This is a genomic window from Streptomyces sp. NPDC003035 (genome assembly GCF_042888285.1).
Taxonomy (GTDB): Bacteria; Actinomycetota; Actinomycetes; order Streptomycetales; family Streptomycetaceae; genus Streptomyces.
The window spans coordinates 1-55,924 of the sequence record NZ_JBIAPJ010000015.1; the positions used below are offsets into that span (position 1 = coordinate 1).

The 55,924-nt window shown below is 71.7% G+C and carries 51 protein-coding genes and 4 pseudogenes (1 of these 55 cut by a window edge); 25 read left to right on the top strand and 30 right to left on the bottom strand.

What is annotated here, in order from left to right; genetic code table 11:
• Positions 1-375: 375 nt before the first annotated feature.
• Positions 376-837 (bottom strand): hypothetical protein, encoded by a 462-nt coding sequence (locus tag ACFYV5_RS33990; protein ID WP_389175186.1) that lies wholly within the window; start codon positions 835-837, stop codon positions 376-378.
• A 938-nt stretch (positions 838-1,775) separates the two neighbouring features.
• Between ACFYV5_RS33990 and ACFYV5_RS33995 the strand changes: the two genes are divergently transcribed.
• Complete coding sequence (locus ACFYV5_RS33995; RefSeq protein ID WP_389175189.1) at positions 1,776-2,549, top strand: helix-turn-helix domain-containing protein; 774 nt, start codon at positions 1,776-1,778, stop codon at positions 2,547-2,549.
• 416 nt (positions 2,550-2,965) lie between these two features.
• Here ACFYV5_RS33995 and ACFYV5_RS34000 read toward each other — a convergent pair whose 3' ends face one another.
• A complete protein-coding gene (locus ACFYV5_RS34000) occupies positions 2,966-3,136 on the bottom strand; it encodes a hypothetical protein (protein ID WP_389175191.1) in 171 nt (56 codons plus the stop codon).
• A 258-nt stretch (positions 3,137-3,394) separates the two neighbouring features.
• Between ACFYV5_RS34000 and ACFYV5_RS34005 the strand changes: the two genes are divergently transcribed.
• From ACFYV5_RS34005 to ACFYV5_RS34020, 4 genes are all read left to right on the top strand, one after another.
• Positions 3,395-3,622 carry a hypothetical protein gene (locus ACFYV5_RS34005; protein ID WP_389175194.1) on the top strand — a complete coding sequence of 76 codons (228 nt, stop codon included), beginning with the start codon at positions 3,395-3,397 and terminating at the stop codon, positions 3,620-3,622.
• A gap of 413 nt (positions 3,623-4,035) precedes the next feature.
• Positions 4,036-5,307, top strand: a complete 1,272-nt coding sequence (locus tag ACFYV5_RS34010) for a hypothetical protein (protein WP_389175196.1) — start codon at positions 4,036-4,038, stop codon at positions 5,305-5,307.
• A gap of 357 nt (positions 5,308-5,664) precedes the next feature.
• Positions 5,665-6,021, top strand: a complete 357-nt coding sequence (locus tag ACFYV5_RS34015) for a phage holin family protein (RefSeq protein WP_189464334.1) — start codon at positions 5,665-5,667, stop codon at positions 6,019-6,021.
• A 382-nt stretch (positions 6,022-6,403) separates the two neighbouring features.
• Entirely contained in the window at positions 6,404-7,867 is a 1,464-nt protein-coding gene (locus tag ACFYV5_RS34020) for a protein kinase (RefSeq protein ID WP_389175200.1), read from the top strand.
• A gap of 317 nt (positions 7,868-8,184) precedes the next feature.
• Here the strand turns inward: ACFYV5_RS34020 and ACFYV5_RS34025 are convergent, their stop codons facing one another.
• The 9 genes and pseudogenes from ACFYV5_RS34025 to ACFYV5_RS34065 all read right to left on the bottom strand — a co-directional run bounded on the left by ACFYV5_RS34025 (position 8,185) and on the right by ACFYV5_RS34065 (position 18,245).
• The gene (locus ACFYV5_RS34025) at positions 8,185-9,012 is read right to left on the bottom strand and encodes a PaaX family transcriptional regulator C-terminal domain-containing protein (RefSeq protein WP_389175203.1); all 828 of its coding nucleotides are present in this window, start codon (positions 9,010-9,012) and stop codon (positions 8,185-8,187) included.
• A gap of 60 nt (positions 9,013-9,072) precedes the next feature.
• A complete protein-coding gene (locus tag ACFYV5_RS34030; protein ID WP_389175444.1) occupies positions 9,073-9,780 on the bottom strand; it encodes an Asp/Glu racemase in 708 nt (235 codons plus the stop codon).
• Between the two features lie 168 nt (positions 9,781-9,948).
• Positions 9,949-10,848, bottom strand: a complete 900-nt coding sequence (locus ACFYV5_RS34035; RefSeq protein WP_389175206.1) for a fumarylacetoacetate hydrolase family protein — start codon at positions 10,846-10,848, stop codon at positions 9,949-9,951.
• Between the two features lie 17 nt (positions 10,849-10,865).
• On the bottom strand, positions 10,866-11,984 hold the full coding sequence (locus ACFYV5_RS34040) for a cupin domain-containing protein (RefSeq protein ID WP_389175209.1): 1,119 nt from the start codon (positions 11,982-11,984) through the stop codon (positions 10,866-10,868).
• Positions 11,981-13,009: a carbon-nitrogen hydrolase family protein gene (locus tag ACFYV5_RS34045; RefSeq protein WP_355114162.1), complete on the bottom strand. Its 1,029-nt coding sequence runs from the start codon at positions 13,007-13,009 to the stop codon at positions 11,981-11,983. The genes ACFYV5_RS34040 and ACFYV5_RS34045 overlap by 4 nt, the downstream gene beginning before the upstream one ends.
• Before the next feature lie 28 nt (positions 13,010-13,037).
• Positions 13,038-15,392, bottom strand: a complete 2,355-nt coding sequence (locus tag ACFYV5_RS34050) for an FAD-dependent monooxygenase (RefSeq protein ID WP_389175213.1) — start codon at positions 15,390-15,392, stop codon at positions 13,038-13,040.
• Complete coding sequence (locus ACFYV5_RS34055) at positions 15,383-15,835, bottom strand: acyl-CoA thioesterase (RefSeq protein ID WP_389175447.1); 453 nt, start codon at positions 15,833-15,835, stop codon at positions 15,383-15,385. Before ACFYV5_RS34055 ends, ACFYV5_RS34050 begins: the two co-directional genes overlap by 10 nt.
• Positions 15,836-16,036: 201 nt before the next feature.
• Positions 16,037-17,701 (bottom strand): annotated as a pseudogene (locus ACFYV5_RS34060) (AMP-binding protein); the annotation flags it as partial.
• Positions 17,702-17,813: 112 nt separating this feature from the next.
• The gene (locus tag ACFYV5_RS34065; RefSeq protein WP_389175216.1) at positions 17,814-18,245 is read right to left on the bottom strand and encodes an ATP-binding protein; all 432 of its coding nucleotides are present in this window, start codon (positions 18,243-18,245) and stop codon (positions 17,814-17,816) included.
• Between the two features lie 326 nt (positions 18,246-18,571).
• Here ACFYV5_RS34065 and ACFYV5_RS34070 point away from each other — a divergent pair, with 326 nt between their 5' ends.
• Both ACFYV5_RS34070 and ACFYV5_RS34075 read left to right on the top strand, forming a co-directional pair.
• Entirely contained in the window at positions 18,572-19,525 is a 954-nt protein-coding gene (locus tag ACFYV5_RS34070) for an alpha/beta hydrolase fold domain-containing protein (protein ID WP_389175218.1), read from the top strand.
• 269 nt (positions 19,526-19,794) lie between these two features.
• The gene (locus ACFYV5_RS34075) at positions 19,795-20,451 is read left to right on the top strand and encodes a phosphatase PAP2 family protein (protein WP_389175221.1); all 657 of its coding nucleotides are present in this window, start codon (positions 19,795-19,797) and stop codon (positions 20,449-20,451) included.
• Positions 20,452-20,685: 234 nt separating this feature from the next.
• On the opposite strand, the gene ACFYV5_RS34080 is transcribed toward ACFYV5_RS34075, so the two are convergent.
• The 3 genes from ACFYV5_RS34080 to ACFYV5_RS34090 form a co-directional block, all read right to left on the bottom strand.
• The gene (locus ACFYV5_RS34080) at positions 20,686-21,693 is read right to left on the bottom strand and encodes a LacI family DNA-binding transcriptional regulator (RefSeq protein WP_389175224.1); all 1,008 of its coding nucleotides are present in this window, start codon (positions 21,691-21,693) and stop codon (positions 20,686-20,688) included.
• Between the two features lie 187 nt (positions 21,694-21,880).
• A complete protein-coding gene (locus tag ACFYV5_RS34085) occupies positions 21,881-23,464 on the bottom strand; it encodes a carboxylesterase/lipase family protein (protein ID WP_389175227.1) in 1,584 nt (527 codons plus the stop codon).
• 98 nt (positions 23,465-23,562) lie between these two features.
• Complete coding sequence (locus ACFYV5_RS34090; RefSeq protein ID WP_389175230.1) at positions 23,563-24,288, bottom strand: phosphatase PAP2 family protein; 726 nt, start codon at positions 24,286-24,288, stop codon at positions 23,563-23,565.
• A 601-nt stretch (positions 24,289-24,889) separates the two neighbouring features.
• On the opposite strand from ACFYV5_RS34090, the gene ACFYV5_RS34095 reads away from it, so the two are divergent.
• From ACFYV5_RS34095 to ACFYV5_RS34120, 6 genes and pseudogenes are all read left to right on the top strand, one after another.
• Positions 24,890-26,167, top strand: coding sequence for an MFS transporter (locus ACFYV5_RS34095; protein WP_389175234.1), 1,278 nt, complete (start codon positions 24,890-24,892; stop codon positions 26,165-26,167).
• Positions 26,168-26,431: 264 nt separating this feature from the next.
• Positions 26,432-27,361 carry a 5'/3'-nucleotidase SurE gene (gene surE, locus ACFYV5_RS34100; RefSeq protein WP_389175237.1) on the top strand — a complete coding sequence of 310 codons (930 nt, stop codon included), beginning with the start codon at positions 26,432-26,434 and terminating at the stop codon, positions 27,359-27,361.
• 39 nt (positions 27,362-27,400) lie between these two features.
• Positions 27,401-29,059: a carboxylesterase/lipase family protein gene (locus ACFYV5_RS34105; RefSeq protein WP_389175240.1), complete on the top strand. Its 1,659-nt coding sequence runs from the start codon at positions 27,401-27,403 to the stop codon at positions 29,057-29,059.
• A 293-nt stretch (positions 29,060-29,352) separates the two neighbouring features.
• Positions 29,353-29,979, top strand: a pseudogene (locus ACFYV5_RS34110) (IS21 family transposase); the annotation flags it as partial.
• Positions 29,956-30,444 (top strand): annotated as a pseudogene (locus tag ACFYV5_RS34115) (ATP-binding protein); the annotation flags it as partial. The pseudogenes ACFYV5_RS34110 and ACFYV5_RS34115, both read left to right, overlap by 24 nt.
• Before the next feature lie 134 nt (positions 30,445-30,578).
• On the top strand, positions 30,579-30,890 hold the full coding sequence (locus ACFYV5_RS34120; RefSeq protein WP_389175243.1) for a hypothetical protein: 312 nt from the start codon (positions 30,579-30,581) through the stop codon (positions 30,888-30,890).
• 720 nt (positions 30,891-31,610) lie between these two features.
• Here ACFYV5_RS34120 and ACFYV5_RS34125 read toward each other — a convergent pair.
• Both ACFYV5_RS34125 and ACFYV5_RS34130 read right to left on the bottom strand, forming a co-directional pair.
• Complete coding sequence (locus ACFYV5_RS34125; RefSeq protein ID WP_389175246.1) at positions 31,611-32,837, bottom strand: MFS transporter; 1,227 nt, start codon at positions 32,835-32,837, stop codon at positions 31,611-31,613.
• Positions 32,838-32,919: 82 nt separating this feature from the next.
• Positions 32,920-33,513, bottom strand: coding sequence for a malonic semialdehyde reductase (locus ACFYV5_RS34130; protein ID WP_389175249.1), 594 nt, complete (start codon positions 33,511-33,513; stop codon positions 32,920-32,922).
• 115 nt (positions 33,514-33,628) lie between these two features.
• Here ACFYV5_RS34130 and ACFYV5_RS34135 point away from each other — a divergent pair, with 115 nt between their 5' ends.
• The 4 genes from ACFYV5_RS34135 to ACFYV5_RS34150 all read left to right on the top strand — a co-directional run bounded on the left by ACFYV5_RS34135 (position 33,629) and on the right by ACFYV5_RS34150 (position 38,368).
• On the top strand, positions 33,629-34,135 hold the full coding sequence (locus ACFYV5_RS34135; RefSeq protein WP_389175252.1) for a MarR family winged helix-turn-helix transcriptional regulator: 507 nt from the start codon (positions 33,629-33,631) through the stop codon (positions 34,133-34,135).
• Between the two features lie 375 nt (positions 34,136-34,510).
• The gene (locus ACFYV5_RS34140) at positions 34,511-35,185 is read left to right on the top strand and encodes an esterase/lipase family protein (protein WP_389175255.1); all 675 of its coding nucleotides are present in this window, start codon (positions 34,511-34,513) and stop codon (positions 35,183-35,185) included.
• 930 nt (positions 35,186-36,115) lie between these two features.
• Positions 36,116-37,228, top strand: coding sequence for an ABC transporter substrate-binding protein (locus ACFYV5_RS34145; protein ID WP_389175258.1), 1,113 nt, complete (start codon positions 36,116-36,118; stop codon positions 37,226-37,228).
• A 246-nt stretch (positions 37,229-37,474) separates the two neighbouring features.
• Positions 37,475-38,368, top strand: a complete 894-nt coding sequence (locus ACFYV5_RS34150) for an SDR family NAD(P)-dependent oxidoreductase (protein WP_389175261.1) — start codon at positions 37,475-37,477, stop codon at positions 38,366-38,368.
• On the opposite strand, the gene ACFYV5_RS34155 is transcribed toward ACFYV5_RS34150, so the two are convergent.
• The 3 genes from ACFYV5_RS34155 to ACFYV5_RS34165 all read right to left on the bottom strand — a co-directional run bounded on the left by ACFYV5_RS34155 (position 38,329) and on the right by ACFYV5_RS34165 (position 40,085).
• Positions 38,329-38,850 (bottom strand): HAD domain-containing protein, encoded by a 522-nt coding sequence (locus ACFYV5_RS34155; RefSeq protein WP_389175264.1) that lies wholly within the window; start codon positions 38,848-38,850, stop codon positions 38,329-38,331. The genes ACFYV5_RS34150 and ACFYV5_RS34155 overlap by 40 nt on opposite strands.
• Positions 38,851-38,870: 20 nt before the next feature.
• Positions 38,871-39,317 (bottom strand): DUF5990 family protein, encoded by a 447-nt coding sequence (locus ACFYV5_RS34160; protein WP_389175266.1) that lies wholly within the window; start codon positions 39,315-39,317, stop codon positions 38,871-38,873.
• A 147-nt stretch (positions 39,318-39,464) separates the two neighbouring features.
• Complete coding sequence (locus ACFYV5_RS34165) at positions 39,465-40,085, bottom strand: cysteine hydrolase family protein (RefSeq protein ID WP_355114127.1); 621 nt, start codon at positions 40,083-40,085, stop codon at positions 39,465-39,467.
• Between the two features lie 370 nt (positions 40,086-40,455).
• Between ACFYV5_RS34165 and ACFYV5_RS34170 the strand changes: the two genes are divergently transcribed.
• Positions 40,456-42,378 (top strand): ATP-binding cassette domain-containing protein, encoded by a 1,923-nt coding sequence (locus tag ACFYV5_RS34170; protein ID WP_389175268.1) that lies wholly within the window; start codon positions 40,456-40,458, stop codon positions 42,376-42,378.
• 286 nt (positions 42,379-42,664) lie between these two features.
• Positions 42,665-43,915, top strand: a complete 1,251-nt coding sequence (locus tag ACFYV5_RS34175; RefSeq protein ID WP_389175270.1) for a cytochrome P450 — start codon at positions 42,665-42,667, stop codon at positions 43,913-43,915.
• Positions 43,916-43,939: 24 nt separating this feature from the next.
• Here the strand turns inward: ACFYV5_RS34175 and ACFYV5_RS34180 are convergent, their stop codons facing one another.
• Entirely contained in the window at positions 43,940-44,602 is a 663-nt protein-coding gene (locus ACFYV5_RS34180) for a permease prefix domain 1-containing protein (protein WP_389175272.1), read from the bottom strand.
• Positions 44,599-44,940, bottom strand: coding sequence for a helix-turn-helix transcriptional regulator (locus tag ACFYV5_RS34185; protein WP_355114120.1), 342 nt, complete (start codon positions 44,938-44,940; stop codon positions 44,599-44,601). Before ACFYV5_RS34185 ends, ACFYV5_RS34180 begins: the two co-directional genes overlap by 4 nt.
• A gap of 82 nt (positions 44,941-45,022) precedes the next feature.
• On the opposite strand from ACFYV5_RS34185, the gene ACFYV5_RS34190 reads away from it, so the two are divergent.
• Positions 45,023-45,535, top strand: a complete 513-nt coding sequence (locus ACFYV5_RS34190) for a hypothetical protein (protein ID WP_389175275.1) — start codon at positions 45,023-45,025, stop codon at positions 45,533-45,535.
• 4 nt (positions 45,536-45,539) lie between these two features.
• Positions 45,540-45,791, top strand: a complete 252-nt coding sequence (locus ACFYV5_RS34195; protein WP_389175278.1) for a hypothetical protein — start codon at positions 45,540-45,542, stop codon at positions 45,789-45,791.
• Positions 45,792-45,853: 62 nt separating this feature from the next.
• Here ACFYV5_RS34195 and ACFYV5_RS34200 read toward each other — a convergent pair.
• A pseudogene (locus tag ACFYV5_RS34200) lies at positions 45,854-46,066 on the bottom strand (LysR substrate-binding domain-containing protein); the annotation flags it as partial.
• 128 nt (positions 46,067-46,194) lie between these two features.
• Between ACFYV5_RS34200 and ACFYV5_RS34205 the strand changes: the two are divergent.
• Positions 46,195-46,710 carry an NUDIX hydrolase gene (locus ACFYV5_RS34205; protein ID WP_389175281.1) on the top strand — a complete coding sequence of 172 codons (516 nt, stop codon included), beginning with the start codon at positions 46,195-46,197 and terminating at the stop codon, positions 46,708-46,710.
• A gap of 26 nt (positions 46,711-46,736) precedes the next feature.
• Here the strand turns inward: ACFYV5_RS34205 and ACFYV5_RS34210 are convergent, their stop codons facing one another.
• Complete coding sequence (locus ACFYV5_RS34210) at positions 46,737-47,399, bottom strand: class I SAM-dependent methyltransferase (protein ID WP_389175284.1); 663 nt, start codon at positions 47,397-47,399, stop codon at positions 46,737-46,739.
• A gap of 145 nt (positions 47,400-47,544) precedes the next feature.
• Between ACFYV5_RS34210 and ACFYV5_RS34215 the strand changes: the two genes are divergently transcribed.
• A complete protein-coding gene (locus ACFYV5_RS34215) occupies positions 47,545-48,336 on the top strand; it encodes an SGNH/GDSL hydrolase family protein (RefSeq protein ID WP_389175287.1) in 792 nt (263 codons plus the stop codon).
• An 82-nt stretch (positions 48,337-48,418) separates the two neighbouring features.
• Here ACFYV5_RS34215 and ACFYV5_RS34220 read toward each other — a convergent pair whose 3' ends face one another.
• Positions 48,419-48,823 (bottom strand): DUF5997 family protein, encoded by a 405-nt coding sequence (locus tag ACFYV5_RS34220; RefSeq protein WP_389175289.1) that lies wholly within the window; start codon positions 48,821-48,823, stop codon positions 48,419-48,421.
• 58 nt (positions 48,824-48,881) lie between these two features.
• Here ACFYV5_RS34220 and ACFYV5_RS34225 point away from each other — a divergent pair, with 58 nt between their 5' ends.
• Positions 48,882-49,682 carry a LysR family substrate-binding domain-containing protein gene (locus ACFYV5_RS34225; protein ID WP_389175292.1) on the top strand — a complete coding sequence of 267 codons (801 nt, stop codon included), beginning with the start codon at positions 48,882-48,884 and terminating at the stop codon, positions 49,680-49,682.
• A 103-nt stretch (positions 49,683-49,785) separates the two neighbouring features.
• Positions 49,786-50,814, top strand: a complete 1,029-nt coding sequence (locus ACFYV5_RS34230) for an MBL fold metallo-hydrolase (RefSeq protein ID WP_389175295.1) — start codon at positions 49,786-49,788, stop codon at positions 50,812-50,814.
• A gap of 133 nt (positions 50,815-50,947) precedes the next feature.
• On the opposite strand, the gene ACFYV5_RS34235 is transcribed toward ACFYV5_RS34230, so the two are convergent.
• From ACFYV5_RS34235 to ACFYV5_RS34260, 6 genes are all read right to left on the bottom strand, one after another.
• On the bottom strand, positions 50,948-51,589 hold the full coding sequence (locus tag ACFYV5_RS34235) for a class I SAM-dependent DNA methyltransferase (RefSeq protein ID WP_389175298.1): 642 nt from the start codon (positions 51,587-51,589) through the stop codon (positions 50,948-50,950).
• A gap of 110 nt (positions 51,590-51,699) precedes the next feature.
• Positions 51,700-52,884 carry a cytochrome P450 gene (locus ACFYV5_RS34240; RefSeq protein WP_389175300.1) on the bottom strand — a complete coding sequence of 395 codons (1,185 nt, stop codon included), beginning with the start codon at positions 52,882-52,884 and terminating at the stop codon, positions 51,700-51,702.
• Positions 52,874-53,581, bottom strand: a complete 708-nt coding sequence (locus tag ACFYV5_RS34245; protein WP_355114101.1) for a tRNA-dependent cyclodipeptide synthase — start codon at positions 53,579-53,581, stop codon at positions 52,874-52,876. Before ACFYV5_RS34245 ends, ACFYV5_RS34240 begins: the two co-directional genes overlap by 11 nt.
• A gap of 222 nt (positions 53,582-53,803) precedes the next feature.
• Positions 53,804-54,829, bottom strand: coding sequence for a LacI family DNA-binding transcriptional regulator (locus ACFYV5_RS34250; RefSeq protein ID WP_389175303.1), 1,026 nt, complete (start codon positions 54,827-54,829; stop codon positions 53,804-53,806).
• Positions 54,830-54,855: 26 nt separating this feature from the next.
• Entirely contained in the window at positions 54,856-55,773 is a 918-nt protein-coding gene (locus tag ACFYV5_RS34255) for a carbohydrate ABC transporter permease (RefSeq protein WP_389175306.1), read from the bottom strand.
• Positions 55,770-55,924, bottom strand: the end of a protein-coding gene (locus tag ACFYV5_RS34260) for a carbohydrate ABC transporter permease (RefSeq protein ID WP_389175309.1). The gene runs 778 nt beyond the window's last position; 155 of the gene's 933 nt are visible here — the last part of the coding sequence; the start codon falls outside the window, past its right edge — the gene reads right to left on this strand; the stop codon is at positions 55,770-55,772. The genes ACFYV5_RS34255 and ACFYV5_RS34260 overlap by 4 nt, the downstream gene beginning before the upstream one ends.

Consider the following 55,924-nt stretch of genomic DNA (forward strand, 5'->3'; position numbering starts at 1 on the left):
CCGGGGAACGACCACACGCCCAGGGAACGACCGCATCCCGGAACCACACAGCCCGGCACAGACACCCGCCCCGCGCCCCCCCCGGCCGGGCCGCGGCACCACGCCTGCCCCGGAGCCCGGCCGCGGAACGTCCACCCGGCCCCTCCCCCCACCGCCCGAAAAGCGGCCACAGGGACGACGGCCGGCCGCCACGAACCACTGGACACCGCCCGCCGCACGCCCCCCCAACACCCCCCGCCACCAGGCCGGTTCGACAGCCGACGTGCCGTACACCATGCCGTACACCAGTGTCGCGAGGCGACCAGGAGACAGCCGGCCCTCACCAGGACCGGGGGCCAGGGCGGGTGTGGGGGCCGCTTCGGCCGGCCGGACCGCTCACCGACAGTCGAGGGCGGACCGCGCGCGGACACCGAGACCCCTACGCGAGCATGGCCAGGCCCCCCGCCCGGCCCGGCACTGTGTGCGGTGCAAAGGAGACAAGCAGCGCTGCGGGCCGCGTCGGGACAGTCCCGATCCGCGCCAAAAAAGCGCTTCGGCGATCAGGCAGGAGGCGAAGTCCCAGTCGCCGGCGAGCCGGTCGATGAGCACCACCAGCAGGAAAGCGGTGACTTCCAGGAAGTTCATCTCCTTGCCGGTCCACACGCCGCACCGCCCGCGCCACAGACCCGGACCCAGGCCGCAGCCGACCGCGACGAACAGGCCGGCCATCGCGGGAACCGCCTCAGGACGGACACAACTGGGCATCGCCCACATCACGGCCACAACGCTGAACACCACGCAGGCGACGACATCCTCGTCATGGTCCTCATACGCCAACCGCAGCCACTTCACGAACACGAAAATGAGCGCGCACGCGCCGCCCAACAGGTCGCCGGCCCCCCGGGAACCCAGACAGGCGGTGAACCGGCCGACGAACAGCCGCTGCCCGGCATGGCATCCCGCCCACAGCCGTCGTAGACGGCCCCGAGCCGGGAGCCGATCACCATGAGCGCCGCGCCCACATCCCCGGCAGGACGTACACCGGGTCACAGAACGATGACACACCATCCTCCCCGCGTGACCGCGGCGGACGATACGACACGCCCGCACGCCAGAACGCCCCCAACAGAAAAGCCCGGCAAACGGCACCGGAAACCCCCCGACAGACGGCAAGCCCACCCCAGGCCCACAGAGGCACCTCTGGGTTCTCACCAGTGCAACAGACCGCACGCACCAGGGGAAGCATGCCATGACTGTGCGCGGACGCCGCGGCAGACCGCACGCGCCAGGGGGACGTGCCAAGACTGCCGCGGACGATGCGGCGTACACCGACACACGGAACGCACAAACGGGGCGAGCAACCCGACACGCCGAACGCACGGACGGGGCGGCGTACACCGACGCCCGGGCCGCCGGGACGCCCACCCCGGGGGGCGGGAGGGTAGTCGCGGGAGATGACCCACTGTCATGGGGGTCACTTCGCCTCCCCGATCGGCGGCGATGAACCGGATGCGTCCGGCGGGGATGTCCAGGACGGCAAAGATCGGGGCCGGGGGTGGCGAACTACTGCATCATGCACTCCTTGACAAGTTGTTTCTGGCACCACAAACGCTACGTTGCGTTCATTAACGTTACGACAAGCTCGTTGCACAGAAATCGCATCAGCCCAGGCAAAAGCCCGGGAAGCGTTGCAACGGTTTCAGAGATAACGCAACAGCTCTTCTGCGGTTTGTTGCAATGAATTGGGAGTGAAGGCTATGCTGGGGGCCGCGGCGCACAGCACGAAGGAGAACTCGATGCCTGGAGGCAGGCTCACCCAGCAAGAACGCCAGCAGATCGCGCTGGGAGTGGCCGACGGTCTCGCCTACGCGGAGATCGCCAGGCGTCTTCACCGTCCGACCTCGACGGTCACGCGGGAGGTGATGCGCAACGGAGGCCCCACCGCCTACCGCGCCGACCTGGCCCACCGCGCCACCGAACGCCGCGCCCACCGGCGCAGGCAGGCCGCACCCCGCGGGACGCAGGCCTCCCCCCAGCCGCACGGACGCGACCCCGAGGCCGTACGCGCGTACGAGGAACTGTTCACCGCCGTGATGACGGCCTCCGGCATGCCCCGGATGATGGCCCGGGTCCTGTCCTGCATCACCCTCACCGACACCGGCAGCATGACCGCCGCCGAACTCGCCCGGCACCTCCAGGTCAGCCCCGCATCCGTGTCCAAGGCGATCGCCTACCTCGACAGCCAGGGCATGATCCGCCGCGAACGCGACGAACGCCGCCGCGAGCGTTACACCGTCGACGACGACATCTGGTACCGCTCAATGATCGCCAGCGCCCGCTCCACCGCACAACTCGTCGAAACCGCCCGCGAAGGCATCAGCATCCTCGGCCCCGACACCCCCGCCGCCATCCGCCTGGAAAACATCGCCCGCTTCCTCGACTTCGTCTCCGAAAGCATCTCCCGCGCCGCCGAACAAGCCCGCGAAATCCTCCACACCAAACCCCAACCCACCCCCAACACCGGCACCGGCACCGGCACCGGCACCGGCGGCGATGCCGAGAACCCGTAACCGGCTCCGGCCCCCTGGACACGACGCTGCGGGATCCACCACCACCCGTCCGTCCGGCCTGCGGTGGCCACTCACCGTGGACGGCTCGCCGGTGTCACCCGGCTCTCCCCCCGACATGCCCGGCCGCTCAAGCACCATGCCGCTGACCGGACCGGAGACCCTCGGCCGGCGCCAGAGAGCCAGCCCACCGCGCCGAAACCCTCCCCCCGAGCCGCATCCGTCCAACTGCACGCCCCCCGCGGGACTTCCGGAGCCGACCACCCAGGGACCCACCCCCCGTTCAGAAGAAGACAGCCTTGGCCGAGGTAACCGTTGTGGGACCCCACGTTCGCCGCACAGTCTCACCGCCCGCGTGACGCGGGACCTGAGACACCGCCATGCAGCGGCCTGCCCGTTCGGAGCGGGTCCGTTCGGGTTCAGCGGTCCACCGCGGTCTCCCGGTGGATGCGTGACAGCTTCTCGGGGTTGCGGACGGCGTAGAGAACGGTGATGAGACCCCCCTCGAGGCGCACCGCCAGAACGGTGACGATCTCCCCGCCCGTGCGCAGGACCAGTGCCGGGCGGCCGTTGACCTGCGTCGGCCGCAAGACCGCGGACGTAAGCCTGTTCAACACGCCGGCCACTGCTGCGGCGCCCCCGACCAGCTCCAGCGCAGCCCGTACCACTCCGCGGCCCACCGAGCGGCAGCTACAACTCCGACAAGCCAGGAGATGCGGGGTCGGTTGCCGGTCGGTGAAAGCGGCTCCGGTGGGGGCACGTATCGAGTTGAACCGCGGGTCGGAAGGTCTCCCACCCGTGGCAGCGACCTGTTCGGCGCGTTCACGCACACCCTGCCCTGCCGGGTCATGATGGAGCTGCTCGGCGTCGGCGCCCGCGGAGCCGAGTGGTACACCGCCCACAGCCCCGACCTGGCAGGCACCGCCCGCCAGCTCTTGGCCGATCCTGGTCTCCAGCGCGCCCACGTCCGCGGGATCGACCCGCGAGCCGAACGACTACGCCCCGCCGAACACGCCACCCACCAGCGCACCTTCGACGACCGCGATGGCATGACGCGACTGAGGTCGCCCGGCTGAGTCGGCGAAACAGCCGGCCCGTCGAACGTGGCGAGCGAGCGGCGTCCCGGCAGGAGGTCCTCGCCCCGGTCGGGGCCGGGCGCGGGGTGCATCCGGCCGCCGCGCACGGGGAAACCCCCGACGTCCACAGCCGATATGGGGACTGGTCGAAGCGGGCGTGGACGCCGCCCGCATACAGGTCGCCGGCGTCTTCCGGGTCGTCACCCCGAACGGCGGGCGTATGGCCGTCGTGATCGACGACACGGAGGAGTATGTGGTCCGTACGGAGGGGCCATGGCCGTTCAAGGCCGCCCTCCTCACCCGGACGGCGCCCGGACGAAGACCGATCACTCGAGTCCGCGGACGATCACCGCGCAGCGCCGGATCCAGCCGGGTTCATGGCGCGAGCGGCCCCGTGACTACTGTGCTGCCGTATGAAGATCGAATCCCTTCTCGAGGACCTGGACAGCGACGACGCCGCGCGCGTGGAGGCCGCAGCCGCACGGCTGGCCGAGCAGGCCGACACGGTGGTGCCGATGCTGCTCCAGCGTCTGGGCGATGTGCAGCGGGCCGCTGATCTGCAGCCCACCACGCGGGCGTTGAGGCATATCGGTCCGCCGGCCTTCGACGCCCTCCTGGCGGCCTGGCGCCGAAAGGAGGTGCGGGACTGGGAGGCGTCCCGGCTCATCAAGGCGTTCGACGAGCGCTGCGCCGACCAGTACGCGGCCCTGGCGGCCGATCCGAACCACGGGATGTCCGACGACGGCTTCCAGGGGCTCCTCAGGCTGAGGGTGGAGTCCGAGGCCGGACTGCGGGCCCTGGTGGACAAGGTCGCCGGCGGCCACTTCGTCCCCTACAAGGCTCGCGACTACGCCCGCCTGCTGCACGACTCCTTCCGGCCGCGGCTGCGCTCCCTGCGCCGCGACCCGGCCGTGTCCCCGAGGGTCCGGCGGGGCGCGATGGCCGCGCTGGTGGAGGGCGGCGGCATCGACGCGCTCGACGACCGCGACCAGGCGGCCGTCGAGCGGCTGATACGGGTGAAGATCCCGGACGAGATCCCGAGCCTCCCGTCGTCGGCCCTCAGCGGCTGGTGGATGGCCGTGCCCGGCGCGTCGTACGAGGGGGTCTTCGAGGCTCTCGGCCTGCATGACCGGCGGCCCGTCACGGTCGCCGCCGGCGTCCAGGCGTCCGAAAGCCGGGAGATCGACGTACCGGGACCGGACGGCGCCGACCTCACCGTGGGGCGGGCCTTCGTCACCCCCGAACTGAACGGCTGGCGACTGATCTTCGGTCCCTTCGACCTCCTCGTCGTCGGCGACCCCTGGGAGGGCATGATCGAGACGGTCGAACGCCTCAGCGTCCACTGCGGCCACGCCCAGTTCTTCTTCCTGGACGACGCCGGCGGCTCCGACGTGTGGATCGTCGCCGAGAACGGCCGGGTGATCCGCCAGTACGCAGCCGAAGGCGAGCCTGAATGGGAGGGCGACCCGCTGCCTTGGGAGACCCTCGAGGCGGACGGCTCGTACTCCGACCCCGACGACAGCCCGTCCAACGCGGGCACCATGGGAGCCCGGTCGGCCTGCGCGTACCTCTCCGTCGACCCTGACGCGGTCGGACCGGACACCGAGGTCCGCGGCCACGGCTGGCTGGCCGTCACGGCACCTGGAGTCGGCCACGGAGCGTTCCCCGGCAGGCTCTCCATCTGAGGCCCGCCTCGGCGCCCTGCGGGATGCCCAGGGCGCAACACGCGATCTCAGTGCCGTGCCAGATCGCCCTCGTCCGCCAGGGCTGGAGAGGACCGATGACGTTCTCGCCCCGTGGCGTCAGCCGGACAGGCATGGGCGGCCGGCCGCTGTCCAGCTCTGGCCCTCGGTCAAAGCCGTGTCCACATGAGAATCGCCACGTACGCCTCCATGGTGGACCGCGAGGACCCCGACGACCCGACGGGCCAGGGAGGCCGGCAGGCGTATCCCCCGAAGCCGCACTGAGGCTGTCGTCTCTCGGTGGTGCGCGTGGCGGTCTGACGCGTGTCTGCCCGGCCGCGTCAGGGGTACCGGGAAAGCATGCAAGCACTGTCACAGGATGTGATCGAGTTGGTCCGTGAGGATATTGACCAGGTGAAGGCGGAGTTGGTGGCTGCCGTGTCCGAGGGGCGCCGGGGATCGGCGGCTCTGGGGGCGGGCGGGGTGCTCGGTGTGCTGGCTCTGCTGGCGGCTCAGGAGTCGGCGGTGCGGGCGCTGGAGCGGGTGTGGCCGGCGCCGCGGGTGACGGGGGCGTTGGCGGCTGCGTACGGCATCGGGGCTGTGGCGTTCGCCGGGTATGGGTACGAGAGATTGCGCCGGGCCCGAGCCGCGTCACGGGAGGCGCTGGCAGGTTCGCTGGACGCGGTGAAGGAGGTGGCCGACGAGTTGGCGCACTGACTGATGGGACGGGGCGGGCCCGTATCCGCTCACGGGCTCCCTTCCGCTCGGCCGGAGGAGGGCTCCGCAATCGTGGCTCATCCAGCGGAGTTGACGCGCGAAGGGAGCGTGCCCTGCCAGGCGCAGGTGATGCCGGTGCGTGCGTGCCGCAGTGTCGGGGAGTTCCCCACGGATTTTCCGGCTTTCACACGGATGTCCCGGGGCCCAGGGGGCACGCGTAGTTCCGAGCTCGCACACGGGCAGGCCCGCCGGGGGCGGTACGGTACGAACGCCGTTCAGCGGTCATACGGTCAGGCATCGGAGGCCGGCGCTCCCTGCCCGGCCCGGACGTACGTGGGCGGGCGGACAGCGGAAGGCGACAACGGAACCCCAGGGAGCGCAGATGAAGGTCCGCCCGTGGCCGGCCCCACCGGATCTCCGGCTCACGGCCCACGTGGTCGCCGGCCGCTATCGGCTCGACGACCTGTTGGGGCGCGGTGGTGCGGCTGATGTGTACGAGGGGTGGGACCTGCGGCTGCACCGGCCGGTGGCGGTGAAGGTCTTCCGGCCGGGCGGCGAGTCCCAGACGGAGGAGCGCTTCGACGGCGAGGGCCGCTTGCTGGCCCACATGCAACACCCGGGCCTGGTGACCGTGTACGACTCCGGTCACGAGGACGGACGGCCTTACCTGGTGATGCAGCTCATCAAGGGGACGACGCTGCGCAGGCGCATCGCCGCGGGGCCCCTGCCTCCCGCCGAGGTCTCCCGTATCGGGGCCGCGCTGGCCTCGGCGCTGGCTCATGTGCACGCGGCCGGTGTCGTCCACCGTGACGTCAAGCCGTCGAACATCCTTCTCGACGGCACGGGCACCCCGTACCTGACCGACTTCGGCATTTCCCGGCTGCTCGACGCCACCGCCCATACCGCCACCGGAACTCTCGTGGGAACCGCGGCGTACATGGCGCCGGAGCAGGTGCTGGGCAAAGGAGCGGCGCCGGCCGCGGACGTCTACAGCCTCGGACTCGTGCTCCTCGAGGCCCTGAAGGGTGAGCTGGAGTACGCGGGTGCCCCGTTGGAGGCAGCGATCGCGCGGCTGCACCGGCCCCCGGCCATTCCCCCGGACCTGTCGGCGGATCTCGTCGAGCTGTTGGAGGCCATGACGGATCCGGAGGAGACCGGTAGGCCCGACGCACACGCCTGCCATCGGGCACTGGCCGCCATGCAGGGCGGGGACTCGGCGTCGTCCTGCCGCGGGGTCGGCCCATCGGTGGACGTCCGGAACGCGGGTGAGGACCGGAACGCGGCAGGCGACACACTGCGGTCGGAGTTCGCGGGTGCGCGAACAGGGGGCGCGGGGCCGGTGCTCGCGGCGACACCGAGCGAGGGGTCCCCGCCCCCGGACCCCCTTTCCACGGTCCCCGCTTCCCGCCGCTCCGGCCGTGCCCTCCTTGCTGCGGGGGCGGCACTGGCCGTGCTCGGAGTCACGCTGACCGGCTCGATCGGTGGTCTGCCCTCCGAGGATGAGGATGCGACCTCCCGGCCACCGCGCCAGGCCACGACGGAATCCACGTCGGGCCGGGCGGATGGGGCGACCGAACCCTCGTCGGACCGGGCAGGACATCCGGGCCCGTCCTCCTCACCGGCGGCAATGCCCGCCGTCCCCCGTTCGCGGACGATGCCTTCCCTCACGCCCAAGGAGTCCGGCACGCATCCGAGTTCGGCGGCCGACGAGCGTGAGGATCCCACTGCCGCCGGCCTGCGGGAGCCCGACAGCCCGCGGGGCGAGGCCGTCCGGGGTCCCGTCCGCGTCGATCCCGAGCCGCGACCGGGGAAGGCCAAGCCGCCGAGGAAGAACCACAGCGACTGACGACGGACCGGCCGACAGGGCGGGGCAGGCCGACCGGCCCGGAACGAGTACGGCAGGTCGGCGGTATGTTCCCACGGTCTTCGGGCGAACAGCAGGCGCCCGTCGACGAGGTCGGCGAACCACTTCTCGTCGCCCTGGCCCCCTCGTCCTCGTGGGATTTCAGATTCTCGCCCGGAGCGGTCACCGGCAAGACCCGCTCCGGCACGTCGTCAGGCCCGCCCACACGTGCCGCCATGATCGTCATGGGTCCGGTCTCATCAACCGCCGAACCCGGCGCACCCCGCCGCCCCGGCCGCGCACGCGTGGTCCAGGGGCGCTCAGGCTCGCCGTCCCGTGACCTCGTCCACGTGGCGCAGGCTCGGGTCGAGCAGGATTCCGTGCAGTTGCTGGAAGACCTGGCGGGCCGCTACCGCGTTCCAGTCCGTCGGGAGCAGTTCGGTGGGCAGGCCCGGGTCCAGGTAAGGGAGGCGGCGCCATTGGGTGAGCAGCGGGACGTAGTGGCGGAAGGCCTCGGCCGGTTCGGGTTCCGATTCGGTCGTGGTCAGGCGCGCGGCCACTGGTGCGTAGGTGTCGGTGAACTCCGCGTACTGCTTCTGGATCGCCGGGAAGTCCCACCACGAGCTCACCGTGTCCGGAAGGTCGCTGAAGGCCGCGTACTCGGCGGCGAACAGGTGGACGTACTCGCTGAGGCCGAGCCGTACCAGCATGCTCCGGGCGTCCTCCAGCAGCCGGCCCGGTGCCAGCCACACGCCCGGGGCGATGTTGCCGAAGCCGAGCCACGTCAGGCGGGTGCGCAGCTGGTAGCGGTGGGAGCGTTCCGACTCCGGTACGGAGAACACGGCCATGGCCCAGCCGTCCGCCAGGTCGGCGGGTTCGAGGCTGCCGAAGATCCGGCGGTCGCCCTCGTCGAAGACGGGCAGGACGGTCGGGCTGAGCCGGTAGCCGGTGGCATCTCGCCGTTCCGGTTCGAGGACTCCGCGCTTCTTCAGCCGGGAGATCGCCGAGCGCACCGCGGGGCCGTCGACGTCCAGCTCCCCCATCAGCGTGATCAGGTCCGCGATGGAGATCCAGCCGTCGAGGCGGCGCAGGAACGCCCCGTAGACCGTGTTGATCAACGAGCTGGGCCTGAGGGGGCTGTCCGACATGATCGCCTTCCGTTGTACGCGGTCGCGATCATATCGGGGCCCCCTTCAGGCCCTGTCCGGTCAGGCATACGCCCCCGACAGCAGGTGTCCGGCCCCGGGGGCCACGGCCGGAAGGTCCAGGGCGCGCAGCATCTGGTGGGCGGTGCACACGGCCGCCGACACGACCGGCTTGCCCAGGAGCTGTTCGGCCTCCTCGATGACGCCGAGCGAGGGCATCTGCACGCAGGCGGAGAGGACGACCGCGTCCGCCTCCGAGTGGTCCAGCGCGCGGGCGAGGCCCGGCAGCCTGGCCGGATCGTGGGCAGCCACGTCGAGGTTGTCCGGGATCTCCAGGGCTCGGTGGTCGAGGACTTCGATGTCCTCCCGGGTGAGGTAGTCCACGACCGTCTGTGTGAGGGGGCGCATGTAGGGGGCGAGCAGCGCGATCTTCTTGGCACCGATGGTGTTCAGTCCGTGGACGAGCGCGCCCGCGCTGGTGACGACCGGCGCGGGGGCGCCGTTCTCGGCCGTGCGCAGGTGCAGCCGCTCCTCGGAGACCCGGTGGTAGCCCGGTCCCATGCTCATGATGGCGACGAGGCAGGCGTAACCGAGTACGTCGACGCGCGCGTCGGAGAGCTCCACGGCGCAGCGGTCCGAGTCGGCGTCCATGGCCTTGAGCTGCTCGGGAGTCACGTGGGTCATGCGCATCCGGCTGGAGTGGAAGGTGAAGTGCTCGTCGGGTGCGACGGCCGCGCGGGCGCGCAGGATCGCGGGGATCTCGGTCTCCATGGTGACGTTGGAGCTCGGCACGATCTGGCCGATGCGGTAGGTGCGGTGGTCGCGGGGTGGTGACACGGGTGCTCCTCGGTTCTCGTACGGGGTCGGGTGCGGGGTGGTCGTGCGGGGCCGGTGCCGCTCGGTGCGAGGTAGGGCGCTTATGGGGGCTCCGCACAGGGCTCAGCGGGCGTCGACCACCGGGTTGGTCAAGGTGCCGATCAGCTCGACCGTCGCCTCCACCGTGTCACCGGGCGCGAGGAACTCGGGCGGGACCATGCCGGCCCCTACCCCGGACGGCGAGCCCGTCGCGATGACGTCGCCGGCCTCCAGGGTGACTCCGGAGCTGATGTCGGCGATCAGGCGGGCGATGGGGAAGAGCATGTGCCGGGTGTTCGACTTCTGCTTCGTGACGCCGTTGACGCGCAGCGAGAGGTCCAGGGCCATGGGATCCGGGATCGCGTCGGCGGTGACGACCACCGGGCCGAAAGGCGCGTACGAGTCCTGCCCCTTGGAGAAGAACCACTGGCCGGAGCGGCGCTGGTCGCGGGCGCTGATGTCGTTGACGATGCTGAAGCCGAAGATGTGGTCGTACGCGTCCTCCTCGCTCACCCGGGAGGCGGTGCGGCCGATGACGACGGCGAGTTCGCACTCCCAGTCCAGTTGGGTGGTGAGGTCGGCGTTGTGCAGGATGGGCGCGCCGGGGCCGGTGACGGCGGTGGCGGGCTTGCTGAACAGCACGGGGCGGGGCGGGAGTTCCTTGTCGGTGTCGAGGCTGCGGCTGGACTCCTCGACGTGTTCCACGTAGTTGAGTCCGACCCCGATGATCTTGCCGGGGCGGAAGGGGGCGCCGAGGCGGACGTCGTCGGGCCGGTGGACGGCGTGGGCGGGGCGGGTTCCTTCGAGCAGCAGGCGCACGGCGTCCAGGGTGGCCGGCCCGGCCTGGACCAGTCCGAGCAGGTCGCGCGGGAGGGGGACGCCCGCGTGGTCGGCGAGGGCGGTGAGGTCGAGGACGTGGTCGTCGGTCTCGACACCCAGCCGCGGTGCGGCATCGGCTGCGGTCGTGAAGGTCAGCAAGCGCATGAGGGGCTCCTCGTGGGTCAGGCGGCGGTGACGGGCTGGTGGCCGCCGTTGTCGGGGTACGCCTCTTCGCGGTGGAAGCCGAGCGAGCGCATGACGGGGAAGTCGTCGAAGGAGAAGAGGCAGGCGTCCTCGGACGGGTCGAGGTTGTGGTGCTCGTGCCAGGCCCAGGACGGGACGCAGAAGATGTCCCCCTCGGTCCACTCGAAGCGCCGTCCGGCGATCACCGACGCACCCCTGCCCTTGGCGACGGTGTAGATCACGGAGCCGGTGTGCCGGTGGGCCGCGGTGGCCTGCCCGGGGCGCAGGAGCTGCATGTGGGCGCCCATGGTCGGCATCACCGAGCCGCCGGTCACCGGGTTGGTGTACTCGGCGATGACCCCGTCGTACGGGGAGCCCTCGGTGGCCCTGGCGAGGCCGCGCAGGGCCTCGTACGTCGGCTCCCACGGGTAGGCGAGCAGCGGCGAGTAGGGTCGGGTCCACTTCTCCGCCCCGTACGGGAGCAGGGTGCCGGAGTAGGTGAGGAGGGAGGAGTTCACCACCTTTCCGGGGGTCTGGTAGAGCTCGGGATGTACCTCGTAGAACCCGGCGTCCAGGGCGTTGACCAGGGGGATGTCCAGGCCGTCCTGCCAGATCACCGGGGCGTCGGTCCCGTCGTTGCCGTGCTCGTGCCAGGTGCCGTTCGGGGTGATGGCGAAGTCGCGGGGGCCGACCGTGAGCTTCTGGCCGTCGACGATCGTCCAGGCGCCGTTGCCCTCGTGGACGAAGCGCAGGGCGGCGGCCTGGTGGCGGTGGGCGGTCATGGCCTCCCCCGGGCCCATGATCTGGAGGCCGGTGTAGAGGAGTCCGGCGGCGGCGCTGACGTCCTTGCGGCCGGGGTTGACGAGCATGACGACGCGACGGCCCGCGTCGTCGGCCTCGACCAGGCCGAGGGCCTTGTGGACGAGCGGCCGCAGTTCCGCGTAACGCCACAGCACGGGCACGGACCTGGGCTGCGGATACCACGGCTCGATGTCGTTGGCGACGGTCCACAGGGCGCCGGCGTCCAGCGCTTCGAGTTCGCCGTAGTACGCGGTGAGTTCGGGGGTGTCGGAGACCCGGGCACGGCCGAGCATGCTGTCGTCCTGCTCCATGGTCATACGTCCTCCTCAGGGGCGGTGGCGGTCAGGGGACCCGCCGGCGGCGCGGTGAAGGTCACCGGCGGGCGTGGGGTGTTGTCGACTTCGAGGCGGAAGATGTCGAAGCGGTTGTAGTGGCCGGTGATGTCGTGCATCTGCTTGGGCTGGATACAGCGGCCGAGGTCGATCTCGCCGTAGACGATGCCTTCGTCGTCGACGAGCGGTTCGGTGACGGGGCGGCCGTCGGGGCCGAAGATGCCGGACAGCGCGCTGCGCGGTCGCTGGAACTGGGCGCGGAGGTCCTCGTCGTCGCCGGCGAGGGTGTCGACGATCTCCGGTGAGACGGTGGAGCAGGCGACGACGGAGAAGACCTTGCCCTCGAAGCTGTGGGCGGCGGTCCGTACGGCGATGGCGTCGGCCATGTCGTAGTCGGCCGGGGCGACGGGCAGGGCGATGTAGCAGGCGGCGTGGACGAGTTCGCCCTGCGCGAGGAGGGTGAAGCGGGCCAGAGTGTTGGTGTTCTCACCACAGGCGAGGGCGCCGAGTGGGCCGACCGGGGTCCGGTGGACGCGCAGCGAGCTGCCGTCGCCACCGGTCCAGGTGAGCTTCTCGGCCCAGGTGGGCACCAGCTTGCGGTGCACTCCGAGGAGTTCGCCGTCCGGTCCGATGGTGAGCAGGGTGTTGTAGAGGACACCGAGGCTGTGGGCCGCCCGCTCGTTGACTCCGATGACGAGGACGACGCCGTACTGGCGGGCCGCGGCGCACAGGGCGTCGACGTACGGTCCGGGGATGTCGACCGAGGCTCGCTGGAGTCGCTCGAACCAGGGCGATCCCTGGACCGGGTTCATCGTCCAGTTCCAGTACGGGTATCCGGGGACGAACACCTCGGGGAAGACGACCAGTTCGGCCCCGTTCCCGGCCGCCTCGGCGATCAGGGCGACGGCCTTGTCGACGGTGGCGGCGGGGTCGAGGTAGACGGGTGCGGCCTGGACGGCGGCGGCCGTGAAACGGGGCAGCGTGTGGAGGGCGGGCGGCGGTTGTGGCACGGGGTTGTCCCCTTTCATCACGCGCGTTTCATCGCGCGCGGGCGGCGGTGGCGGCTTCAGCGGACGCCGAAGCGACGGTGGCTTCGGCGGGCACGGCGACCGTGGTCCCGCGCGGTAGCCAGCGCTGGTGCACGGGGGTGGGGGGCTGCCGCAGGAGTTCGAGTCGCGGAGGTACGCGGTCCGTGCGCGCCCCGGGTGGGCGGCCGCTGCCGGCCTTCCAGCACGGTGCCCAGGGAGCGGCCGGGCCGCGATAGCCCTGGGCGGTGGCGGCGTGCAGGGTCCACAGCGGGTCGTGGAGCTGGGCACGGCCGACGCCGCACAGGTCGGCACGGCCCGCCAGGATGATGGAGTTCACGTCGTCGTACGTGGAGATGGCGCCGACGGCGATGGTCGGGACCCCGGTGGCGTTGCGGATCAGATCGGCGTACGGGGTCTGGTAACTGCGGCCGAAGCGGGGCCGCTCGTGCGCGACGACCTCGCCGGTGGAGACATCGATGGCGTCGGCGCCCGCCTCGGCGAGGGCTCGGGCGATACCCACGGCGTCGGCCTCGCTCAGGCCGCCCTCCGCCCAGTCGGCGGCGGAGATCCGGACCAGCAGCGCCTTGCCCACGGGCCATGACTCCCTTACGGCGCGCAGCACTTCCAGGGGGAAGCGAAGCCGCCCGGCCAGGCTGCCGCCGTACTCGTCGGTGCGCCGGTTGGTCAGCGGCGAGAGGAACCCGGAGAGCAGGTGCCCGTGCCCGTACTGGAGTTCCAGCGCGTCGAATCCGGCTCGGTCGGCGCGCTGGGCGGCGCGTACGAAGTCCCGTACGACCAGGTCCATGTCGGCACGGGTGGCCTCGCGCGGCGTCGTGCTGTTCTCGTCCCAGGGCAGTGGGGAGGCGGCGATCAGGGGTCCGGCGGCCGCGCGGCGGCCCGCGTGGGTGAGCTGGATGCCGAGGCAGGTGTCGCTCTGGCCGTGGACGAAGGTGGTGATGCGTCGCCAGGCGGCCTCGTGATCGTCGTTCCACAGGCCCGGGCAGCCGGGGTCGGGGCGGGCGTCGGCTCCGACCGCGGTCATGCCGGCGATGACCAGGCCGGCCCCGCCGAGGGCCTGGGTGCTCAGGTGGACGAGGTCGAAGTCGCCCGGGACTCCGTCACGGGCGGTGGCGAGGGCGGTGGGCGGGACGACGACCCGGTTGCGCAGGTACAGGCCGCCGATCCGGAAGGGCCGGAACATCGGCGGGACGGGGTCGGTGGTGTTGACGGCGGTGGTGAAGGCCTCGTCGCGGACGCGCAGGTTGTCGTAGGTGACGCGGCGACTGCGGGTCAGCAGGTTGAAGGCGAACTGATGCGGGTTCTGGCCGGTGTAGCGGTCGATGTTCTCGAACCATTCGAGGCTGGCCTGGGCGGCCCGCTGGGTGGACTCCACGACCGGTCGGCGCTCGTCCTCGTACGCGGCGAGCGCGCCGGGGACGTCGTCCGGATGCTCGTGCAGGCAGGCCGCGAGGGCGAGTGCGTCCTCCATGGCGAGCTTGGTGCCGGAGCCGATGGAGAAGTGGGCGGTGTGGGCCGCGTCCCCGAGGAGCACCACGTTCTCGTGCCGCCAGGTGCGGTTGCGCACCGTCGTGAAGCGGAGCCACTTGGAGTTGTTGGGCAGGAGCCGGTGGCCGTCCAGGTGCCCGGCGAGGATCTCCTCGCAGCGCCGGATGCTCTCCTCGTCGCTGGCGCCGGGCGGGTACTCCCGGTCGGCACAGTCCGCGAAACCGGCGCGACGCCAGGTGTCCTCGTCGAGCTCCACGATGAAGGTCGAGCGGGTGTCGTCGTACGGGTACGCGTGCACCTGGAGGGTGCCGAAGTCCCGCTCCTCGACGATGAAGGTGAAGGCCTCGAAGACCTTGTCGGTGCCGAGCCACATGTAGCGGCCGGCACGTTCGTCGAGGTGGGGGCCGAAGGTGTCGGCGTAGGCGGCGCGGGTGGCCGACCGGACGCCGTCGCATGCCACGACCAGGTCGTGATCGGCGGCGAGTCGGTCCGCGGGAGGGGCCTGGGTGCGGTAGCGGACGTCCACGGTGAGGGCCGCGCAGCGGTCCTGGAGGATCCGCAGCAGGCTCCGGCGGCCGAGGGCCGCGAAGCCGTGTCCGCCGGAGGTGAGGGTCTGCCCCCGGTAGCGGACGTCGATGTCGCTCCAGCGGGCGAACTCCGCCGACATCGACGCGTGGATGACCGGGTCGGCGGTCGCGATGCCGTCGAGGGTCTCGTCGGAGAAGACGACCCCGAAGCCGAACGTGTCGTCGGGGGCGTTGCGCTCCCACACGGTGACCTCCCAGTCCGGGGAGAGCTGTTTGGCCAGGGCCGCGAAGTACAGGCCGCCGGGCCCTCCTCCGATGACTGCTATGCGCACGGGGTGCCTCCTGTGGTTCTGTGGATCAGCTCGGGGGCCTGCGGGCCCGCCTTGGTGAGGACCTCGCGGACATCGGCGGGCCAGGGGATGGTCCCGGTGGCGCGAGCCGCCGAGTGGGCGATGACCATGCGTCCGGTGACGGCCTTCGTGCCCTCCTCGCCGAGGACGGTGAAGGCGTAGTGAAGGGAGCTCGCGCCGACCTTGGTGACGCGCAGCTCGGTACGGACGGCCTCGCCGAACCAGAGCCGGGCGCGGTAGTCGGCCTCGAAGTGGACGCGGGGCGTGCTGCCGAAGAGGTGGGAGAGTCCCAGGCGGCGCAGCAGGACGGCCTCGGCAGCCTCGACCCAGCGGACGACGGTCGAGTGGTGGTAGTGGCCGGCGGCGTCCGTGTCCGGCCACTCGACGCGGCGCTCGACGGTGACGCTGGGCAGGCACGGCACCACGGCCTCGGAGGCGCCGTCGGCGCAGCTTCCTTCGGCTTCGCCGGCGGGGGGGCCGTCGATCCCGTCGGCCTCGGAGGTGTTCTCGGGTCCGGCATCGGCGCGGGTGCCGTCGATCCCGCCGGCCTCGGAGGTGTTCTCGGGTCCGGCGGCCGCTGTACGGGGGTCGCCGGGGCCGGCGGTCTCCGTGGGGGCGCCGTCTGTTCGGGTGTCCTCGGCGCGGGCCGCGGCCCGGGCGAGTCGGCGCAGTTCGCCGCGCTGGAGCTTGCCGTTGGCGGTCTTCGGGAGCTCCGCGACGAATTCCACGGCCCTCGGATACTTGTACGGTGCGATGGCCTGTTTGACGTGGGACTGAAGCTCGCGGACGGTGACGTCGGTCGTCGGCGTACCGTCGCGCAGGACGACGTACGCCTTGACGACCATGCCGCGCCGCTCGTCGGGGGCGCCGACGACGCCGCAGTCCTCGACGTACGGGTGGGCGGCGAGGGCCTTCTCGACCTCCGGGCCGGCGATGTTGTAGCCGGAGGAGACGATCATGTCGTCGCTGCGGGCCACGTACCAGAAGTAGCCGTCGGCGTCCCGGATGTAGGTGTCACCGGTGATGTTCCAGCCGTTCCTGACGTACGTGGTCTGGCGCCGGTCGGAGAGGTAGCGGCAGCCGGTGGGACCGGTGACGGCCAGCAGGCCGGGCTGTCCGTCGGGTACCGGATCGCCCTGGTCGTCGACCACCGCTGCGCGGTATCCCGGGACGGGCCGGCCCGTGGACCCGGGGCGGATGTCCTCGTCGGCGGCGGAGATGAAGACGTGCAGCATCTCGGTGGCGCCGATGCCGTCGATGATGCGCAGGCCTGTGGCCGTGTGGAACTCCTCCCAGACGGAGGCCGGCAGAGGTTCTCCCGCGGACACGCAGCGTCGGAGGCCGGACAACTGCCCGGTCGCCCCGGCGGCCATGATCGCCCGGTAGGCGGTCGGCGCGGTGAACAGGACGGTCACGTCGTGCGCCGCGACGAGATCCGCCAGCTGCTGGGGGGTGGCCTGCTCGATCAGCAGGGTCGCGGCACCGGTGTGGAGAGGGAAGACCACGAGCCCGCCGAGGCCGAAGGTGAAGGCGAGCGGCGGTGTGCCGGTGAAGACGTCGTCGGGGCGGGGTTTGAGGATGTGCCGCGAGAACGTGTCGGCGTTGGCGAGGACGTCCCGGTGGAAGTGCAGCGTCGCCTTGGGGCGCCCTGTCGTCCCCGAGGTGAAGGCGATCAGCGCCACGTCGTCGGCCGCGGTCTCGACGGCGGTGAACCGGCCCTCCTTCGTGGCGCAGCGGGCGGTCAGATCGGCGTCGCCGGGGCCCCCGTACGGGATGACCGGCAGGCCGGGCGGGCGGGGGCTTCCTGGCGGGCCCGGAGGGACCGCCGCGTCGAGTTCCGCGAGGTGTCTGTGGTCGCATACGGCGACCGTAGGGCGGCTGATCTCGCACAGTTCGGCGAGTTCGGCGGAACGCAGCAGCGGCATCGTGGTGACGGCCACACCGCCGGCCTTGAGGACGCCGAACCACGCGGCGACGAGCCAGGGGTTGTTGGGGCCGCGCAGCAGGACGCGGTTTCCGGGCCGTATCCCGTGGTCCTCGGTGAGGACCTGGGCGACCTGGTCGGCGCGCTGCTGGAGCTCGCCGTAGGTCCAGCGTTCGGTCGGGGTCAGCAGACAGGGACGGTCCGGGCCCCAGCGCTCGACGGCGTCGTCGAGCAGGCGGCGGGCGCAGTTGAGCCGGTCGGGATAGTCCAATTCCGCGAGGTCGAAGTGGAGTTGGGGCCAGAGGGAGAAGTCGGGCAGCCGGTCGCGGCAGAAGGGATCGGCATGCGCCGAAGGGGAGAGCTCCATGGGGCGGCACCTCAATCAGGGAGCAGCGGGGAGATGGGGCAAGTATCTCGATAATTTGGCGGCCGTCAACTTTCCGCGATATCCCGAAGCCCCGCCGCACCGCCCGAGCGACTCAGGCGAGAGGAACGCGCACCCGCACACACTTGCCCAACTCATGCACCAGAACGGCGAGTTCGCCTCCCACCTCGGCGGTCAGCAGCTCGATCAGAAGCAGACCCCGCCCGCCCTCGGCATCCGGATCGACCTCGGCGGCGGGATCGGGAAGCTGAGGCAGGACAGCCGCCCCGTCGGCGACCTGCAGGCACAGCCAGCCCCCGCCATAGGAGACGCCGACGCGCATCCGGCCGGTCGCGGCATGCTGGACGACATTGCCGACGAGCTCGCTGACAGCCAGGAGGAGGGTGTCCGCGATGCCGGCGGCGATCCGCCAGCCCTCGAGCAGGGCGCGGACGCGAGTACGGACCAGCGGAACGGTCGCCGGGGTGGGCTCGGGCACCCAGCGAACGAAGGCCCGCGTGAGGGCGGGGCCCGGAGCGTGGTCCACGGCGCACTCCAGGGCGTGATCCGGGGCCGGGCCATGCCCTGAAGCCGGGCCATGGCCGGAAGCCGGGGCATGCGCCGAGGCCGGAACGTGAGAGGCGGAACGAGCGGCGGCGCTGAGCATGACGTGCTCCCAGAGGGGACATGCGACGCAACCGCCGAGTCACTCGTGTAACCGATCCGAGAACCAGACAGCTGTGGGCTTGTCGGCAGCGGAAATGCGTCGCTAGAGTTTTGATAACACGTGTAACACGCTACGTCTCCCTGGGCGCCGCGCGCAAGCATTTCGGACAAAGCGTTACGAACCCCGGGGCCGGCAGAAGGGCCGCAATGACGCAATCCCACCCGGCCGAGCTCGACCTGGCCGACATGACCTGGCCACCCCCGCCCTACCACCCCCCGGTACCGCCTGTGACGGACGAGCACGGGGTGCGCCGCTTCGACGGGGTCACCTACGCCACCACACCCGGCTACCGCCCCCGGCTTCTCGACGTCCAAGTCCCGGCCGGAGAGGGGCCGTTCGCTGCGGTCGTGTGGATACACGGCGGCGGCTGGCTGGACGGCGACCGTCGCTACCCGCCGCCGACCGTCCCGGCCGCGCTGCTGCACGGAGCGGTCCTGGCCGCCGGACTCGCGCTCGTCTCCATCGACTACCGGCACAGCCTCGAAGCCCCCTTCCCGGCCCAGCTGCACGACGTGAAGGCCGCGATCCGGTACATCCGCCGGTTCGCCGGCGAGCTCGGCATCGCCCCGGACCGGATCGCCGTCTGGGGCGAGTCGGCGGGCGGTCACCTGGCGGCACTGGCCGGCCTCGTCGGCCCGGGCAGCGCGAACGCCGAAGCGCTGGAGGGCGCCCACGGGGTGGCCACCGGAGACACCGGCGTCCGGGCCGTCGTCGACTGGTACGGGGTCTCCGACCTCCCCGCCCTGGCCGGTCACCCCCTGCCGGGGATGCCCCCGGGCGGCGAGTTCCCCGACCCGTACGAGGCTCTGCTCGGAGGCACCGAGGCGGAGCGCCCGGCGCTCGCCCTGGCCGCGAGCCCGGTGACGTACGCGCGGGACTCGACCCCGCCGCCGTTCCTGCTGATCCACGGCACGCGGGACGGCCTGGTCCCGTTCAGCCAGAGCGAGGCGCTCGCCGAAGCCCTGGTGGGCGTGGGTGGAGACGTGACCCTGCGGCCCGTCGAGGGCGCCGACCACATCTTCCTGGGCTCCGCCGACATCCCTGAGATCGTCGCGGAGAGCGTCGCGTTCCTGGCCCGGCACCTGACCCCAGGGGCCTGAGGGTCCCACCCGGCCCTGTCCCCGCTCCCCCACCCATCCGCGCCTCCGCTCCCTTCCGACGCGCTCCCGTTCCGTCGCAGTCCTGTTCTGTCGCAGTCCTGTTCCGCCGAGGGGCCCGGTCCGTCCGGGCCCTCGGCCACCCAAGGGCCGCGGGCCCACCCCCGCGGTCACGAGAGGCACCCATGTCGACGAATTCGACCGCCCCCTCCCCCCTCATCGAAAGACCGCCCGCCGATGCGGCGGCCCCTCGCCGCCGCGTCGGTGTCCTTATGGCGGGGCTCCTGCTGCTCGGCGCCGCCGCGCTGCCGGCTTTCGTCGTCCGGCCGGACCCGACAAACCCGCCGTTCCAGGGCCTGGACGACCAGTGGCTGGCCTGGATGGGCGGCCCGCACGACGGGCCGTACGCCGTACTGGCCACGGCCCTGGACTGGTTCGGTGGCCCGCTGGGCGTCGTCGTACCGCTCGCCCTGCTGTTCTTTCTGCTCCTGCGCAGGCGCTGGGCCTCGGTCGGCTTCCTGCTCGGCGTCTACTTCGCCGGCAATCTGCTCGTCGTCCAGGGGCTCAAGCACCTGGTGGACCGGCCGCGTCCGGCGAACCCGCTGGTCCGGGTCGACCACGGCTCATTCCCGTCCGGCCATGCGGCCGGGGCGGCACTGCTCGTCGTCCTCATCGGGGTACTGCTGGTCCCGGCCGCGCGGCGACGAGCCTGGTGGCTCGGGGGCACCCTCTTGACGCTGGCCATGATGTGGAGCCGTACCTGGCTGCACGCGCACTGGCTCACCGACACGGCGGCCGGAGCGGCCGCCGGTGCGGGCGCGGGTCTCCTGGCGTGGTGGCTCTGCGCCCCCGCGCTCGCCCGGGAATCACTCCGCGAGCGCCGGGGGGCGGGCGCGACCACCCCGGTCGCAGCACCTGCGGTGCCGTAGCCGAAGGCGGCGGCTCCCGGCCCGTGAACCGTACGGGCCGGGAGCCGCCGCCGACCCACGTGGCCCTCGACCAGGCGTGGTTCGACGGGGCCCGGGCCCCCGCGAAGCGTTCGACGACGCGGCTCACGTACTCCTGCTCGGCGACCGCGGCTCGCCTTCGGGGCCGCCCCGCGGGCCGGGCGCGCGTGGGTCGGCTGACGCGTGGCGCAAGCCTTTGGGCGGGCGGGGAGGAGCTCAGGAGGTCTGGCGGTGGACGAGTACGGCCTCTACGGCGGGGAGCGGCGCGGTCGAGCCGGTCTCGATCAGCTCGTGCAGGGCATCCGCGATCCGAGCCGGTGAGGCCAGGTCCAGGCGGATCGTGCTGAGCGCCGGCTGCTGGAACGCCGAGAGGACGAGGTCGTCCGCGCCGACGATCGCCACCTCGTCCGGCACGGCGATGCCCTCGGCCTTGAGCGCGTGCAGGAGCAGTGCGGCGTACTCGTCGTTGTAGGCGAAGACGGAATCGAGGTCCAGGCTCGCCCAGCGGCCGGCGAGCGCGGCCGCGGAGTCCCTGGTGTAGGCGAGTTCCACCGGAGTGACGGTGGCCATGTGCCGGGCAGCGACCGATTCTGCTCCCCTGAGGCGCGGTCGGGCGAAGGCGTCGAGGCCGCGCTCCTGGGGCATGACGACGCCGATACGGCTCCTGCCGCGGGCGATCAGGTGCTCGGCGGCCGTGGCGCCGATACGGGCGTGATCGAAGCCGATGGTATGGACTCCGGGCACGGGGCGGGACGCGAAGGCCAGCAACCCGCGCACTCCGGCGCGGCGCAGCAACTCGGCGGCCTGCGTGGTGAGGCTGTCACCGTCGAGCGCGACGACCGCCGCCGGGCGCAGTTCCGCCCAGGCGCGGGCGGCGTCGACGGGGTCGCTGAAGCGGCCCGCGTGGAGGACGGCGGTGTAGCCGTGGCGGTCGAGTTCGCTGTGCAGGTCGTCGACCCAGTCGCTGACGAGCCGGCCGATCGCGGAGATGGAGGCGGGCATCAGGACGAGATCGCTCCGACCGGCACGCAGGGACCGGGCGGCGGCGTGCGGGACGTATCCGAGCCGGTCGGCCGCGTCGAGGACGCGGACACGGGTGGTTTCGCTGACCCGATGGCCCGGGGTGTTGTTGAGTACGAAGGAGACGGTGGCGCGGGACACCCCGGCGAGGCGTGCCACATCGGCGCTCGTGATCGAGGCGGGGACGGGGGTTTCTTCTGCCATGACGTCCCTTGACACTCCTCGCGGCGGGTTCGGCCTGCGTCGTACCTTCTTCCACCGAGGTTACACGAGTTAGGACACGACCGGGGCGGGCCGTGCGCGACTGCGCCCGGCCCACCGCGGGTCCGCCGCTCCCGCTGACACGAAAGGGGCGTTCGCGCTACGCCGTGAGGGGTTACGCCATGAGGGGTTACGCCATGAGGGATTGCGCCGTGAGGGGTTGCGCCGCGAGGGGTTGCGCCACCGTGGCGTGCAGCCGACGCGAGTCACCGGCGAGGTCTCCGAGAGCGGTCACCACCGAGTCGAAGCGCATCGTGGTGCGTGTGTCCGCGCCGTACGGGTCCCACGTCGGCATCGCAGCGTGGTTCGGGTCGCCGGTGCGGACGAACGCGATCCAGGCCTGATGCATGGTGTGCGCCAGCCCGTCGCGGACCGCGGGGTCGAGCCCGGCCAGGAAGGGCGCGTGCGCCCACCGGTCGAAGTTGGCGAAGACGAAGGGGAGTTCGAGGCAGTGGGCGGCGCCGAGGCGGCCGTCGTGCGCGGGCGTGGGGAGGTCGAACTGGTAGGCCCGGACAGCGCGCCCCACTTCCGCCCTGGCCTCGGCAAGTCGTACGGCAGGGACGCGGAAGAGCTCGTCCGTGATCAGGTCCATCAGCACATCGGCGGGGCGCGCGCCGGGCCGGGTCCGCTCGTACTCCGCGTACACCCCGGGCGCCGCTTCAGACCCGAAGGTCTCGGCGATGCGGGCGATCACCCGGCCCCGGTCGGCGGCGGCGTACGCCGGGTCGAGGGCGAAGCCGAAGTTGGCCTCCTCGCGGGTCCAGCCGATCATCACGTCGATGCCGGTCGCGGCTCCGTGCAGCAGGGCCTCCACCGGGTGGCGCGTCAGGGTGACCCCGTCGATGACGGGCAGGAACGGGGTCGGCCAGTAGCCCCAGCTCGATGTACGGGCGAACAGCCCGCCGGCCGCACCGATCAGCGCGGGCCAGGGCAGCGCGCGCAGTTCCGCGACGGTCTTGGCACCGGTCAGCTCCCTGTAGGCGGCGGTCCGTTCCAGGGCCGCGTCCGGGTCGGGGAGGTCGAGACCGAAGGGCGGGCTCTGCAGGATCACGCGCCTGATCAGCCCTTGGGTCTCGGGGAGTCCGGCCAGGGCGGCCGTGGACAGGGCACCGCCCGACTGCCCGGCGACGGTGATGTTCTCCGGGTCGCCACCGAACGAGGTGATGTGCGCGACGGTCCAGCGGAGGGCGGCAAGTTGGTCGCTGAGCCACGGGTTGCCGGCGCCTTCGGGGTTGCCCTCCTCAGGGCCGATGTAGAGGTAACCCAACGGTCCGATGCGGTAGTTGATGCTCACCACCACGAGGTCGCCGTCGCGGGCGAAGGTCTCGCCCGCGTAGGTGGGCATCGATCCGGAACCCGAGACGAAGCCGCCGCCGTGGATCCAGACGAGCACGGGGCGACGGGCCTCGTCGGCCGCCGGAGTCCAGACGTTGAGCGTCAGGCTGTCCTCGTCGAAGGGTGGCGACCCATGACCGCCGAGGACCGGGTCCCCGCCCTCCATGTACAGCTGCGGCACGCTGGGACCGTCGACGGTCGCGTCCCGGGTTCCGCTCCAGCCCGGGTGCGGCTGGGCGGGACGCCAGCGCAGGTCGCCGACCGGGGGTGCGGCGTAGGGCACGGCACGGAACACGGTGACCCCGCCTTCGGTCGCGCCGCGCAGGCGTCCTGCGGGGAGGTCGACCAGCGTGCGATCCGGACCTGGGGTGAGAGCCATGAGCCGATCCTTCCTGGGTCGGGCGCCGAACACGCACCGACCCGGCGAGAGTATGGCGAAAATTCTTCGACCGTCAATGATTCGCGATACGGTCGCCTTTACAGCCATAGACTGTTGGCCGCCGTGCGTTCCGCCTCGGTTTTCAGCAGGGGCTCGAACGCCCGCCACAGCAGCAGGCAGGCTCCGACTCCGGCCAGCGCGCCGGCCAACGTGTCGCTGAGCCACTGGGCGTGCAGCCAAGTGCGGCTCCACATCATCGCGACGACGTACAGGGCACCGAACAGCCACCACCAGCGTCGCGCACGCGGCGGGAACACCACCACCGCGGCCACGACCACCAAGGTCACGGCAGTGAAGACCTGGCCGGAGGGGTACGAACCGTCGTTGACGAGGACCCAGGGAAACGGCGGGCGCGGACGGTCGACGAACTGCTTGAGGGGCAGTACCACGACCATGTTGGCGAGAACGTCGGCCACGAACACGTACAGCCCTGAGCGCCAGCGGCCGTAGACGCACAGGCAGCCGCACAGCATCAGCGGCAGGATCATGCCGAGCGGACCACCGAGCCGGTCCAGGACGGTGGCGAAACCGGTGGCCGCGTCGGCGGGCGAGCCGTCCATCGAGGCCGCCCAACGATCGTCGAGCCCCTGGAAGAACGGGCGGTCGACCACGCGGAGCAACAGCCCGACCACGAGCGGCGCGAGAAGGAGCGCGATGCCGACGGCGAGCGCGTGGCGCGGCGGAGCGGCCGGGAGATGGTGGCGGGGAGGGTGTGCGGGGCGCGGGGGCGGGGGCGGCACGGTGTCGGGTGGGCACGGCATCATGGCGGGCCTTTCACGTGTTTCACCCGGAGCGGTGGGGCGCACGGGAGGACGGGCGCGGGATGCGGAAGGGAGGGGTGCGAAAGCGGGAGACGCGGAGGCCGCGGAAGGGGAGGTCGCGAAAGGGGAGGCCGCGGCGTAGGTCGTACGACTGCATGGCCGACTGGAGCACCGGAGTCGTAGGGCGGTCGTCGCGGTGCGGCACGGAGTATTGCGGATGCGTGACCGCCGCCACAAGAGCAAGAGGGTTTCGAGACACGATCACCCAGGTCAGCACCGGCGCCCGACTGGTTACACGTGCCCAACACGCGATTCTCGCCTCGATCACGATCTGCGCAACGACTGGTCCCAGGCTCTAGCGAGACCCGGAAATGGGTGCTACACAGTCTCCAAGCCCTGCGGGTGACACGTGTAACAGCACCTTGTCGGCCACGGCAGTCCGCAACGGCTTCCGGTAACACCGCCGTCCCCGCGGCCGCTCACGCGGCGTCTCCCTCACCCGTGTACCGCCCCCCGCGTGCACCGGAAGCGATGTCCCACGGCCCGCACCCCGGCCGGCACCCGGTCCCCGCCACCTCCCCACTCCGTCCTCCCAGGAGTCGTCATGGCCACGAACGAACTCACCGATCCGATCGACCCGCCCGCCGCAGGCACCGACAGCACCGTCACCACCGCGGAACCGGAAGCTCCACGCCAGCGCGGGCTCATGCTCCTGCTGCTGGTCGCCAACTCCGCCATGATGGCGGTCTACCTGGGCGTCGGCTCCGTCCTCCTGCCGACCCAGGTCGCCGCGATCGCCCCCGACGACAAGGTCGCCGTCCTGGGCCTGATCGGCGGCATCAGCGCCATCTTCGCGACCGCCTTCAATCCGATCGCCGGCGCCCTCTCCGACCGCAGCGGCCGCCGCAACCCCTGGATCCTCGGTGGTGCACTCGGCGCCCTGCTCGCCCTGGCCCTTCTCGGCAGCGTCACCACCGCGCTGCTCGTCGGCATCGGCTGGTGCCTGGTCCAGGCGACGATGAACACCTACCAGGCGGCGGTCACCGCGATCGTCCCCGACCGCGTCCCCGCAGCCCGCCGCGGCACGGCGTCCGCGCTGGTGGGATTGGGAATGCCGATCGGCGGTACCGTCGGCGTCCTCATCGCCTCGCAGGCGGTGACGCATCTGCGCACCGGGTACCTGGTCTTCGGCGCGATCGTCGCCGTGGCCGCCCTGCTCCTCTCCGTCTTCTGCCGTGACACCCCCCGCACCGCGCCCGCGCCGAAGGCGGCCAAGGGATCCCAACTCGCCGCCCTCCTCTCCGCGTTGGCCAACCACGACTTTCGCTGGGCCTTCATCGGCCGCGCCCTGATGGTGCTGGGCTACTTCTCCGTCGTCGGCTACCAGCTGTACATCCTGGGCGACCACATCTCCCTGCCCGCCGGAATGACCCCGCCCGCGGCGATCGCCATCCTCACCCCGGTGTCGATGGTCGCGGTGGCGCTGTCCACCGTCGTCGGCGGCCTGCTGTCCGATCGCTGGAACCGTCGCAAGGTGTTCGTCGGCGTCTCAGCGGCGCTGGCCGGGCTGGTCATGGTGGTACCCGTCATCAGCCCGACCTGGACCGGAATGCTCGTGTTCAGTGCGCTCAACGGGCTCGCCTTCGGTTGCTTCATGGCCGTCGACACCGCGCTCGTCACCCTGGTTCTCCCCCGCGCGGAGGACGCGGCCCGCGACATGGGCGTCCTGAACATCGCGAACGCCGGGCCGCAGATCGTCGCTCCCTTCGTCGCCTCCGCCATCGTCACCTCGTTGGACGGGTACACCCCGCTGTTCCTGGCCGGCGGCGCGCTGTCGCTGATCGGCGCGCTCGCCATCCTCCCGATCCGCAGCGTGCGCTGATCCACGCTGGGCCCTCCCCGTCGGATCGGGCGCCGGTGCCGAGCCCTCCGGTGACATGCCGGCAGGCCGTGCTCCGGGTGATCCGGCAGCGAGGTGCGGGGCCCGTCGGCCGCCTCGCGCACCGACGCCGCCCGACCCGTACTCCGGCGGGCACAGGCCGAGGGTCACGTGCCCGTCGGCCACGCACCACCACACCCTCACGGCACACCACCCTCGCGCCACCACATCCTCACCCCCCTGCCCCCCTCTTCCTAGGAGCCTCCTGTGAGACGCAAGCGAGTTCTGCCGCAGGCCACTCTGATCCTGTGCACCGCGGCCCTCGTGGGTACCGCGCCCGCGGTCGCCTCGTCCCCGACCGCCCCGACCGCCCCAGCACCCGCGGCACCCGCCGCTCCGCTGAGGATCCTGCTCACCAACGACGACGGTTACAACGCGCCGGGCATCCGCAAGGCGTTCGAGCGGCTGACCGCCGCCGGGCACGACGTCACGATCGTCGCCCCGCTCACCAACCAGAGCGGCACCGGCACGAAGATGTCGAACGCCCCTACGATCACGGTGAAGCACCCCGAACCGAAGGTGTGGGCCGTCGACGGCAGCCCCGGCGACTCGGTGGCCTTCGGCCTCTCCGAGGTGTTCGAGGGCCGCGCCCCCGACCTGGTGGTGTCCGGCACCAACTTCGGGCCGAACGTGGCCGGTCTCGCCAGCCACTCCGGCACGGTCGGCGGCGCCGTCGCGGCGGTGGAGTCCGGCGTACCGGCCATCGCACTGAGCACGGGCGGCCTCTCGGTGCCCGATCCGGTCACCACCGTCAACGCGATGGGCCCGACGCTCGACTTCGCCGTCAAGCTCATCGACCGGCTGCGTACGCGGGCGAAGTCCGGGCCGCTGCTGCCCAAGGGCGTCGGCCTGAACGTGAACCACCCGGTCGTCGGCGCCGACGGCAAGGGCACCGCCGCCGGCGTGTCGACCACGTTCCAGGATCCGCAGACGATCCTCGAACCGGACTTCACCGACTCCGGCGACGGCACCTGGAAGGTCGACGTGACCGTGGACATGCGTCCGGCGGCGAAGGGCGGAGATGTGGAAGCCGTCGGCGCGGGCCGGATCGCCGTCAGCCCGATGAATGCCGACTGGAACACCGGTCCCGCCGACCACGCCACCACGTCCGCCCTGATCGCCGGTCTGCGTCCCTGACCCCCCGCTCCATCACCCCAGCCCACCTCAGGAGGACGGATGAAGCGGCCCGGAAATCGGCTCACTTCGGCAAGACCCCTGCTCAGTACGGCCCTCGCGCTGGTGGCACTGCTCACGTCGGCGGTCCCGGCCGCCGCCTCTACGCCCGGGACCCGCTCCGCCCCCGCCTCGGCTTCGGCTGCGGCTGCGGCTGCGGCGGGCACCCTGCAGCGCCCGGTGGTGACCGTCGCGCAGGGCACGCTGCGCGGACAGAACCGCGACGGGGCGCAGGAGTTCCTCGGCGTCCCCTACGCCGCTCCCCCGGTCGGGGAGGACCGACTGCGGGCGCCGCGGGAGCCTCGACGCTGGAGCGGCATGAGGGAGGCGGACCGGCAAGCGCCGGCCTGTGTGCAGTTCATGCCGTTCGGGATCGCGGACCCCTCGGCCGCCGGCGAGGACTGCCTCTACCTGGACGTGTACCGCCCGAAGGGAGCCCGGGCCGGGGCCCGGCTCCCGGTGATCCTCTGGATCCACGGGGGCGGGTACACCATGGGCACGGGCACCCAGTTCGGCGGCCGGACGATGGCCGATCTCACGAACAGCGTCGTGGTCAGTATCAACTACCGGCTCGGTCAGCTGGGTTACCTGGCGCTGCCCGAGCTGGCGCGCGAGAACGCACTGGGTACAGGCTCCTTCGGCCTGCTGGACCAGGTCGAGGCGCTGCGCTGGACGCGGCAGAACATCGCGGCGTTCGGCGGGAACCCCGGCAATGTGACGGTCTCGGGACAGTCGGCGGGCAGTGCTTCGGTCTGCGGGCTGCTGGCCGCGCCCTCGGCGTCCGGGCTGTTCCACCGCGCCGTGTTGCAGAGCGGGCCGTGCACGCTGATCGGTACGCCCGACCGTGCGCGGGCCGAGTCACAGGCCCGGGATTTTGCCGGGCGGGCGGGCTGCGCCGATCCGGGCACGGTCGCCGCGTGCCTGCGCGCCTCCCCGGCCGCGGCGCTGATCGAGGCGGCGCGCACACTGCCGACCTCGGGGCCGGCCTCAGGTGACGGGCTGCTGCCCGTGGATCCGGCCTCCGCGATCGGCAGCGGGAAGTGGAACAAGGTGCCGGTGGTGATCGGGAGCACCCGCTCCGAGTCGCGGTTGTTCGTGGCACTGTCGCAGCCGCGGCTGACGGAAGCGGAGTACGAGGCTCAGGTCCTGGCGGCGTATGGGACGGCGGGTCCGGAGGTGCTCGCCCGCTATCCGGTCTCGGCGTACGGGTCGCCGTACCTGGCGCTGTCGGCGGTCATGACCGACTCCTCCTTCGCCTGCCACACCGCGTGGACGGCTCAGCTCTTCGCCTCACAGGTACCGACGTATGTCTACGAGTTCGACGACCCGGACTCCCCGACGTTGGCGGGTGCGCAGGTTCCGGGGCTCGACATGTCGAACGCGCACAGCGCCGAGTTGGCGTATCTGCACGACTTCACGGCGGGCGACCGGCCGCTGACCCAGATCCAGGTGGCGCTCGCGACGCGGATGAAGCGCTACTGGGGTGCCTTCGCCCGCTTCGGCTCGCCGGCGGTACCGGGGCAGACGGCCTGGTCCGCGACCGGGAGCGGGAGCGGGACGGTCCTCTCGCTGAACCCCACGGCGACGCGGACGAGTTCGTCGTTCGTGGCGGACCATCAGTGCGGCTTCTGGCGTACCCAACCGACTCGTCCGCCGCTGTAACTCTCCTACGGGGTCGGGCCCACCGCGCACCTGCCGGTGCGCGGTGGCACGGCGTTGTTCAGGTCGCGAGGTCCCAGGGTGCTTCTCGCGTCAGGACGGCTGCCGCAGCGGCCCCACGGAACAGCAGGACCGGCCGCCGGGCATGATCCGCTGGACGGGACGGCGCGGGGGGCGCTTGAGCGCGAGCACGGCGTGACGTGGCGGACGGTACGGAAGGCGTTGGACTCGTCGTGGCCGGAGCCGCGCAAGAAGCCGAGGAACCCGCCCAGGTCGGCTGAACCCGCCCCCGATGGCGGGTCGTCCTCATCGTCCGTGAACACGTCCGGTCCGGCCGGTCGTTCTCCTCCGTCGAGGAGATGGACGCCGCCTTCACTACTGGGTGCCGCAGCGACGGGCTCAGGCCCACAGGACTCACCAGCAGATTGTCGGAGAGCGGGCGGTCCGCGATCACATGGCCTCGAACCGCTGTCGGAGGCTCCGTATCCGGTGGTCGAGCGGCATCTGCGGCCGGTCGGCAAGGACTGTCTGGTCGCCTTCGGCGGCAACCTCTACTCGGTGCTCGCCCGCAAGGTCCGACCGCGTCAGCTGGTGGAGATCAGAGCCACGAAATCGCAGGTCATGCTGCACTCCCTCATCGCGGACGCCAGCGGCGAGACTCTGCTGGCCACCCATCGGCGGGCGGTCGGCCGCGGGGTTCGCGTCGTCGAAGAGGCCCACTGAGACGGCCTGCCCACGGCAAGGGACGCCGCACCACCACCGGCGACGTCCTGCCCCGGCACCGTCATGAACGTCCGCTGGGCGAGGAGGCCAGACCCTTGCAGGCCCTGCTGAACCGGGCCGCGGCCATCCGCATCGTGGTCGGTCGCCGCCCCCAGTCCGAGCGCGAGGGGAACGTCTTGAGCGAGCTGGTCTCCGCCCGCATCCGCGACACGGCCGGCAAGCTCGGCCTGCCCCACCTGGCCGAAACGATCAACGAGTACACCCGACGGGCCGACGAGGGAGAGATGGGCTACCTCGACTTCCTCGGCCCGGTCCTCTCCGAGGAACTCGTCGTCCGCGACGACCGCCGCTTCCGCCAGGGCCTGCGGCTCTCCAGGCTGCCGCACCACAAGACACTCGACGAGTACGACTTCGCCTTCGCCTTCGCAAGACCCACACGCAGCCGCCCTGACGATCGCGGCCTGCCGGGCCGGCTACTCGATCTACTTCACCGGCCTCGACGACATCGTCCGCAACCTCAAAACGCCGAGCGCCGGAGGCCTGACGAACAAGCTCGGCACCGACCTGCGGCCCAGTGTTCTCGTCGTCGACGACGTCGGCTATCAGCCCTTGAACGAGCCGAGGCGAACCTGGTCTTCCAGGTCATCTCCAAGCACTATGACGAACAAGTCCACCTGGCGCTCCAGGCCGACCTGGCCCGGAGCGCGACGGTAAGAATGGGGGTGTGTTCAGACGCGAGTGGCCGGAGCCACCGACCGATGCCCGGCTTGACCCATACCGCCGAGCTGCCGCACGTCTCATGGACGGAGACGAACAGATCGGCGTGCTCGTGATCCGAGTCACGACTTGGTGGTGGAGAGAAGGGCCCTTCTGGCGAAGGCGGTGGGGCAATCCGCAAGAGCTTCCAGAGTGGGCGTTGTCCTGCGTCGACCTGACCCAGCAGCTGCCCGAATTCGACGACGGGATCATCTCCGCTGACGAGCTCGACGAGGAGCTTGCCGACTGGTCAGAGGGGATCTTTCGACTGCGGGGCCGGCAGTTCGGCCTCGTCTGGCTTGGCGAAGAAGAAGCCGACGCCGCTCACAAGGAGCACGGCTGGACGATCGACTGATCATCCCTGCCTTTACCGCCACGGAATCGGTGACGTTCATCCGTACGCAGCTGGGGAGGAACGCCGGCCCCGCCGGCGGGCTTCGCACTGCGGCCCCACCGCGCGGGGCACCGGCGGGGGCCGAGCGCGGTGGGCCGTCGGCGGCGCCGGCACTGGGTGCCAGACCGATCATCCGAGCAACCAGAGGGCCGACATCTCGGTTCTCATGCCCGCACGTCACGTGTGCGGTGGCGTGATCCGGTGCCCATGCGGATCGTTACATGCCCGCACAGCCGATCGCTGTCGGCGCCATGACGACGCCGGGTCCGGCAGGCCGAAAGCGTGCCGCCGGCCCGGCGGGTCGACCTTGGTCACGGGCTGGCGTTGACCGAGGGTGGCCCCTGGGCGGGGGTACGGGTGAGGTTCGGTGTGCTGGGGCCGCTGACGGTCAGGACGACGGCAATCCCCGCATGCACGATGTCCTCCAGGTCGGCCAACGGCGTCTCGAAGGCGCCTCACATCACCTCGGCCGCGTCCAGAACATGCTGGAACTCCGGAGGGATCCGCCCGGGGGGGCGCGGCGTCGACAAGCGCGCACCGCCTCCAGGCCGGCGGTCGACGGCGACCAGGGTGTCGGCGTGGACGGCCAGCCGGCCCGTGCCATGTCCGTCAACCAGATGGACCAGAAGCGGCTCAGCCGAATGCCCGTGCCGGGCGGGCCGGGGCGCGGGGACGCTGTGTTCAGGCGCTGAGGACGACCAGGGCCGCGATCGCCGGGCCGAACGCGCCGCCGAGTTGGTAGCCCAGGTTGAACAAGCCGATCGCCGCGGGGCGCTGGACGGCGGGCGCGGCCTGGCCGGCGAGCACCGCCAGCACGGCCTGGCCCGCACTCGTCGTGAACACGGCCAGCGTGGCGACGGGCAGGAGCAGCGACGGCCAGGGCGTTAGCAGCGCGGTGAGCGGCGCCAGGGCTCCTGTGGTGAGCAGGATGGCCAGGACGCGGGGGCGGCCCAGCCGGGCGGCGGCCACGGCCAGCGCCATGGAGAGCACCGAGCCGGCGAGGAGGGCGACCAGTTGGCCGGTGCCGATCGTCGAGGTCGACCAGCCGGTGCGGTCGTGCAGCAACTGCGGGACGGTGAAGAGAAGTGTGAAGTACGAGGTCGCGAAGGTGCAGGCGAGCAGGGTGGAGAGGACGAACGTCCTGGTGCGCAGCAGGGACAGGGGGACGAAGCCGTTGGGGTGGGACCGGATGTGCAGGGCGAGCAGCGCGCCCGTCATCAGGGAGGCGGTCACCGCCGGGAGCGGGAAGCGCGGGATGAGGACGAGGATGGTGGCCAAGAGGACCAGCAGGGCGGCGCCCCGGCCGTCGAACGGCGTGCTCTGCCGCGGCGGGGCCAGGTCGGCGCGGCGGGCGACCGCCGGGAGGGCGAGGAGCGCGACCGCTCCGACGGCGAGGGAGACCCGCCAGGAAGCAGTGCCGGCGATCGCCGAGCCGAGCAGCGGCCCGACCGCCCCCAGTGTCCCGAAGCCCGCCGTGATCACGCCCATCCGGCGGACCGAGTAGGCCAGGCTCATCGCCGCGGTGACCAGGCCGGCGCCGCCCATCGCCTGTGCCGCGCGGCCGGCCATGGCCAGCGGAAGCCAGGGTGCCACGGCGACGACCGCGGTGCCGGCCGCGACCAGGGTCGCGCTGAGCCGGAGGGTGGCGCCGAGGCCGCGGCGGCGCAGCAGTCCCGCCATCAAGGGGGTGCCGACGGCGACGGCCCAGGCGAACGCCGTGACGAGCCAGGCAGCCGTGGCGGTGTGGACGCCGAACGAAGCGGCCATGTCGGGAAGGATCAGGACCGGGCTGTTGGCACTGGCGGCGAGTGGGGTGGCCAGTAACGCGAGCCAGAGGGCGGGTACGGGGCGTGGCCCTGGTTCCGGAGCGGTGGCGGGGAGCGGACGGGTGTGCTTGAGCAGGGACATGGCGGACTCCGCGGCAGGGGTGGGCGAGAGCGGGGGCGGGGCTTGAGGTCGGTGTCGGTGCGTGCGGCGGGCGGCGAGTCGCTCAGACGGTGGTGACGACTGCGTCGTAGGAGAGTCGCGGTGAACGCGGGTACCAGGGGTTCTCGCCGGGGCGGCCGATGTTGACGACCATCAGGGGGGTGTGGTCGTCGTCCAGGAACTCCTTCTGTACGCCGGGGAAGTCGAAGCCTGTCATCGGCCCTGCCGCCAGGCCGGCGGCGCGCACGCCGAGGATGAAGTAGGCGGCCTGGAGCGTCGCGTTGAGCAGGGCGGCCTCCTCGCGGACCGGGCGCTCGGCGAACAGGAGGTCTTTGGCCTGCGGGAAGTGCGGGAGCAGCGCGGGGAGTTCTTCGTGGAACTCGTTGTCGGCCGCGAGGATCGCGACGAGCGGGGCGGCGGCGGTCTTCTGCCGGTTGCCGTCGGCCATGTGCACAAGGAGCCGCTCGCGCGCCTCGTCCGAGCGGATCAGAACGATGCGCAGGGGAGACAGGTTGTAAGCGGTGGGGGCGTACTTGACGAGGTCGTAGATCGCCTGGACCTGTTCGTCGGTCACCGGCTCGGTGGTGAAGGTGCTGGCGGTGCGGGCCTCGCGGAAGAGGAGGTCCTGGGCGAGGGGGTGAAGGACGAGCTCGGACATGGGGTGCTCCTGTCATTCAGCCTTGATAATCTCAACGCTGAGATAAAAACAGCCCGACTCCCTCAACGTCAAGTGTCTTAACGTTGAGAAGGTGTCCATTGAGAGGAGTGCGGCGATGAGCGACGCCGTGGACGCGATCATCCGCCAGTGGGTCAAGGAGCGCCCCGACGTCGAGCAGGATCTGTGGCCCGTGCAGCTGTTCGCGCGGATCCAGCGCCTGGCCCGGGTCGTGGAGAAGTCCGCCAAGGCGGCGGCCACCGCTCACGGCGTGGAGTACGGGGAGTTCGACGTGCTCACCACACTCCAGCGCTCAGGGCCGCCCTACGCCCTCACCGCCGGCGCCCTCCTCAAGGCGTCCATGGTGACCTCCGGCGCGATCACCAACCGCATCGACCGGATGGAAGCCAAGAACCTCGTCGAGCGGATCCGCGACGGGGCGGACCGGCGCACCGTCGTGATCCGCCTCACCGACCACGGCCACGAAGTCACCCGAGCCGCCTTCGCCGACCACCTCGCCAACTACAGCCAACTCCTCGCCGACATGGACCGCGACCTGATCACGAAGACGGGCGACGGCCTGCGCCAGGTGCTGGAAGCCCTCGGCGACACCGACATCACGTAACCCCAGAGGAAGCTACGGGCCAGGTGCTGGCTATGTGTCACCGTGCACAGGGGCCTGCTCGGTTCCTGCCCGGTTCCTGCCCGGTTCCTGGTCTCGGTCGACCGGCTTCGGCGGCTGCTTCCCGGCGGACGGGCGGGGGAAAACTCGACGCACACCTCTTGACCACCCGTACCTACTGATCAGTACGCTCAGCCCATCCCTCAACGACTTCGGTGTCCTGTTCCCGAGGCTGCGGCGAACCGGCCGCTCAACACGCCCACCTGCCGCGCATACCTCTCCCCTACCCCTGAGAGCCCTCATGCGCTCCCCCACCAGGTCGCGCTTTCCACCCCTTTTCCTTGCCCCACCATGGAGGACCGCGTGAAGAGATCCGTCGTGACCGCAACCGTCGCCGCAGCCGGTGCCCTTCTCGCCGTGCAGGCGTCGGGTCCCGCCCAAGCATCGAACGGCTCCCTCTTCGTCTCCGGCAGCAACCCCATCCTGTTCGTGCACGGCTACAACGGGGATGGCAGCAACTGGAACACCATGGCCGACCGTTTCAGGGCCGACGGCTGGCCGACTTCCCATCTGCGCCAGTGGACCTACGACTCGCGCCAGTCGAACACCGTCACCGCCCAGCAGTTGGCCGCCGAAGTCGACCGTCTCCTCACAGCCACGGGCGCAGCCAAGGTGGACATCGTCAGCCATTCCATGGGCGGGCTCTCCTCCCGCTACTACCTCAAGAACCTCGAAGGGACCGCCAAGGTCGACGCCTGGGTGTCGCTCGGTGGCCCCAACCATGGAACCGACTCCGCCAACAGCTGCTTCGACACGTCCTGCGCCGAGATGCGCATAGGCTCGAGCTTCCTCACCGGACTCAACTCCGGTGACGAGACCCCTGGATCGACCCGCTACGCCACGTGGTGGTCGCCCTGCGACACGGTGATCAATCCGGACAGCTCGGTGTCCCTGTCCGGCGCGGTCAACAGCCGGACGACCTGCCTCAGCCATACGGCCCTGCTCACCGACACGACGGTGTACGCGCAGACCCGGGACATGATCAACCGCTGACCGCCATCCACCGGGCGCCGCCGACGGCCTCCCGGTCCGGCCCCCGGCCGCATGCCCGCGCCGCAGCCCGCACGTCGGCGGCCGCTCGCCGTGGCGTCAAGGAACTTCGGCACCCGCATCCGGGTCACGACCGGCCCGGCGGATCACCTCTTGTAGGTGGATCGGCAGAGTCGTGCGATCGAGGGCGAGACCACGTTGTCAGCCGCGGCACAGAGCTGCTTCATGTCGTACGGCGCCGTGTGGACGGGTGCGGGCCGGCGTGTGGCAGCGGGCTTCTTCTTGCGCGCTGTCGCCCTGGGGCGCGGGGACGGCTGCTGGAGGCGGGGTCGGGACGGCCTACGGTGCGAGGTGGAAGGGGGCGACGTCGTCGGATTCCTGCTGCGCGTGGTGCTGGTCGGCGTGGTGGGATCGGTGGAGGCCAGTTCCTCGCGGGCCGGCGGTGGGGTCGGCGGAGCGGCGAGAGGCGAGGGCGGTCGGGCCTCCGCCGGCGCCCACTGGGGTTGCTGCGGTGGCCGGTGGGAATCGACCGACACGCAGCCGCCTACTGCGAGCAGGGCGACGAGGGCAAGAGGCATGATCCAGCGCACCGGGCCAGCTTTCCGTACCTACGGCGGCGCTTGGCCGCTCTGGTCGCAGATTCACCATCACGAGCCACAGCCACAGCCACAGGCCGGACCCACCCGAACTGACCGAGCTCAGCCCCTGTCGTCGTGGACGGGGCGTCTTCCGCGCCCGTGCAGCGGGTCCGGATGCCTGCGGTCGCGACCTCACGGACGCGAAGTGGCCGGCCTCGGCCCAGTGGGAACGGGGTGGTCCCCACACGGGGTGCCGGAGTCGGCCGTTCGCGGCTCGGTTACTCTCGGCGCCACTGATGTTCGCTCTGCGATCTGGGCCACTGCCACCGAACCGCCACTCGGGAGACACCGCCGCATGAATACGCCACCATCGCCGGCGGGAGCGTTGCGCACCGACGAAACAGCCGTCCAGATCGGCGCTCTCGTTCCGCTCACTCGGCCTGGCTGGGTCGAGGCAGGCCGACACCTGCTCGCGGGGCTCGAGTTGGCCGTTCGCGACGTCAATGACGCCGGCGGGATCGACGGGAGGCCGCTCGAGCTGGTGGTCCGAGACACCGCGGCTGATCCGAAGAGGGCCGCGGCGGCCGTAGACGAATTGGCTCGCCTCGGCGTGGCCGCCGTGGCGGGCGAGTATCACAGTGTCGTCGCTCGCGCCGCTGCCGTCAGGGCCGACGCCCTCGGCCTGCCGTTCCTCTGCTCGTCAGCGGTTCTCGACGCGCTCACCGAGCAGCCGACGGAATGGGTCGCGCGCCTCGCCCCGGCGCAGTCCCACGGCTGGCGGATCTACGCGGACTTCCTCCTCGGCGCGGGCCACACTCGCATCGCCGTAGCGGCCGATGCGAGCGTCTACTGGGCATCAGGGGCTCGGATTCTGCGGGACCACCTCGCCCCACGCGGTGGCACCGTCATCGAACTCGACATGCGCGCGCTCGCCCCCACGGCCCTGTGCGACGAGCTCGTCGGCCATCGCGCGACAGCCCTCCTTCTCCTGGTCGGCCACCCCGAGCCGGCCGTGTCGATCGTCAGGTCCGTCCGCCACGACCAGCGCCTCGCCGAGATCATGATCGGTGCTCCGGCCGGGCAGCCGGAGTTGGCCGAGTGGGCAGCGCTGCTGGGCGTCGACGGCGCCGCGATTCCGTTCTTGCGCTACCTGCCCGAACGCCTCGGCCCACTCGGTGCACGAGTCGAGACGGCCCTGCGTGAGCGGCTGGCCGACGCGCCTTCCTTCGTCGCCTTCGAGGGCTACGACACGATCACCGTCCTCGCCGATGTGCTGCGCTCTCACGGCGCGGACCGGGCGGGCGTTGCCGAATCCTGGCCGCGCGTTGCCGTCGAAGGCACCCGCGGGCAGATCCAGTTCACCCGCACGCCCGGCATCAGTGTGTGGCAATGGGCGTGGACGCCCGTCCAAGTCGTTGATCGAGATCCGGCGGAACCCGATCGTTTTCGGGTCCTCCACTCCGGCTGAAAGCGCGCGGGGCCTTCCTGCGGCCTCGGACCTTGCCGTCCGAGAGAGGGCGCGGCCTGGCCACCCGCGCGGTGGTCCTGGCATCCGCGTATGCGGCCGGAGCGCGTCGCTCCCGAGTGGTGCCGTGACGGCAGTGGGGAATGAACCCGCAGCACAGCCTCGCCGATCCGTGGCGAGCCCGGTGGTGACAACACCAGGATCGACGCACCCTCCCGCCTTCCGCCCCGCCTTGCCAGAGTGGCTGTCATGAACCGACGCACCACCTTGATCACCGGCGCTACGCAGGGCATGGGCCGTGCCCTCTCACTCGACCTGGCCTCGCGCGGTGGCACCGTCCTGCTGCATGGGCGGGACCGTACTCGGTTGGAGGCCGTGGCCGCCGAGGCGCGGGCCGCCCATCCCGACGTCGCCGTCCGCACGTACCTCGCCGACCTGTCCGACCTGGACCAGGTGCGGGCCATGGCCGAACGGATCCGTACGGAGGAGCCGTACCTCGACGGCCTCATCAACAACGCGGTGGCGGGCGGCGGCGCCGAACCGCTCACGCGCGAGCTGAGCCGCCAGGGCCACGAACTCCGCTTCGCCGTGAACCATCTCGCGCCGTACGCCCTCACGCGCGGTCTGCTGCCCCTGGTCACCGCTTCGGCTCCCGCGCGAGTGATCAACGTCGCCTCGATCGGTCAGGAGACCATCGACTTCGACGACGTCATGCTGGAGCGGGACTACGAGGGCCTGCGCGCCTACTGCAGGAGCAAGTTGGCCATGATCATGGCGACCTTCGAGCTGGCCGCGGAACTCGACGGCACCGGAGTCACGGTGAACACCCTCCACCCGGCCCACCTGATGGACACCGACGGTGTCCGCGCGTACGGCCTCACCCCCGTCACCAACACGGACGAGGGGGTCCGGCCGACCGTGCGTCTGCTGCTCGATCCGGAACTCGCCACGACGACCGGTCGCTACTTCGACCAGTTCACGGATGTCCGCGCGCACGAGCAGGCGTACGACGCCGAGGCCCGCGAGCGGCTGATGACGCTGACACACAGGCTGATCGGGCACGGCCCTTCGCTCGACCGGGCCTCGCTCTCGACCGACGCGCGTCAGAACGGCCGGCGCAGCCAGGAGTCGAGTGTCGCGTAGTCGCCATCGGTCAGGCCGACGCTGGGATCGACCCGATGGAGCAGGGCGGGTCCTGGGTGATGGGCGGCGACCCAGGAGCGATCGGTGTCGGTGACCTCGTCGTCGACCCAGGCGAACGGACGCCCGGCCGCCCATGCGACCAGGGCTCGGGTCTTCCCGTGCCGTCCGACGCGTACGTCCTGGTCATCGATGTCCGAGGGGTCCGGCCAGGCCACCACGGGCAGGGGCGGGAGGCCGAGGACGGGAGCGATGCACTCGTTCGCGTCATCCATCCATGTCGTGGCCCAGACCACCTCGCACGGGAGCGCTGCCAGCCGTGGCCCGTGCTCCGGGTTGATCCGTGTCAGGAGCGGATGCGCGGCGGCACCCGACAGGTCACGTGATGCCGCGAAGGTCGGATACCGCTCCGGCGCCCCGCCGAACGGGATGAGGGGGCCGTCGATGTCGAGAAACAGCAGCGGACGCTGTACGGGGTCGGTCACCGCTGCACGATAGCGGCAGGTCAGGTCCAGCGGATGCGGGGCGGTCGTACCGCGGCGCACAGCGGCAGGCCGCAGGAGTCGGTCAGGCCGAGCCGCCCTTCGGCGGCGCCGCGTTCGACGGCCTGATCCGGGAGGTCGTCGAGGAACAGCTTGGCGCGGCGGAACATCGTGAAGGTCCCGCCCGGCGGCTGCTCGCCCCATGTCAGGTAGAGGAACCGCGCCCCGCGCCGGCCGTGGACGTACGCTCCCCGGAAGTCCCGCAGGCCGTTCGGAGCGCCGACGTTCTCGACGGTCTCGACGGTCTCGATGGTCTCGATGGTGAACTCCCACACCGCTTCGGGAGCGTCGCCCGGCACGGCGCCTTCCGGATCGCGCCCGCGCTGCACGGCGACGTGGACGTCCCGGTATCCGCCGCACGCGCGTCCTGGCAGGTCGTCGCCGATGATCCGCAGGAAGAGCTCCGTCATGACGTCCGCTCCTTGGCCACTGTCGTCCGTCGACGTCCGGGGCCCATCGTAGGACGCTCTCGGCGTCGGCGAACGACGAAAGCCCGCTGCCGCATACGGGGGAGATGCGGCAGCGAGCCTTCGCCGACAACCATAGCGGTTGATCGTTCAACTGGAAAACGCGGTGTCGGTGGGCAGGCGCCCGAGCGCGCTCCCGACAGATCGTCGCGACGGCGGAGCCGTGAACGGGACGTCCGAGGCGGGAGCGGTGATCTCGGCCTGCCTGCTCAGCGCCCATGCCGCGACCCGCGAGACGGTGTCGGCCGGGATCCGGGCGCTGATGCCGGGTGCCGCCGGGATGTCGTGCGTCGCGTGGGCGTCGTACGGAAGGACGACGCGGTAGCCCAGCGCCAGGGCCGTGCGTGCCGTCGCCTGGACGCACATCTCCGACATCAGACCGCAGACCGCGAGCGCCCGCACCCCCGATTCGGTCAACAGGCTTCCCAGCGACGTTCCTTCGAAGCCGTCGTCCCTGAGCTTGCGGATCACGACCTCCGAGGGGCCGGGGGCGACCGGGTGGTGGAGTTCCCAGCCCGGCGTGTGGGGCTCGTCGTCCGCCCCGGCCGGCCCGTCGTTCTGCACGTGGACGACGAGCGCGCCGTTCCGCCGGGCCCGCGCGATCAGGTCCGCCGTCCGGTCCAGGAGCCGGTCGGCCCGCGGTACGGCCGTGTCGCCGGAGACGAAGGCCGACTGTACGTCCACGACGAGCAGCGCCTCTACGGGGTTCATATGAGGGATCACGCCGTCATCATCGCCGTTGGTGCCGCTCGCCTCCACAGAGATTTCCCCGGAGATCGCCAGAGAGACGTCCCGGCAGATGTCTCGGGAGATGGTTCGGCGGCGGCGGGCCGCTGCGACCGGCGGTGAGCTGTCTGGAACCCCATCCGTCCCATGCGTATCGACTCCGGCGTTTCGGCCATCGTCCCGTCCGGCGTCGGTCCGCTCGCCCCAAGGGTGGATGCACCCCACATCCGACGCCGGGCGCGCTACCGCGCGGAATCCGCTCCGGCTCACATACATGTGCTCGACGCCCGTGCGTTCGTCGTTGACCCCGTGACTCACGCCGAACAGGCTCCGACGACCCTGCGGGAGAACGAAGTTGACCTCAGCCGAGACCACCGACACACAGGCCACGACGCCAGGGACCACACCCGCGCCACCTCCCGCGCCACCGCCTCCGCCGCCGCCCGCCGAGATCACGTACACCGGGGAATACTCCGTGAATCCCCTCGGTGACGTCACCTTCCGGGCGATGTCCGCCCGGCTGCCCGCCGTCCTGCGGCGCATCGCCGTGATGTCCTGGGCCGTGGACCGCCGGGCCGTCCTGCTCCTCCTGGCCTGCCAGCTCGTGACCGGCGTGGCGGCCGCCGTGCTGCTGAGCGCCACGGCCGGCGCCATGGGCCCGATCCTGGGGGGCGGGGCCGTCGCCGGACGGCTGCGGGAAGCGCTGCCGGCCCTGCTCGTCGTGACCGGGGCCGCCGCCCTCGCCCGCGGCGCGGGGGCCCTCGCCACGTACGCCGAGCGCCGGATCACGCCCAGGCTGACCACGGTGACGGACTCCGCTCTGGTGGAGGCGGTCTGCCGTGTCGAGGCGGCGGCCTACGCGGTCGACGGGTTCGCCGACCGGCAGGAGGCGGCGGAGATGGGGGTGATCCGTACGCATGTGATGGTCACCGACGCCCAGCGCTTCCTGTCCGCTCTGATCAGGATGGTCACCGCGGCCGGGGTGCTGTCGGTGCTCAACGTGCTGATGCTGCCCCTGCTCCTCCTGGCGGTGCTTCCGGCCGGCGTGGGTGCGGTGCTCACCGCGCGCGTCGACTACGAGATCCACTACGCCAACATCGCCGACCGGAACGTGCGGGGCATGATGCGCTGGTGGTCGACGACCTCCAAGTACGCCGACGAGGTCCGCGCCAACGGCATGACCGACTACCTGCTGTTCTGGTATCGATCGCTGTCCGAGCGGGTCGACCGGCGCACCCTGGCCGCCGCCCCTCGGACGCTGCGCATCGCGCTGCTGGCCTCGACGGCCGGCGGGGTGTTCCTCGTCGCCACCTGGGCGGCCCTCGCCTGGCTCGCCGTCACGGGCCGGATCGCGCTCGCCGTCGCCGCCACGGCCGTCGTCGCCGTCCAGACGACCCTGGCCGCGCTGTCCCAGGTCGTGGTCAACGGGGCCGCGGTCTTCCACACCAGCCTCTACCTGAGCGACATGCAGGCGTTCCTCGACGACGCCGGGCGCCGGGCGCCCCGGCGCGGCGCGCTCGCCGTCACCGCGCCGGTGGAGGAGATCCGGCTGGAGGAGGTCACCTACCGGTATCCGGGGAAGGAGAAGCCGGCCGTGGACGGCCTCTCGCTGACGCTTCGACGAGGGGAGATCCTCGCGATCGTGGGGGTGAACGGCTCCGGCAAGAGCACCCTGACCCGTCTGATCACCGGGATCTACCTGGCGGACAAGGGGCGGGTGACGTGGAACGGCTCGGATCTCGCCGCCCTCGACCCGGCGAGTGTCTGGGACCGTACCGGCCTGGTCCCGCAGATCTTCGCGCAGTGGCCCCTGCGCGTCCGCGAGAACGTGACGCTGGGGCAGCCCCGTGCGGTCGACGACGGACCGGTGTGGGAGGCGGTCGACGCGGTCGGCATGCGACAGACCGTGGAGGACCTTCCGAACGGCCTCGACACCCTGCTCGCCCGTGAGGTGTTCGGAGGCGTGGAGCTGTCCGGCGGCCAGTGGCAGCGCCTCGCCTGCTCCCGTGCGCTGTACCGGCGCCCGGAGCTGCTGATCCTCGACGAGCCCACCTCGCAGATGGACCCGCGCGGGGAGCACCGGATCTTCGAACGCATCAAGGCCATCGCCGCGGACCGCATCACGATCGTGGTGACGCACCGGCTCGAGAACACGCGGATCGCCGACCGGGTGATCTGCATGGAGAGCGGCCGGATCACCGAACAGGGCAGCTACGACGACCTGGTTCATGCCAGCGGGCTCTTCGCCGAGCTACTCGCTCTCTCCCAGGACCGGTGAGGGCCGCACGTGCCGGCGGGCGCGTACCGCCGGCACGTGGGCTCGGGCCCGCCCCCGTCCGTCGAAGGGAGGGGAAGCGAAGGGCTCCGGCGGACGGCTCGCCGGTCGGCGCCTCCGGGCGCGAAACCTGCTCTGGCCTGCGAGGATTCGGGAGTGATCCCTCGCACACACCGGCCGGTAGGTGGGCCGCCGCGTGCTAGCGTCCGCGACCGTGACATCCGCCGTCGGCGGGCCGGCCGGGCCCGCGTTCCCCTCGGGCCCGGCCGGCCCCTGCCCGTATGGTCGGGTGGCCGGCGATTCTCCCCTTCCGCCGCTCGGGGCGCTCGACCTGTTCGGTGAGGGTTTCGTCCGCGACCCGTACCCCTGGCTCGACGTCCTTCGGGCCGAGGCCCCGGTCCATCACGATCCCACCACCGGTCTGTGGCTGGTCAGCCGTTACGACGACATCCGGCGGGTGCTGCTGGATCCGGCGGTGTTCCGGCCGGACAACGCGCAGCACGCGGTCACGCCACTGGGCGTTCCCGCGCTGCGGGTGCTCGCCCGGTCCGGCTTCCGGGTGCGCCCCGCGCTGGCCAACAACGGGAGCGCGAGCCACCCCGGGCTGCGCCGGGTGGTCACGCGGTTCTTCAACGCGCAGCGGGTCGCGGCGGCGGTGCCGGTGATCGAGCGGGTCGCCGACGAGCTGCTCGACACGGTACGGGGCGAGATCGACGCCACCGGTGGCAGCGACCTCTTCGGCGCGTTCGCGCACACCCTGCCCTGCCGGGTCATGATGGAGCTGCTCGGCATCGACGGTCTGGACACCACGACCCTCGTGCGGTGGAGCGACGCCTCGCTGGAGTTGTTCTGGGGACGCCCGACCGCCGAGCGGCAGCTCGAACTCGCCGCCCTGGTCGCGGAGTTCCACCAGTGGCTCACGGCGGTCGTGGGCGACCGAGCGGCGCCGGCGGACAGTTTCGTCGGGGCGCTGGTCCGGCACCGTCTGCCCGACGGGGAGCCGCTGGACCTGCGGACCGCGGTCGGCGCCTGCTTCTTCGTGTTCGTGGCGGGGCAGTCGACGACCGGTCAGCTCATCGCCACCGTACTGCGCGGCGCGCTCGCCGAGCCCGGTCTCTGGCCGCGGGCGGCGCGGGAGGAGGGGCTTCCTCGGGCGTGGGTGGAGGAGGTGCTGCGCCGTGAGCCGCCGGTCACCACCTGGCGGCGTGTCACGGACCGGCCCGTGGAGTTGGGCGGGGTACGGCTCCCCGCGAGCGCCGAGCTGCTGCTGATGCTCATGGGCAGCGGCTCCGACCCCGAGGTCTTCGCGGACCCGGAGGGGATGCGCCCCGGCCGTGCCAACTCCCGTCACCACCTGGCGTTCGGCGTGGGCCGCCACCGCTGCCCCGGCGCGTCGTTGGCCCGTACGGAGGCGGCTGTCGCGCTCCGCGCGGCGGCCCGCCGCTTCCCCGCGCTCCGCCTCGCGCCTTCGGCCCCTCCCCCGCCCGTCCTCGACCTGCTCTCGTTCCGGGCCCCGCTGGAGGTCCGGGTCGCGCCGTAGGGCGAAGCCGGAGGACAGGAAGCGTCAGGCGGGCAGCCGGGCGCACCGGCGGCACGCGCGGGCGGAGGGTGCCGTCAGGGCGTGTGATGTCGCCGCGAGTGCGCAGGCCAGGGCGATCAGCGGCCAGTTCGCGGCCATCAGCGCGGCTACGGCGAGCGTCAGCGTGGCCAGCGCCATGGAGATGCTCGCGGTGGTACCGGCCCATGCGACGACGAGGGGCAGCCGGTGAGGGGTGGGCAGTCGGCGGGCGAGGGTCCCGGAGGCTGCCAGCGCGGTCGCGGCGAGGAGTGCGGCGACGCCCGCGACCCCGGCCAGATGGATCGCGAGGAGCTGCCCGGTTCCGGCGCCGCTGCCCGTGCCGCTGTTGAGGAGCGTGTACCAGCAGGCGAGGAGGAAGGGGGCGGTGAGGACGACGGACCGGGCGGTGTGCCGGGCCTGGGCGATGGTCAGTTCGCGCTGGCAGCCGGGCGCGAGCTCGTCGGGGGTTCCGAACTCCTGTACCGCCTGCCGGACGGCGTCCTCGTAGGGCGTTCCGTCGCGTGTGTACGCCTGCGCGGTGTCGGCGAGCCCGTCACGCAGCTCCTCGATCAGGCGCGCCTTGGCGCGGGCCGGGCCGTGCAGGGCGCCTGCCAGGTCCGCGGCGTAGGCCTCGACGGGGTCGCCCGGGCGGGCGGTGGTGGCGCTCATGTGGCGGGCCGGGGCGAGGGGGCCGGGTTCAGCACGGAGCCGATCGCCGTCGTGAACTCGCGCCATGCCGTGCGCTCGCTCGCCAGCGAGCTCCGGCCGGCGTCGGTGAGCGCGTAACAGCGTCGGCGGCGTTCGCCGGCCGACTCCCAACTGCTGCTCAGGAGCCCGATCCGCTCCAGCCGGTTGAGCGCCGGGTAGATCGTGCCCGTCCGCAGATCGAGCACGCCGCCGCTGCGCTGCTGGACCGCCGCGATGATCGCGTAACCGTGCAGCGGCCCCTGCTCCAGTACGGCCAGCAGGAGTCCGTCCAGGTGCCCTCGCACCGCATCCGCCCTCATAGGTAGGCAGCCTACTCAATAAAGCCGTAGGCGTGCTATCTATTGGCAGCCAACATATCGAGAACAGCCGGGAGGGCCTTCCGTGACCAAGCTGCTGCTGTCCATCCACGTACTCGCCGCGATCCTGGTGGTCGGACCGATCACCGTGGCCGCCTCGCTCTTCCCGCGCTACGCGCGGCAGGCCACGTCCGGAGACGGGGACGGGGGCAGGGACGGGAACGAAGACGGGGGCGGCGGCGACCGGAGCCGCGACTCCGCCGTCGCCGCCGTCCTCCACCGGATCTGCCGCGGGTACGCCATCGCCGGTGTCGCCGTTCCGGTCTTCGGAATCGCGACCGCCGTCCAGCTCGGCGTGCTCACCGATGCGTGGCTGATCTCGTCGCTGGTGCTGACGGCGGCGGCCGCGGCCGTGCTGATCCTGGCGATCCTGCCGCGCCAGCAGCGGATGCTCGCGGGAGGCCCACACACGGCCGACGACGGCGCGGCGCGGGCGCTCGCGGCGCGGCTGGCGATGCTCACCGGGGTCTTCAACCTCCTGTGGGCGATCGTCGTCGTCCTCATGATCGTCCGGCCCGGCTCGACGACAGGAGCGTGACGTCATGCGTACGCTGCGCCTCGCCGCCGGGGCGGAGGCGGCCTCCCTCGTGGTCCTGTCGGCCAATCTGCTCACCGTGCACACGCCCGCCGTCTCGAGCCTCGTCGGCCCGCTCCACGGCACCGCCTATCTCGTCGTCATCGCGGCCACCTGGCAGGTCTCCGACGCCGCCGCATCAGGCGCGCGCTGGGCCTCCGTCGTCCCGGGGGTGGGCGGGCTGCTCGCTCTGCGGCGGCTGCGGAACGCGGGTGTGTGAAGCCGACGGTCAGACGTCGCCGCCGCCGTGGCCGTGACTGTCGTCGACGGTCTCCAGAAGCGGGCGACCAGCGGATCGCCGCCGTCGCGGCGCCAGGCGACGGCAACCCGCCTACGCGCGGCGCCCGGCTCGACGGCGCGGCAGGCGACGCCCTTGAGGCGGATCCGGCGGATGCTCGCGGGCGCCAAGGAGACCCCGAGACCGGCTTCCACCAGGGCGCACACGGTCTGCCACTCCACCGCGGTCGGCAGCACGGCCTCGAAGCCCTCTGTCATGACCGTCCTGAAGGCCAGCTCCGTCTCGTCGGTGGGTGGTTCGCGCAGCAGCGAGTCGGGCGGCGGGGGCGCCGCATGGTGTTGGCTGAGGGGTGGCACACACCCGGCCCGTACGAGGAGGAGTCGTCATGCCCGCCGCCGAGCAGCCGTCCGAGCCCCGCACCCCCCACCGCAACGTCCAGCCGCCGACCGCGCAGGCCTCGCTCGGGGCGGGCGTCGTGGTGACCGACGAGGCGGGCCGGGTCCTTCTCGGCCTGCACCCTTCGGGCACCTGGGAGCTGCCGGGCGGCAAGGTGGACCCGGGTGAGTCCATCGAGGAGGCGGCGGTCCGCGAACTGGCCGAGGAGACCACGCTCGTGGCCGCCGCCGACGACGTCGAGGTCATCGGGATCCTGCTCGACGCCGCCACGTCGAAAGAGCTCACCCGACTGACGGCGGTGGCGGTGGCGGTGGTACGTGACTTCCGCGGCACCCCGGCCGTGGCGGAGCCGGACAAGATCCGGCGCTGGGAGTGGACCTCGCTCGACCACCTCCCCCGTCCGCTGTTCGCTCCGTCCGCCCAGGCGCTGAAGACCTGGCGTCCGGAACTGCCCATCGAGAACGGCCCGTTCCACCGCTACCACGTCGCCGCACGGTCGCGCTGACCTCCGGGCCCCGTCCTCTCGCCGCCTCACACGTCGGCGATCAGGGCGTATCGCTCGTCGTCCACCCGCTTGCCCCACAGGTCGCCGTCCCCCTCGCCGTCCAGGTGCTCCACGCGCACCCGGGAGACGAGGGGACGGACGGCCGCGGCCAGGTCGTCGGCTCCGATTCCGCCGTTCCACGGGAGGGACGTGGCTCCGGCGACGTACGGCACGCCGCTCTGACCCGACTCCCGCCACCGGCCCTCGACCAGGACCAGCCGACCCCCCGGCCGCAGACGGCCGACCCAGTCGCGCAGGGCGGCCTCCGGATCGGGGAGGGTCCAGAGCAGGTGCCGGGACAGCGCGACGTCGTACCGCAGGTCTCCGGTCGGCGGCGCCATGGCGTCTCCGGCCAGGAACCGCCCCGCGAGGCGTGCGGCCGCGAGTTTCGCGCGCGCCCGCTCCACCATCTTCGGCGCCAGGTCGACGCCGGTCACCCGGTGCCCCGCCTCGGCCAGCAGCAGGGAGAGCGATCCCGTACCGCAGCCGATGTCGAGGACGTCGACCGGGCCGGGTGGCATCCAGTCGTGCAGATGACGTGCCCAGGCCGCTCGGGTGCGGGCGGCCCGCAGGCCGTGGTCCGGTTCGTCGTCGAACGCCGCGGCGGCGGCGTCCCAGTAGGCGGTGATCGCAGCGGTGGTGTCGGTCATCTCGCGATGGTCCCAGGGGCCACTGACACTCCGTCCGGTACCGGGCCATCCTTGCACGCTATAGTCAACGAGTTGAATAACCGACGTGTTGCATGCATCGCGTCGTGCCGGCCACGACACGACGCCCAGGAGGAGCGAAACGCTCATGCACAACGGCCCGTACACGCGTTACGTCGCCCTGGGCGACAGTCAGACCGAAGGCCTCGGGGACGGCGACGACGCCATCGGGCTGCGGGGCTGCGCCGATCGGCTCGCGGAGCTGATCGCCGAGGCCAGCCCCGGGCTGACCTACGCCAACCTGGCCGTACGGGGACGGCTCGCCGGGCAGGTGCGGGCCGAGCAGCTCGGGCCGGCTCTGGCGCTGCGACCGGATGTGGCCACCGTCGTCGCGGGGATGAACGACTTGTTGCGGCCCCGCTTCGACGCGGACGAGGTGGCCGGTCATCTGGAGGTGATGTTCGCCGAACTCACCGCCCGGGGTGCGACCGTGGCCACCGTCACGTTCCCGGACGCCGCGCGGATGATTCCGTTCGCCCGGCCTCTCACCGGTCGCGTCACCGCGCTCAACGCCCGCATCCGGGAGGCGGCCGGCCGGCACGGGGTCGCCGTGGCCGAGACGCACCTTCATCCCGTGCTCACCGATGCCCGTCTGTGGAGCCCGGACCGCCTCCACGCCAGTCCGCTGGGTCACGAGCGCATCGCCGCCGCCGTCGGCCACGCCCTGGGCCTGCCCGGCAGCAGCGACGCGTGGACCCACCCGCTCCCGGCACTGCCGGGCCCGCCGCCGTCGGGGCCGCGAGCGACCCTCGGGGAGCTCCGGTGGGCGGCGGCGTTCGTCGGTCCCTGGGTCGGCCGGCGTCTGCGCGGCCGCTCCTCCGGGGACGGCCGCACGGCCAAGCGCCCCGAGCCGACGCCGGTCCGGTCCTCGGTGGCGTGACGCCGCCCCTCATGCAAACGTCCGGCCGTCGAAGGACGGCCGGACGGCTCACTGCTCGGCGGGGAAGCCGTACGGCCTCGGGTCAGGAGTCCGAGCGGTCGGCATTCGCGGCCTTCTCGGCCTGCTTCTCCTTGATCCGTGCCGCTTCCTTGCGGACCTCGGCCTGGGTGGCGCGCTCCTTCCGCAGCCACTCCGGGTCGTCCTCCTTCAGCGCCTCGATCTGCTCCGTGGTGAGGGCGTCGGTGATGCCGCCTCGCGCGAGACCGGAGATGGAGATGCCCAGCTTCGCCGCGATCACGGGGCGGGGGTGCGGTCCGTTGCGCCGCAGCTCGCGGAGCCACTCGGGCGGATCGGTCTGCAGGGCGTTCAGCTCGGTGCGCGAGACGACACCCTCCTGGAACTCGGCGGGGGTGGCCTCGAGGTACACACCCAGCTTCTTCGCCGCGGTCGCGGGCTTCATCGTCTGGGCGGTCTGGTGCGACGTCATGCCGTCAAGGGTATCGAGCGTGTGAGCTACCTCTGACCACGACCGGTAACCTGGCGGGGTGACTGGCCAGGAAGTACCTCCCTCGTTCCGGCTCGCCTACGTCCCGGGAGTGACGCCCACGAAGTGGGTGCGGATCTGGAACGAGCGGCTGCCCGATGTTCCGCTGACCCTCGTGCAGGTGCCGGCCGCCGAGGCGTCCGACCTGCTGCGGAGCGGTGACGCGGACGCCGGTCTGGTGCGCCTGCCGGTCGATCGTACGGATCTCAGCGCCATCCCCCTCTACAGCGAGACGACGGTCGTGGTGATCCCCAAGGACCACGTCGTGGCGGCGGTCGACGAGGTGTCCCCCCAGGACCTGGCCGAGGAGATCGTGCTGCATCCGCTCGACGACACCCTCGGCTGGGAGCGCCCGCCGGGGCTGCCGGCGCTCGAGCGCCCGGCCACGACGGCCGACGCGATCGACCTGGTGGCGGCCGGGGTGGGGCTGCTCGTCGTCCCGCAGTCGCTGGCCCGGCTGCACCACCGCAAGGACCTCACCTACCGTCCGGTGTCGGACACCCCCGAGTCACAGGTGGCCCTGTCCTGGCCGCAGGACGAGACGACGGATCTGGTGGAGCAGTTCATCGGGATCGTCCGCGGGCGGACCGTCAACAGCACCCGTGGTCGTCCCGCGACGCCGCCGCAGCCGAAGGCCAAGCGCCCGGACAAGAGCGGCAGGCCGGCGGGCAAGAGCCCACAGAGCGGTGCGGGCCGTTCCGGCGGTGCGGGTGCGTCCGGCCGTTCCGCTGGAGCCAAGGGCACCAAGAGCGCCAAGGGCGCGAAGAACGTCAAGCGCGGCAAGCCCCGTCGCAGCTCCTGACGGGCGTCCTCACGGCCCGACCAGGGCTCATAGGCGTATGCCTATGACTCCCATGGCGATCCGGTCTTGGACAGGGTCGCGGGCCGGCTGATCTTCTGGCGTCATGAGCGACGACACGAAGACGAACAGGCGGACCGACCACGGCCACGGGCGGCGGGCGGTGCTGCGGGGCGCCGCGCTCGGTGCGGCCTTACCGCTCCTGCCGGCCGCGGCCCATGCCCAGACCCGTAACCCCGGCCCCTCCCCCGTTCCCGGCTCCCGTCCCTCCCCCGACCACGGCTCCGCGTCGCTGCGCTGGCTGGGCACGTCCGGCTGGCGGATCGACGTGGGCGACCGGACGGTGCTCTTCGACCCCTACCTCACCCGCTTCAGGACCGGCCTCTTCGAGAAGGCCTTCGACCCGGCCACCAAGATCGCGGAGACCGACCCCGGACTGGTGCGGGAGTACGCCGGGAGTCCGGAGCTCATCCTGGTCAGCCACGCGCACTGGGACCACATCGCCGATGTGCCGTACATCGCCAAGGCCACCGGTGCCCGTGTCGTGGGAACCGAGACCACGTTCCATCTGCTGGTCGCCTTCGGTGTGGATCCGCTCCAGATCTCCGTGGTCAAGGGCGGCGAGGTGCTGGACTTCGGCGACGGCCTCACGGTGGAGGTGGTGGCGAGCCTGCACAGCCGCAACAAGAAGCACGCCTATTTCGCCCCCGGTACGCTCACGGCGCCGCCCGCCACCGTCCCCGCGACCATCTCCGACCTGCCCGAGGGCGACACGCTCGCCTTCCACGTCACGGCCGGCGCGCGCGGTCCCGCCCTCTTCCTCATGGGCGCCAGCGACTTCGCCGAGCGGCAGGTCGAGGGGCTGCGCCCCGACGTGGCGATGGTCGCGGTCCCCTCCAGTTCCTCGACCCATCGCTACGTGCCCCGGCTGCTGCGGGCCCTGGGCCGTCCCGGCGTGGTCGTCCCGGTCCACTGGGACAACTTCGAGACGCCGCTGCGCGGTCCCGTACGTCCCGATCCCACGACGGACCTGGCCGGGCTGGTCGCCCAGGTCCGCCGGGAGTCACCCGGCAGCCGCATCGTCGTGCCGGACTACCGGACGGTGTACGGCGCGGACATGCGGCCCCGCGCCTGACCGTCGAGGGCACCCCGCGCCCGACCTCAAGGCCCCGCGCCTGACCGTCGAGGGCACCCCGCGCCCGACCTCAAGGCCCCGCGCCTGACCGTCAGGTGCGGCGGGCCCGACCTCAAGGCCCCGCGCCTGACCGTCAGGTGCGGCGGGCCAGGACGTAGGCGCGGCGGGTGTCGGCCTCGTGGGCGTAGGCGGTGCGTTCCATCCGCATCTCCACGGCGAAGCCCGTCTCCTCCAGGAGGGCGGCGACGCGGGCGGGGTCGTGGAAGCGGAAGTCGACGTCCACGTCGTACCCCCACCACTCGTCCAGGTGCCGTGTCTCCTCCCCCACGTGGAAGGCCAGCAGGAGCAGGCCGGAGGGGCGCAGCGCGCGCCGGGTCTCCTCGAAGGCGGCGCGCAGCTCCTCCGGGGCGAGGTGGATGATCGAGTAGAGCGCGACGGCCGTGCCGAACTCGCCGTCCTCGGCGGGGAGGGCGAGCAGGTCGCCCTCCCTGAACTCCACCTCGGGGAAGCGTCGGCGGCCGGCGGCGATCATGCCGGCGGACAGGTCGATGCCGACGCTCTTCGCGCCGTTCGCGGCGAGCCAGGCGGCGACGTGTCCGGGGCCGCAGCCGAGATCGGCGACAGCGGCTCCCGGCTCGGACTGCTCCAGGAGCGCGGCGAGCAGGGCCCGGTCCAGCGGCTTGCCCGCCAGCTCCTCGTGCAGTCGGCGCGCGTACTCCTCGGCGACGGTGTCGTAGCTGTCGCGGACCGAGGCGTGGTCGTGTGATTCCCCCATGCGGGTCAGCATGGCATCCCCTCCGCGGTCATGGGAACGTCCTCGCCCCCCGGCCGGGACGGCGGCCGGGGGGCGAGGACGGACGGCGGTCGGAGGAGCTCAGAGCAGGGTCACCAGGCGACCGGGAGGCGCTCGGGGATGCGCTTCATGAACCGGGTGCGCCAGACGAGTTGGTCGACCGGGACCGCGAGGTGGAGGTCCGGCATCCGGTCGAGGAGCACCTCCAGGGCGATCTCGGCGTGCTTCTTGCCGAGGGCCGTGGCCGGGCAGTAGTGCTGGCCCCCGCCGAAGGAGAGGTGCGCGCCGGCGTTCGGGCGCTCGATGTCGACGGTGTGGGGATCGGGGAACACGGCCGGGTCGGTGTTGGCCCCCTCGACCAGGACGAGAAGGAGTTCGCCCTTGCGCACCTCGACGTCCCCGAGGGTGACGTCCTCGAGCGCGAGGCGCGGCAGCCCGTCGGCGATGGAGAGGTTGACGCGCAGCAGCTCGTCCACAGCGGCGGGGATGCGCTCCGGCTCCTTGCGCAACTGCTCCCACACGTCGGGGTTCTGGAGCAGCGAGAAGATGGCCATGGTGAGGAAGCCCATGGTGGAGATCACGCCGGCGCCGAAGAAGGTGACGCCGACGGTGGCGAGCATCTCGTCCGTCAGATGGGCGTATTCGGGGTTCCCGCGCAGCGCGGCGAGTTCGGCCATCAGTCCGGTGGTGGCCGGGTCGTCCAGGCGTTCCACCATGTAGGCGATGTCGCGGTCCCAGTTGAGCCGGGCGCCGGTGACGGGGCAGGCCGAGTTCATGAACGCGATGTCCAGGCTGGCGGCGAGGCGCGGCGCGTCGGCCTCGGGTATGCCGAGGATCCGGCAGTGGAGGTTCTCGGCGTAGGGGTTGGTGAAGCGGCCGCGGAGGTCGACGGGCGGGCCGTACGCGAGGAGTTCGTCGACGAGGTCGGAGGCCTGGCGGCGCATCCAGTCGGTGAGGCCGTCGGTCTTGGGGTTGATGGCCTTGAGGACGGCCTTGCGGAGCCCCGCCCCGGTGATGTTGCCCATGTTGTTGACCACCTCGGGCGGGATGGTCAGCGCGTACTGCCGGGGGGCGCCGGGTGCCGAGGTGTCCTTGAGCGAGAAGCGCGGGTCTTCGAGGACCTGCTTGCACAGCTCGTAGGAGGACACCAGCCAGGCCGGGTCGCCGGCGATGGTGCGGACGCGTGTGACCGGCTGGGCGCGCAGGGACTCGATCTCGGGCGGCAGGCGGTCGCCGCGGGCCGAGAACGGGAAGTCGATCGGCGTGTCAGTGGTCATCGTGGTCTCCGAGGATCGCGGTGACGATGGCGTGGCCCTGATTGCGGGAGGCGCGCAGCCCGGAGCCCCTGGAGTAGAGGAGTTCGGCCATCGGCAGGAGCTGGTGGTAGCAGTTGAGGGAGGAGGGGACACCGAGGATCGCGGGGGTGTCCAGGAAGAGCGGTGCCTCGGCGCAGACGTACTGGAGGCAGACGTCGCGCTGGCGGGCAGTGGGTGTCTGCCCTTCGAGGACCTTGGACGAGAGGAAGGCCGCGACGAGTTTCTCGCAGGTGGCGAGGAACTCCGCGTCCGTGGCGAGGAGATCGTCCAGGTGCTTGCGCAGGTGCCGGTAGGCGGGGATGTCGAGGAGTGCCGACATGGGGCGTCCTCGGAGCCGTTCGCCGCTGGGGTCGAGGGCGGCGACGGCGTTGTTGACCTTGGCGCGCACGCCGCGGAGGTTCTTCACGGCCTTGCGGCGGGCTTCGTCCGGCGGGTAGCCGAGTGCCTCGTACATGTCCGCGACATGCAGGTCGGTGTAGATGAGGTCGGTCTGTTCGAAGGTGCGCATTCCCCATGCGGCGAGGTCGGCCACCCGCTGGGCGGAGAAGTAGCCGTTCCCGGGGGAGATGCCGATGACGGCGTGGGCGCCTTCGGTGTGGATCACTTGGCAGTGTTGCGTGTACGGCTGGACCTTGAAGCTGTCGGTCGCTGTCGTCAAAGGAAGAGATGTCCTTCGGGCCGCTAGTCCCGTCGGGGCCGTGTGCCCCTGGTGTGGCGGCGACGCCCTGAAGTTACCGGCGATCTTCACAGAGTGACGATTTCAGCCGCGAGGTGGCTCAAAATAATCGGTACGTGACCGAAATTGAGTGGACGCCACAAACGGAAGCGCCGCCCCCACTTGGGGGCGGCGCGTGCGGATCACCTTACGGACGGCCGACGTTCAGGTGGATTCCCGGTGAACGAGCTCTGTCGGCAGGATGACCGCGGCCGGCTCTTCCCCGGCTATCCGGGCGAGGAGCGTGCGGACCATCTCGGTGCTGATCCGGTCCCACGGCTGCCGGATCGTGGTGAGCGGCGGGCGTGAGGACAGCGCGGCCGGCGAGTCGTCGAAGCCTCCGACGGCGACGTCCTCGGGCACCCGGCGGCCGGCGCGGTCGAGGGCGTCGAGCACGCCCTGGGCCATCAGGTCCGAGGCGACGAACACGGCGTCGATGTCCGGGGCGCGTTCCAGGAGCAGGGCGGCCGCGGCCTCCCCGCTCGCGCGGCTGTAGTCGCCCGTCGCGATCAGCGCGTCGTCGGCGGGCAGTCCGAACTCGGCCAGCGTCTCGCGGTATCCGGCGAGACGCTCGACGCCGCCCGGGGTGTCGAGGGGGCCGGTGACGGTGGCGATCCGGCGGCGGCCCGTCTCGTACAGATGGCGGACCATGTCCCGCGCGCCGTCCCGGTCGTCGGCCGCGACGTAGCCGATCTTGGCCGTCTGGCCGAGGGGCTTGCCGCAGGCGACGACCGGGACGCCCGCCTCGTGCAGCTGGGCCACCACGGGGTCGCCAGAATGGCTGGAGACGAGCAGGACGCCGTCGACGTGTCCGGCCCCGATGTAGCGCAGATTGCGCCGGCGTTCGGCCTCGGTGCCCGCGATCATCAGCAGGAGCGGAATGTCCTGTGCGGCCAGTGCCTGGGTGCAGGCGCGGAGCAGCACGTTGAAGTTGGGGTCCTCGAAGAACCTCTCCTGAGGCTCGGTCAGCAGGAACGCCACCGAGTCGGACTTGCCGGTGATCAGCGAGCGGGCGTGCCGGTTCACGACGTACCCCGTCCTGCGGATCGCGGCGTCCACGGCCGCCTTGGCCGTCGGGCTCACGTAGTGCCCGCCGTTGAGGACACGCGAGACGGTGCCGCGCGAGACGCCCGCCTCCCGCGCCACGTCGTGGATCGTCGCCGGGCGGCGCCTGTTCGCTGCTGTGCTCATGCTCTGTTTCCCCTGTTCCCCGGTGTTCAGGACTTTACGGCGCCGGAGAGCAGGTCGAGGCTCCAGAACCGCTGGATGACGAGGAAGAGGGCGATGAGCGGGACGATCGCGAGCAGGGCCCCGGTGACGACCAGGGTGTAGAGGGCGGGTTGGCCCGCTCCCTGCTTGAGGAGGGTGAACAGCCCGACCGTCATGGGGAACTTCCCGTCGTCGCCGAGCATGATGAACGGCAGCAGGAAGTTGTTCCAGATGGCCACGAACTGGAAGAGGAAGATCGTGACCAGACCCGGGGACATCATCGGCACGGCGATCCGCACGAAGATCCGCCACTCCCCCGCGCCGTCCATCCGGCCGGCCTCGACCAGCTCCATGGGGATGGCGGCCTCGGCGTAGATCCGGCCGAGGTAGACGCCGTACGGGGAGAGGACCAGCGGCAGCAGGACGGAGAGGTACGTGTCCGTCAGGTCCGCCTCGGCCATCAGCAGGTACTGCGGGATGGCGAGGATCACCGGCGGCATGAGCACACCGGTGAGGATCAGGTTGAAGAAGGTCTCGCGGCCGCGGAAGCGGTAGACGGCGAGGGCGTAGCCGGCGAAGGCCGAGACGATCGTGGACAGCACGGCGCCGAGACCGGCGTAGAACACCGAGTTGGCCATCCACCGCCAGTAGAGACCGTCGCGGTACGCGGCCAGGTCGGCGACGTTGTCGCCGAAGCCGTCGCCGGGCAGGAAGGTGAAGGTGGAGAAGAGGTCCGCGCCCGACTTGGTGGAGGCCACCAGGACCCAGGCGATGGGCAGCAGGCAGTAGAGCGCGCCGAGGACGAGAGCCGCGGTGGGCAGCAGGGCGACGCGGCGGGGGCTCGGGGGGCCCTGGGAGGTTCCGGGGGTGGTGCCGGCCGCGGGTGCGGCCTTGCGCACCTGCGGCGGGGTGGCGAGCCCGCTCATCGGGTGGCTCCTTGCTTCGTACGACGGTTGGAGGCCCGCAGGAGGCCGAAGGAGAGCAGGAAGGTGGCCAGGGCGAGGACGACGGCGGTGGCGGAGGCGGCGTGGATGTTCCCGCCGGTGAAGGCGTCGTTGTAGACCTTCATCAGCGGGC

Excerpts from the sequence above, each read along its gene's own strand:
- ACFYV5_RS34185 (WP_355114120.1), bottom strand. The coding sequence starts at position 44,940 with ATGAGGGCGGATGCGGTGCGAGGGCACCTGGACGGACTCCTGCTGGCC.
- ACFYV5_RS34010 (WP_389175196.1), top strand. The coding sequence starts at position 4,036 with ATGAAGATCGAATCCCTTCTCGAGGACCTGGACAGCGACGACGCCGCG.
- ACFYV5_RS34130 (WP_389175249.1), bottom strand. The coding sequence starts at position 33,513 with ATGTCCGAGCTCGTCCTTCACCCCCTCGCCCAGGACCTCCTCTTCCGC.
- ACFYV5_RS34015 (WP_189464334.1), top strand. The coding sequence starts at position 5,665 with ATGCAAGCACTGTCACAGGATGTGATCGAGTTGGTCCGTGAGGATATT.
- ACFYV5_RS34135 (WP_389175252.1), top strand. The coding sequence starts at position 33,629 with ATGAGCGACGCCGTGGACGCGATCATCCGCCAGTGGGTCAAGGAGCGC.
- ACFYV5_RS34215 (WP_389175287.1), top strand. The coding sequence starts at position 47,545 with ATGCACAACGGCCCGTACACGCGTTACGTCGCCCTGGGCGACAGTCAG.
- ACFYV5_RS34025 (WP_389175203.1), bottom strand. The coding sequence starts at position 9,012 with ATGTCGGACAGCCCCCTCAGGCCCAGCTCGTTGATCAACACGGTCTAC.
- ACFYV5_RS34125 (WP_389175246.1), bottom strand. The coding sequence starts at position 32,837 with ATGTCCCTGCTCAAGCACACCCGTCCGCTCCCCGCCACCGCTCCGGAA.
- ACFYV5_RS34160 (WP_389175266.1), bottom strand. The coding sequence starts at position 39,317 with ATGACGGAGCTCTTCCTGCGGATCATCGGCGACGACCTGCCAGGACGC.
- ACFYV5_RS34040 (WP_389175209.1), bottom strand. The coding sequence starts at position 11,984 with ATGACCATGGAGCAGGACGACAGCATGCTCGGCCGTGCCCGGGTCTCC.
- ACFYV5_RS34035 (WP_389175206.1), bottom strand. The coding sequence starts at position 10,848 with ATGCGCTTGCTGACCTTCACGACCGCAGCCGATGCCGCACCGCGGCTG.
- ACFYV5_RS34085 (WP_389175227.1), bottom strand. The coding sequence starts at position 23,464 with ATGGCTCTCACCCCAGGTCCGGATCGCACGCTGGTCGACCTCCCCGCA.
- ACFYV5_RS34165 (WP_355114127.1), bottom strand. The coding sequence starts at position 40,085 with ATGAACCCCGTAGAGGCGCTGCTCGTCGTGGACGTACAGTCGGCCTTC.
- ACFYV5_RS34020 (WP_389175200.1), top strand. The coding sequence starts at position 6,404 with ATGAAGGTCCGCCCGTGGCCGGCCCCACCGGATCTCCGGCTCACGGCC.
- ACFYV5_RS34145 (WP_389175258.1), top strand. The coding sequence starts at position 36,116 with ATGAATACGCCACCATCGCCGGCGGGAGCGTTGCGCACCGACGAAACA.
- ACFYV5_RS34230 (WP_389175295.1), top strand. The coding sequence starts at position 49,786 with ATGAGCGACGACACGAAGACGAACAGGCGGACCGACCACGGCCACGGG.
- ACFYV5_RS34120 (WP_389175243.1), top strand. The coding sequence starts at position 30,579 with ATGGACGGAGACGAACAGATCGGCGTGCTCGTGATCCGAGTCACGACT.
- ACFYV5_RS34030 (WP_389175444.1), bottom strand. The coding sequence starts at position 9,780 with ATGGAGACCGAGATCCCCGCGATCCTGCGCGCCCGCGCGGCCGTCGCA.
- ACFYV5_RS34180 (WP_389175272.1), bottom strand. The coding sequence starts at position 44,602 with ATGAGCGCCACCACCGCCCGCCCGGGCGACCCCGTCGAGGCCTACGCC.
- ACFYV5_RS34240 (WP_389175300.1), bottom strand. The coding sequence starts at position 52,884 with ATGACCACTGACACGCCGATCGACTTCCCGTTCTCGGCCCGCGGCGAC.
- ACFYV5_RS34235 (WP_389175298.1), bottom strand. The coding sequence starts at position 51,589 with ATGGGGGAATCACACGACCACGCCTCGGTCCGCGACAGCTACGACACC.
- ACFYV5_RS34255 (WP_389175306.1), bottom strand. The coding sequence starts at position 55,773 with ATGAGCGGGCTCGCCACCCCGCCGCAGGTGCGCAAGGCCGCACCCGCG.
- ACFYV5_RS34105 (WP_389175240.1), top strand. The coding sequence starts at position 27,401 with ATGAAGCGGCCCGGAAATCGGCTCACTTCGGCAAGACCCCTGCTCAGT.
- ACFYV5_RS34250 (WP_389175303.1), bottom strand. The coding sequence starts at position 54,829 with ATGAGCACAGCAGCGAACAGGCGCCGCCCGGCGACGATCCACGACGTG.
- ACFYV5_RS34210 (WP_389175284.1), bottom strand. The coding sequence starts at position 47,399 with ATGACCGACACCACCGCTGCGATCACCGCCTACTGGGACGCCGCCGCC.
- ACFYV5_RS34150 (WP_389175261.1), top strand. The coding sequence starts at position 37,475 with ATGAACCGACGCACCACCTTGATCACCGGCGCTACGCAGGGCATGGGC.
- ACFYV5_RS34075 (WP_389175221.1), top strand. The coding sequence starts at position 19,795 with ATGGCGGGGCTCCTGCTGCTCGGCGCCGCCGCGCTGCCGGCTTTCGTC.
- ACFYV5_RS34090 (WP_389175230.1), bottom strand. The coding sequence starts at position 24,288 with ATGATGCCGTGCCCACCCGACACCGTGCCGCCCCCGCCCCCGCGCCCC.
- ACFYV5_RS33995 (WP_389175189.1), top strand. The coding sequence starts at position 1,776 with ATGCCTGGAGGCAGGCTCACCCAGCAAGAACGCCAGCAGATCGCGCTG.
- ACFYV5_RS34205 (WP_389175281.1), top strand. The coding sequence starts at position 46,195 with ATGCCCGCCGCCGAGCAGCCGTCCGAGCCCCGCACCCCCCACCGCAAC.
- ACFYV5_RS34005 (WP_389175194.1), top strand. The coding sequence starts at position 3,395 with ATGATGGAGCTGCTCGGCGTCGGCGCCCGCGGAGCCGAGTGGTACACC.
- ACFYV5_RS34070 (WP_389175218.1), top strand. The coding sequence starts at position 18,572 with ATGACGCAATCCCACCCGGCCGAGCTCGACCTGGCCGACATGACCTGG.
- ACFYV5_RS34195 (WP_389175278.1), top strand. The coding sequence starts at position 45,540 with ATGCGTACGCTGCGCCTCGCCGCCGGGGCGGAGGCGGCCTCCCTCGTG.
- ACFYV5_RS34220 (WP_389175289.1), bottom strand. The coding sequence starts at position 48,823 with ATGACGTCGCACCAGACCGCCCAGACGATGAAGCCCGCGACCGCGGCG.
- ACFYV5_RS34095 (WP_389175234.1), top strand. The coding sequence starts at position 24,890 with ATGGCCACGAACGAACTCACCGATCCGATCGACCCGCCCGCCGCAGGC.
- ACFYV5_RS34080 (WP_389175224.1), bottom strand. The coding sequence starts at position 21,693 with ATGGCAGAAGAAACCCCCGTCCCCGCCTCGATCACGAGCGCCGATGTG.